The sequence below is a fragment of the Pseudomonas sp. CAM1A genome (assembly GCF_047501685.1).
In the GTDB taxonomy this organism is placed as follows: Bacteria; Pseudomonadota; Gammaproteobacteria; order Pseudomonadales; family Pseudomonadaceae; genus Aquipseudomonas.
This window is the reverse complement of the sequence record NZ_JBFNXP010000003.1, coordinates 736,950-791,008: the sequence shown is the minus strand read 5'-3', so window position 1 is coordinate 791,008 and position 54,059 is coordinate 736,950. Positions and strand designations below refer to the sequence as shown.

58 protein-coding genes (2 of these 58 cut by a window edge) are annotated in these 54,059 nt (G+C 64.5%); 20 read left to right on the top strand and 38 right to left on the bottom strand.

The annotated features are described in order from the left end of the window. The 4 genes from hrpA to ABZO33_RS12130 form a co-directional block, all read right to left on the bottom strand. Positions 1–3,900, bottom strand: the 5' portion of a protein-coding gene (gene hrpA, locus ABZO33_RS12145) for an ATP-dependent RNA helicase HrpA (protein WP_414536211.1). It extends 6 nt beyond the left edge of the window; the window shows 3,900 of its 3,906 coding nt (coding positions 1–3,900); its start codon is at positions 3,898–3,900; its stop codon lies off the left edge, out of view. A 105-nt stretch (positions 3,901–4,005) separates the two neighbouring features. After that, a complete protein-coding gene (locus ABZO33_RS12140; protein ID WP_414536210.1) occupies positions 4,006–4,257 on the bottom strand; it encodes a hypothetical protein in 252 nt (83 codons plus the stop codon). Between the two features lie 97 nt (positions 4,258–4,354). Beyond that, positions 4,355–4,603, bottom strand: a complete 249-nt coding sequence (locus ABZO33_RS12135) for a hypothetical protein (RefSeq protein ID WP_414536209.1) — start codon at positions 4,601–4,603, stop codon at positions 4,355–4,357. 13 nt (positions 4,604–4,616) lie between these two features. After that, complete coding sequence (locus tag ABZO33_RS12130) at positions 4,617–5,114, bottom strand: hypothetical protein (protein ID WP_414536208.1); 498 nt, start codon at positions 5,112–5,114, stop codon at positions 4,617–4,619. A 461-nt stretch (positions 5,115–5,575) separates the two neighbouring features. Here ABZO33_RS12130 and ABZO33_RS12125 point away from each other — a divergent pair, with 461 nt between their 5' ends. Beyond that, entirely contained in the window at positions 5,576–6,940 is a 1,365-nt protein-coding gene (locus ABZO33_RS12125) for a glutamine synthetase family protein (protein ID WP_414536207.1), read from the top strand. 26 nt (positions 6,941–6,966) lie between these two features. After that, entirely contained in the window at positions 6,967–8,274 is a 1,308-nt protein-coding gene (locus tag ABZO33_RS12120) for an NAD(P)/FAD-dependent oxidoreductase (RefSeq protein WP_414536206.1), read from the top strand. Positions 8,275–8,402: 128 nt separating this feature from the next. Here the strand turns inward: ABZO33_RS12120 and fadD1 are convergent, their stop codons facing one another. Both fadD1 and fadD2 read right to left on the bottom strand, forming a co-directional pair. Continuing rightward, positions 8,403–10,100 (bottom strand): long-chain-fatty-acid--CoA ligase FadD1, encoded by a 1,698-nt coding sequence (gene fadD1 / locus ABZO33_RS12115; RefSeq protein WP_414536205.1) that lies wholly within the window; start codon positions 10,098–10,100, stop codon positions 8,403–8,405. A 356-nt stretch (positions 10,101–10,456) separates the two neighbouring features. Further along, a complete protein-coding gene (fadD2, locus tag ABZO33_RS12110) occupies positions 10,457–12,145 on the bottom strand; it encodes a long-chain-fatty-acid--CoA ligase FadD2 (protein WP_414536204.1) in 1,689 nt (562 codons plus the stop codon). A 201-nt stretch (positions 12,146–12,346) separates the two neighbouring features. On the opposite strand from fadD2, the gene ABZO33_RS12105 reads away from it, so the two are divergent. Then, a complete protein-coding gene (locus ABZO33_RS12105; protein WP_414536203.1) occupies positions 12,347–13,291 on the top strand; it encodes a lysophospholipase in 945 nt (314 codons plus the stop codon). A 34-nt stretch (positions 13,292–13,325) separates the two neighbouring features. Then, complete coding sequence (locus ABZO33_RS12100) at positions 13,326–13,796, top strand: MaoC family dehydratase (RefSeq protein ID WP_023631542.1); 471 nt, start codon at positions 13,326–13,328, stop codon at positions 13,794–13,796. Positions 13,797–13,834: 38 nt separating this feature from the next. Here the strand turns inward: ABZO33_RS12100 and ABZO33_RS12095 are convergent, their stop codons facing one another. From ABZO33_RS12095 to ABZO33_RS12065, 7 genes are all read right to left on the bottom strand, one after another. After that, positions 13,835–15,073, bottom strand: a complete 1,239-nt coding sequence (locus ABZO33_RS12095) for an RNA polymerase sigma factor (RefSeq protein WP_414536202.1) — start codon at positions 15,071–15,073, stop codon at positions 13,835–13,837. Between the two features lie 45 nt (positions 15,074–15,118). Beyond that, positions 15,119–15,463, bottom strand: a complete 345-nt coding sequence (locus ABZO33_RS12090) for a YciI family protein (protein WP_023631072.1) — start codon at positions 15,461–15,463, stop codon at positions 15,119–15,121. A gap of 46 nt (positions 15,464–15,509) precedes the next feature. After that, the gene (locus ABZO33_RS12085) at positions 15,510–15,935 is read right to left on the bottom strand and encodes a YybH family protein (protein WP_414536201.1); all 426 of its coding nucleotides are present in this window, start codon (positions 15,933–15,935) and stop codon (positions 15,510–15,512) included. A gap of 134 nt (positions 15,936–16,069) precedes the next feature. Continuing rightward, positions 16,070–16,711, bottom strand: coding sequence for a LysE family translocator (locus tag ABZO33_RS12080; protein WP_102684399.1), 642 nt, complete (start codon positions 16,709–16,711; stop codon positions 16,070–16,072). A 74-nt stretch (positions 16,712–16,785) separates the two neighbouring features. Next, positions 16,786–17,118 carry a type II toxin-antitoxin system HicB family antitoxin gene (locus ABZO33_RS12075; RefSeq protein ID WP_414536200.1) on the bottom strand — a complete coding sequence of 111 codons (333 nt, stop codon included), beginning with the start codon at positions 17,116–17,118 and terminating at the stop codon, positions 16,786–16,788. Continuing rightward, positions 17,115–17,369, bottom strand: coding sequence for a type II toxin-antitoxin system HicA family toxin (locus ABZO33_RS12070; RefSeq protein ID WP_414536199.1), 255 nt, complete (start codon positions 17,367–17,369; stop codon positions 17,115–17,117). The genes ABZO33_RS12075 and ABZO33_RS12070 overlap by 4 nt, the downstream gene beginning before the upstream one ends. Before the next feature lie 44 nt (positions 17,370–17,413). Then, a complete protein-coding gene (locus ABZO33_RS12065; protein WP_414536198.1) occupies positions 17,414–18,382 on the bottom strand; it encodes a threonine dehydratase in 969 nt (322 codons plus the stop codon). 76 nt (positions 18,383–18,458) lie between these two features. Between ABZO33_RS12065 and ABZO33_RS12060 the strand changes: the two genes are divergently transcribed. Next, entirely contained in the window at positions 18,459–19,826 is a 1,368-nt protein-coding gene (locus ABZO33_RS12060) for a PLP-dependent aminotransferase family protein (RefSeq protein WP_414536197.1), read from the top strand. A 53-nt stretch (positions 19,827–19,879) separates the two neighbouring features. Here the strand turns inward: ABZO33_RS12060 and ABZO33_RS12055 are convergent, their stop codons facing one another. Further along, positions 19,880–20,137, bottom strand: coding sequence for a DUF2790 domain-containing protein (locus tag ABZO33_RS12055; protein ID WP_023629531.1), 258 nt, complete (start codon positions 20,135–20,137; stop codon positions 19,880–19,882). 263 nt (positions 20,138–20,400) lie between these two features. On the opposite strand from ABZO33_RS12055, the gene ABZO33_RS12050 reads away from it, so the two are divergent. Continuing rightward, positions 20,401–20,850 (top strand): GNAT family N-acetyltransferase, encoded by a 450-nt coding sequence (locus ABZO33_RS12050; protein WP_414536196.1) that lies wholly within the window; start codon positions 20,401–20,403, stop codon positions 20,848–20,850. Here ABZO33_RS12050 and def read toward each other — a convergent pair. The 3 genes from def to ABZO33_RS12035 form a co-directional block, all read right to left on the bottom strand. Further along, positions 20,805–21,341 carry a peptide deformylase gene (gene def, locus ABZO33_RS12045; RefSeq protein WP_031314713.1) on the bottom strand — a complete coding sequence of 179 codons (537 nt, stop codon included), beginning with the start codon at positions 21,339–21,341 and terminating at the stop codon, positions 20,805–20,807. The genes ABZO33_RS12050 and def overlap by 46 nt on opposite strands. Then, positions 21,341–22,297, bottom strand: a complete 957-nt coding sequence (locus tag ABZO33_RS12040) for a YihY/virulence factor BrkB family protein (protein ID WP_046856666.1) — start codon at positions 22,295–22,297, stop codon at positions 21,341–21,343. The genes def and ABZO33_RS12040 overlap by 1 nt, the downstream gene beginning before the upstream one ends. A 165-nt stretch (positions 22,298–22,462) precedes the next feature. Next, positions 22,463–22,642 carry a CsbD family protein gene (locus ABZO33_RS12035; RefSeq protein ID WP_023629533.1) on the bottom strand — a complete coding sequence of 60 codons (180 nt, stop codon included), beginning with the start codon at positions 22,640–22,642 and terminating at the stop codon, positions 22,463–22,465. Between the two features lie 231 nt (positions 22,643–22,873). On the opposite strand from ABZO33_RS12035, the gene ABZO33_RS12030 reads away from it, so the two are divergent. Further along, positions 22,874–23,254 carry a hypothetical protein gene (locus ABZO33_RS12030; protein WP_023629534.1) on the top strand — a complete coding sequence of 127 codons (381 nt, stop codon included), beginning with the start codon at positions 22,874–22,876 and terminating at the stop codon, positions 23,252–23,254. On the opposite strand, the gene ABZO33_RS12025 is transcribed toward ABZO33_RS12030, so the two are convergent. After that, positions 23,255–24,091, bottom strand: coding sequence for a S1 RNA-binding domain-containing protein (locus ABZO33_RS12025; protein WP_414536195.1), 837 nt, complete (start codon positions 24,089–24,091; stop codon positions 23,255–23,257). A 129-nt stretch (positions 24,092–24,220) separates the two neighbouring features. Here ABZO33_RS12025 and ABZO33_RS12020 point away from each other — a divergent pair, with 129 nt between their 5' ends. Then, positions 24,221–25,081, top strand: coding sequence for a DUF6279 family lipoprotein (locus ABZO33_RS12020; RefSeq protein WP_414536194.1), 861 nt, complete (start codon positions 24,221–24,223; stop codon positions 25,079–25,081). Between the two features lie 11 nt (positions 25,082–25,092). Here the strand turns inward: ABZO33_RS12020 and aceK are convergent, their stop codons facing one another. Next, positions 25,093–26,808, bottom strand: coding sequence for a bifunctional isocitrate dehydrogenase kinase/phosphatase (gene aceK / locus ABZO33_RS12015; RefSeq protein WP_414536193.1), 1,716 nt, complete (start codon positions 26,806–26,808; stop codon positions 25,093–25,095). Positions 26,809–26,986: 178 nt separating this feature from the next. On the opposite strand from aceK, the gene ABZO33_RS12010 reads away from it, so the two are divergent. Continuing rightward, positions 26,987–27,862 (top strand): DMT family transporter, encoded by an 876-nt coding sequence (locus tag ABZO33_RS12010; RefSeq protein WP_414536192.1) that lies wholly within the window; start codon positions 26,987–26,989, stop codon positions 27,860–27,862. Positions 27,863–27,903: 41 nt separating this feature from the next. On the opposite strand, the gene ABZO33_RS12005 is transcribed toward ABZO33_RS12010, so the two are convergent. The 3 genes from ABZO33_RS12005 to cysK form a co-directional block, all read right to left on the bottom strand. Next, positions 27,904–28,785, bottom strand: a complete 882-nt coding sequence (locus ABZO33_RS12005) for a DMT family transporter (RefSeq protein WP_414536191.1) — start codon at positions 28,783–28,785, stop codon at positions 27,904–27,906. A 381-nt stretch (positions 28,786–29,166) separates the two neighbouring features. Further along, positions 29,167–30,102: an aspartyl/asparaginyl beta-hydroxylase domain-containing protein gene (locus ABZO33_RS12000; RefSeq protein ID WP_046856670.1), complete on the bottom strand. Its 936-nt coding sequence runs from the start codon at positions 30,100–30,102 to the stop codon at positions 29,167–29,169. A 155-nt stretch (positions 30,103–30,257) separates the two neighbouring features. Then, positions 30,258–31,232 carry a cysteine synthase A gene (gene cysK, locus ABZO33_RS11995; protein WP_094010040.1) on the bottom strand — a complete coding sequence of 325 codons (975 nt, stop codon included), beginning with the start codon at positions 31,230–31,232 and terminating at the stop codon, positions 30,258–30,260. 134 nt (positions 31,233–31,366) lie between these two features. Between cysK and ABZO33_RS11990 the strand changes: the two genes are divergently transcribed. The 3 genes from ABZO33_RS11990 (at position 31,367) to ABZO33_RS11980 (ending at position 34,669) form a co-directional block, all read left to right on the top strand. Then, positions 31,367–32,440, top strand: coding sequence for a DUF748 domain-containing protein (locus ABZO33_RS11990; RefSeq protein WP_414536190.1), 1,074 nt, complete (start codon positions 31,367–31,369; stop codon positions 32,438–32,440). Between the two features lie 191 nt (positions 32,441–32,631). Then, positions 32,632–33,477, top strand: a complete 846-nt coding sequence (locus ABZO33_RS11985) for an AAA family ATPase (protein WP_023629931.1) — start codon at positions 32,632–32,634, stop codon at positions 33,475–33,477. A 13-nt stretch (positions 33,478–33,490) separates the two neighbouring features. Then, entirely contained in the window at positions 33,491–34,669 is a 1,179-nt protein-coding gene (locus ABZO33_RS11980) for a vWA domain-containing protein (protein ID WP_414536189.1), read from the top strand. Between the two features lie 108 nt (positions 34,670–34,777). Here ABZO33_RS11980 and ABZO33_RS11975 read toward each other — a convergent pair whose 3' ends face one another. Genes ABZO33_RS11975 through ABZO33_RS11960 form a run of 4 tightly spaced genes read right to left on the bottom strand, consistent with a single transcriptional unit; the run spans position 34,778 to position 38,481 of the window. Then, positions 34,778–35,716 (bottom strand): biotin-dependent carboxyltransferase family protein, encoded by a 939-nt coding sequence (locus ABZO33_RS11975; protein WP_414536188.1) that lies wholly within the window; start codon positions 35,714–35,716, stop codon positions 34,778–34,780. Beyond that, positions 35,713–36,408 carry a 5-oxoprolinase subunit PxpB gene (gene pxpB, locus ABZO33_RS11970; RefSeq protein ID WP_414536187.1) on the bottom strand — a complete coding sequence of 232 codons (696 nt, stop codon included), beginning with the start codon at positions 36,406–36,408 and terminating at the stop codon, positions 35,713–35,715. Before pxpB ends, ABZO33_RS11975 begins: the two co-directional genes overlap by 4 nt. After that, positions 36,405–37,184 (bottom strand): 5-oxoprolinase subunit PxpA, encoded by a 780-nt coding sequence (locus ABZO33_RS11965; RefSeq protein WP_414536186.1) that lies wholly within the window; start codon positions 37,182–37,184, stop codon positions 36,405–36,407. The genes pxpB and ABZO33_RS11965 overlap by 4 nt, the downstream gene beginning before the upstream one ends. 10 nt (positions 37,185–37,194) lie before the next feature. After that, positions 37,195–38,481: an MFS transporter gene (locus ABZO33_RS11960; protein WP_414536185.1), complete on the bottom strand. Its 1,287-nt coding sequence runs from the start codon at positions 38,479–38,481 to the stop codon at positions 37,195–37,197. A gap of 129 nt (positions 38,482–38,610) precedes the next feature. On the opposite strand from ABZO33_RS11960, the gene ABZO33_RS11955 reads away from it, so the two are divergent. Further along, positions 38,611–39,522: a LysR family transcriptional regulator gene (locus tag ABZO33_RS11955; protein ID WP_414536184.1), complete on the top strand. Its 912-nt coding sequence runs from the start codon at positions 38,611–38,613 to the stop codon at positions 39,520–39,522. A 36-nt stretch (positions 39,523–39,558) separates the two neighbouring features. On the opposite strand, the gene ABZO33_RS11950 is transcribed toward ABZO33_RS11955, so the two are convergent. The 3 genes from ABZO33_RS11950 to ABZO33_RS11940 are packed head-to-tail and all read right to left on the bottom strand — an operon-like array spanning position 39,559 to position 41,389. Continuing rightward, positions 39,559–40,080: a DUF2937 family protein gene (locus tag ABZO33_RS11950; RefSeq protein WP_414536183.1), complete on the bottom strand. Its 522-nt coding sequence runs from the start codon at positions 40,078–40,080 to the stop codon at positions 39,559–39,561. 9 nt (positions 40,081–40,089) lie between these two features. Beyond that, on the bottom strand, positions 40,090–40,863 hold the full coding sequence (locus ABZO33_RS11945) for a class II glutamine amidotransferase (protein ID WP_414536182.1): 774 nt from the start codon (positions 40,861–40,863) through the stop codon (positions 40,090–40,092). 16 nt (positions 40,864–40,879) lie between these two features. After that, on the bottom strand, positions 40,880–41,389 hold the full coding sequence (locus ABZO33_RS11940) for an MFS transporter (protein ID WP_414536181.1): 510 nt from the start codon (positions 41,387–41,389) through the stop codon (positions 40,880–40,882). Positions 41,390–41,574: 185 nt separating this feature from the next. Between ABZO33_RS11940 and ABZO33_RS11935 the strand changes: the two genes are divergently transcribed. Then, positions 41,575–43,617, top strand: a complete 2,043-nt coding sequence (locus tag ABZO33_RS11935) for a S9 family peptidase (RefSeq protein WP_414536180.1) — start codon at positions 41,575–41,577, stop codon at positions 43,615–43,617. Between the two features lie 85 nt (positions 43,618–43,702). After that, positions 43,703–44,176, top strand: coding sequence for a cyclic nucleotide-binding domain-containing protein (locus ABZO33_RS11930; protein ID WP_414536179.1), 474 nt, complete (start codon positions 43,703–43,705; stop codon positions 44,174–44,176). On the opposite strand, the gene ABZO33_RS11925 is transcribed toward ABZO33_RS11930, so the two are convergent. Continuing rightward, on the bottom strand, positions 44,173–44,448 hold the full coding sequence (locus tag ABZO33_RS11925; protein WP_046856680.1) for a hypothetical protein: 276 nt from the start codon (positions 44,446–44,448) through the stop codon (positions 44,173–44,175). The two genes, ABZO33_RS11930 and ABZO33_RS11925, sit on opposite strands and share 4 nt — an antisense overlap. 132 nt (positions 44,449–44,580) lie before the next feature. On the opposite strand from ABZO33_RS11925, the gene ABZO33_RS11920 reads away from it, so the two are divergent. The 3 genes from ABZO33_RS11920 (at position 44,581) to ABZO33_RS11910 (ending at position 45,906) form a co-directional block, all read left to right on the top strand. After that, positions 44,581–44,946 carry a YajD family HNH nuclease gene (locus ABZO33_RS11920; protein WP_414536178.1) on the top strand — a complete coding sequence of 122 codons (366 nt, stop codon included), beginning with the start codon at positions 44,581–44,583 and terminating at the stop codon, positions 44,944–44,946. A gap of 73 nt (positions 44,947–45,019) precedes the next feature. Beyond that, the gene (locus ABZO33_RS11915) at positions 45,020–45,490 is read left to right on the top strand and encodes an RNA methyltransferase (protein ID WP_046856681.1); all 471 of its coding nucleotides are present in this window, start codon (positions 45,020–45,022) and stop codon (positions 45,488–45,490) included. A gap of 98 nt (positions 45,491–45,588) precedes the next feature. Then, positions 45,589–45,906, top strand: a complete 318-nt coding sequence (locus ABZO33_RS11910) for a DUF2892 domain-containing protein (protein WP_414536177.1) — start codon at positions 45,589–45,591, stop codon at positions 45,904–45,906. A gap of 86 nt (positions 45,907–45,992) precedes the next feature. Here the strand turns inward: ABZO33_RS11910 and ABZO33_RS11905 are convergent, their stop codons facing one another. Both ABZO33_RS11905 and ABZO33_RS11900 read right to left on the bottom strand, forming a co-directional pair. Then, positions 45,993–47,201, bottom strand: a complete 1,209-nt coding sequence (locus ABZO33_RS11905) for a hypothetical protein (RefSeq protein ID WP_414536176.1) — start codon at positions 47,199–47,201, stop codon at positions 45,993–45,995. 26 nt (positions 47,202–47,227) lie between these two features. After that, positions 47,228–47,677 carry a YcgN family cysteine cluster protein gene (locus tag ABZO33_RS11900; protein WP_414536175.1) on the bottom strand — a complete coding sequence of 150 codons (450 nt, stop codon included), beginning with the start codon at positions 47,675–47,677 and terminating at the stop codon, positions 47,228–47,230. 146 nt (positions 47,678–47,823) lie between these two features. On the opposite strand from ABZO33_RS11900, the gene ABZO33_RS11895 reads away from it, so the two are divergent. After that, complete coding sequence (locus ABZO33_RS11895) at positions 47,824–48,417, top strand: nitroreductase family protein (RefSeq protein ID WP_414536174.1); 594 nt, start codon at positions 47,824–47,826, stop codon at positions 48,415–48,417. Between the two features lie 102 nt (positions 48,418–48,519). On the opposite strand, the gene ABZO33_RS11890 is transcribed toward ABZO33_RS11895, so the two are convergent. The 5 genes from ABZO33_RS11890 to ABZO33_RS11870 all read right to left on the bottom strand — a co-directional run bounded on the left by ABZO33_RS11890 (position 48,520) and on the right by ABZO33_RS11870 (position 53,219). After that, positions 48,520–49,452 carry a D-2-hydroxyacid dehydrogenase gene (locus ABZO33_RS11890; RefSeq protein ID WP_414536173.1) on the bottom strand — a complete coding sequence of 311 codons (933 nt, stop codon included), beginning with the start codon at positions 49,450–49,452 and terminating at the stop codon, positions 48,520–48,522. A gap of 75 nt (positions 49,453–49,527) precedes the next feature. Continuing rightward, positions 49,528–49,821: a YcgL domain-containing protein gene (locus ABZO33_RS11885; protein WP_217868695.1), complete on the bottom strand. Its 294-nt coding sequence runs from the start codon at positions 49,819–49,821 to the stop codon at positions 49,528–49,530. Continuing rightward, complete coding sequence (rnd, locus tag ABZO33_RS11880) at positions 49,818–50,951, bottom strand: ribonuclease D (protein ID WP_414536172.1); 1,134 nt, start codon at positions 50,949–50,951, stop codon at positions 49,818–49,820. The genes ABZO33_RS11885 and rnd overlap by 4 nt, the downstream gene beginning before the upstream one ends. Positions 50,952–51,051: 100 nt before the next feature. Continuing rightward, on the bottom strand, positions 51,052–52,689 hold the full coding sequence (locus tag ABZO33_RS11875) for a phosphoethanolamine transferase (protein WP_414536171.1): 1,638 nt from the start codon (positions 52,687–52,689) through the stop codon (positions 51,052–51,054). Between the two features lie 164 nt (positions 52,690–52,853). Next, a complete protein-coding gene (locus ABZO33_RS11870) occupies positions 52,854–53,219 on the bottom strand; it encodes a 5-carboxymethyl-2-hydroxymuconate Delta-isomerase (protein ID WP_414536170.1) in 366 nt (121 codons plus the stop codon). Between the two features lie 116 nt (positions 53,220–53,335). Between ABZO33_RS11870 and ABZO33_RS11865 the strand changes: the two genes are divergently transcribed. After that, a complete protein-coding gene (locus ABZO33_RS11865) occupies positions 53,336–53,572 on the top strand; it encodes a YdcH family protein (RefSeq protein ID WP_414536169.1) in 237 nt (78 codons plus the stop codon). A 113-nt stretch (positions 53,573–53,685) separates the two neighbouring features. On the opposite strand, the gene ABZO33_RS11860 is transcribed toward ABZO33_RS11865, so the two are convergent. Beyond that, positions 53,686–54,059 carry the 3' end of a trans-sulfuration enzyme family protein gene (locus ABZO33_RS11860; RefSeq protein ID WP_414536346.1) on the bottom strand. 802 nt of this gene lie beyond the right edge of the window, so the window shows 374 of its 1,176 coding nt (coding positions 803–1,176); its start codon lies beyond the right edge, outside the window; its stop codon occupies positions 53,686–53,688.

Sequence of the window (54,059 nt, the reverse complement as noted above, 5' to 3'; positions counted from 1 at the left end):
TTCCACCTGACTCCACTGCTTGCTCAGTCGCTTGTCGGAAACCGGCACCTTGGTCCCCAACTGCTGGGCAAACAACGACACCCGGTACTCCTCCAGCAGCCAGCGGTACAGGGTCAACTGCTCATCGCGCTTGCCTTCCTGGGCATGCTTGTCGGCGCGGGCCTGGTATTGCGCCCAGCAATTGGCCAGCTCGCCACTCCACACCCGGTCCTTCTGCACCTGCGAGCCCAACTTCTCCAGACGCAGTTCCACCGCCTTGAGATAACGCGGCAATTCCTTGAACCAGGTGCCCGGTGTCTCGCGCACGAAGCCCGGATACACCAGGTTGGCCAATTGCTGCTTGATATCGTTGAGCGCCACCGCCTGGCTCAGGTCGATCTTGCCCTTGAAGCGCTTCTGCAAGCCATGCCACAGTTTGAGCACCTCCAAGGTCAGGCGCGCCAGGCGCTCGGCATGCTCGCTCCAATTGCCACGCTTACGTTCGGCCAACGAGGCCAGGGCGGCGCCATCACGGGGCAGCGGATCTTCGCCTTCGAGCACGCAACTGTCGAGGCTGGCCAACAGGATATCCTCCACCAGTGCCTCGACCCGGCCCAATTCGCGATACAGCAGGCCCAATTCGGTCAGCCCCGGCAGCTTGCCGCGCAGGAACTTGGCCGGCTCGGCCAGCTGTTGCAGCAACAGGCGCTGCAGGGCACGTCGGTGCTGGAACTCGGCCTCGGCCTGGGTCGAGAACCGCCCCTCGCGCACCGTGCCGTTGTCCTCGACCAGTGCCGGGTACACGGTCATCGACAGCCCGGCGATCTTCTGCTGGGCGGTCTGCGCCACTTGCTCGAATACCTTGGCCTGCACCGGCTGTTCGGTCTTCTCGTTGCGCGGCAAGGCCAGGGCGGCCTGGCTGGCGGCGGCAAAGCGGGCGGTCAGCTCGGCCAGATCGCGGCCTTCGCCGAGGAACTTGCCCTGGGCATCGACCACTTCGATGTTCATGCGCAGATGGCCTTCCACCAGCGCGGTCGCTTCCGCCCAGGCTTCGTCGGAAACCCGCGCCCCGGTCATGCGCAGCAGCTCATGGCCCAGTGCCTGGGGCAACGCGCCCTGACCGAAGACCATGCGCGACAGTGCCGCCTTGACGAAGTCCGGCACCGGCACGAAGTTCTTGCGCAGAGCCTTGGGCAGGTTGCGCACCAGGGCGATGCACTTGGCCTCCAGCAAGCCTGGCACCAGCCATTCCAGACGCTCGCCCGGCAGATTCGGCAGCAACGGCGCCGGTACCCGCACGGTCACGCCGTCACGCGGGTGGTTCGGTTCGAAGTGGTAGCTCAGCGACAAGCGCAGTTCGCCCACCTGCAAGTGGTCCGGGTACTGTGCCGCGGTGACCTCGCTGGCCTCGCGGGCCAGTACGTCCTCCTCGCGCATGATCAGCAGGTTGGCGTCCTTCTGGCTGGTCATCCGGTACCAGGCATCGAAGGTCGCGGTCTGGTGGATCTCCGCGGGCAGGCGCGCTTCGTAGAAGTCGTACAGCGTTTCTTCGTCAGCCAGAATGTCACGCCGACGGGCCTTGGCCTCCAGTTCGTCGAGCTGTTCCAGCAGGCGCTTGTTGGCCGCCAGGCACTTGGCCCGGGACTGGATCTCGCCGCCGACCAGGCCATCGCGGATGAACAGCTCGCGGGAAGTGACCGGGTCGATCGGACCGAAATGCACCGGGCGGCGTCCGACCAGGATCAACCCGTACAAGGTGATCTGCTCGTAGGCCACCACCTGGCCGCGCTTCTTCTCCCAGTGCGGTTCGAAGTGGTTCTTCTTGATCAGGTGGCTGGCCAGCGGCTCGATCCAGTCCGGCTCGATCTTGGCCACCATGCGCGCGTACAGCTTGGTAGTCTCCACCAGCTCCGCGGCCATCACCCACTGCGGGCGCTTGCGGCCGATGCCCGAGGACGGATGAATCCAGAAACGGCGCTGGCGCGCGCCCTGGTAGTCACCCTCCTCGGTCTTCTGGCCGATCTGGCTGAGCAGGCCGCTGAGAATCGCCTTGTGCATACGCTGGTAGTCGCAGGCATCTTTGTTCATCGTCAGTTGCAGGTCGCGACAGATCAGCGCCAGCTGGCGGTGGGCATCGCGCCATTCGCGCAGGCGCAAGTAGTTGAGGAAGTTCTTGCGGCACCAGTTGCGCAGCGGGCTGGCGGTCAGCGCCTGGCGCTGCTCCTCGAAACCGCGCCACAGGTTGACCAGCGCGGCGAAGTCGGAATCGACATCCTTCCACTGCGCGTGAGCCTGGTCGGCGGCCTGCTGACGCTCCGGCGGGCGCTCGCGCGGGTCCTGCACCGACAGTGCGCTGGCGACGATCAGCACTTCCTGCAGGCTGCCCTGGCGGGCACCTTCGAGCAGCATGCGCCCCATACGAGGGTCGATCGGCAGGCGTGCCAGTTGGCGGCCCAGCGGCGTCAGCTGATTCTCGCGATTGACCGCCGACAGCTCCTGCAACAGGTTGAAGCCGTCGCTGATGGCCTTGCCATCCGGCGGCTCGATGAACGGGAAGGCGTCGATCGCGCCCAGGCGCAGGTGCAGCATCTGCAGGATCACCGCGGCCAGGTTAGTGCGCAGGATCTCCGGGTCGGTGAACGCCGGCCGGCCGTTGAAGTCATCCTCGCTGTACAAGCGGATGCAGATACCCGGCTCGACCCGGCCACAGCGGCCTTTACGCTGGTTGGCGCTGGCCTGGGACACCGCCTCGATGGGCAGGCGCTGGACCTTGGCGCGGTAGCTGTAGCGGCTGATGCGCGCGGTGCCGCTGTCGATCACATAGCGGATGCCCGGCACCGTCAGCGAAGTCTCGGCGACGTTGGTCGCCAGCACCACGCGCCGGCCGCTGTGGGTCTGGAAGATCCGCTGCTGCTCGGCCGGCGATAGCCGCGCATACAGCGGCAGGATCTCGGTGTGGCGCAGCTGCGCCTTGCGCAGGATCTCGGCGGCGTCGCGGATCTCGCGCTCGCCGGGCAGGAACACCAGCACATCGCCCGGGCCCTTGCCCTGGCCGCGCTCGTACTGGGCGATCTCGTCGAGGCTGGCGAGGATCGCCTGGTCGACCGAGAGGTCTTCCTCGACCTGGTTGCCCTCCTCGTCGTGCTCGCTGGTCAGCGGGCGGTACCAGGTTTCCACCGGGTAGGTACGGCCGGACACCTCGATGATCGGCGCGCCGTCGAAGTGCTTGGAGAAGCGCTCCAGGTCGATGGTCGCCGAGGTGATGATCAGCTTCAGTTCCGGGCGGCGGTGCAGCAGGGTCTTGAGGTAGCCGAGCAGGAAGTCGATGTTCAGGCTGCGCTCGTGGGCCTCGTCGACGATGATCGTGTCGTAGCGTTCGAGGAAGCGGTCGTGCTGGGTCTCGGCCAGCAGGATACCGTCGGTCATCAGCTTGACCAGGGTGTTCGAATCGCTCTGGTCCTCGAAGCGCACCTGGTAACCGACCAGCGCCCCCAACGGCGTGCCCAGCTCCTCCGCGACCCGCGCCGCTACGCTGCGCGCAGCAATCCGCCGAGGCTGAGTGTGGGCGATCAGGCCGCGGCTGCCGCGGCCCAGCTCCAGGCAGATCTTCGGCAGCTGGGTGGTCTTGCCCGAACCGGTCTCGCCGGCGATCACCAACACCTGGTGCTCGGCCAGGGCCTTCTTGATCTCGTCGCGCTTGGCGGCGATCGGCAGGTTGTCGTCGTAGCGAATGCTCGGCACGCTCTGCTGGCGCGCGGTGACCTGGGCGCAAGACGCCTGGACCTTTTCCACCCACTGCGCGAGCTTGCCCTCGTCGGGGCGCTTGCGCAGCTCGTGCAATTGCCGACGCAACCGATGGCGGTCGGCGATCATGGCGTGGTCGAGGTTCTTCAGCAGTTGGTCGATGGCGTGGTCTGTCATGGGGCTTTTTAATGATGCAGGCGAGTGCTGCTTTTTCATGATCGGCAGGCGTAAGAGGCGCGATTGTCGCAGATTTGCGAAATCGATGCTGCCTGTGCCCGCCGTTCAGTCGCGATCACGCTCGAAATAGCGGGAGCGCTTGAAAAGCAGCAGTGTTCCAACTGCATCACACAGAAACCACCAGTACATCCCGTCCAGCCGCAAGAATTCACGCTCACCAAGTTGTGTGCACGCCGTTATGCCCGTTGCCATCAAAGCCACGCAGACGCAGCATCTTAGCGTTGGTGAGCGACATGCCCAGTCAAGCAATATGCCGGCGACCAGGGCATAAAGGGTAAGGAGAAAGATCTCAGTCATGGCTACCCTTCAACCCTGTCGCGGGAGCAGCTCGCTCCCACGGCCAGATCGAAGAGCCTGTGGCAGGGGGCTTGACCCACGAGAGGCCGACGCGTCATCAATCTCTATCACGCTCGAAATAAGATGAGCGTTTAAAGAGTAGCGGCGTACCAACAGAGACAAAAAGTATCATCCACTCAATACCATCGAGCAACAAGAACTGCCGATTGGCCAGTTGCGTACAACTCGTCATGCCAGCGCTCATGCAACCCACATACAGAAAAATCCTGACCCGTGTTGAGCGGCATGCCCAATCAACGAAAAGCCCGACAACAAGGGCAATGAGCATGAGGAAAATCCACGACATGACCATTCCTTGTTTAGATAATCAACATCAAGCTGCTGGATTGGGGGCCGATGCCGCCATTGACCTTGGCAAACAGTGACACCAACATATCCCCGGCATGGAAAGTAGGGATGCTTTTCTGCGCTAGCCATGTCGCTGCCCCAGTAGCCGCGAAGCCAGCCACAACACCCGCTGGGTTACCGCCCAAAAACGCTACTGCAGCTCCCGTCGGATTACCGACTGCGCTCCCGAAAAGCCCGGAAATGACGTGCCTCTGCTGATTGAGATGGTCCCCTTGCTCTCGCGTCAGCGGTCGAGAAACGGCCACCCGCATCTGACAAGACCGATCACCAGCCTGCATCCGCTCATAAAGCTCCACCACCTTCTCCACCACCTGGTAATGCCCTCGATGCACGAACGGCAAGCCTAGCTGCCTCAACTGACAGCACGTTCCGGGTTGGATGATGAACTCGCTGACGTCGAAGACGATCGCGTGATGTGCAACTACCTGATAAGTCCTTTGTGCTTGCATGGCTGTCCCTGTCGCCTACCTATCCTGCAGAACTAGCGACTTTCACCTCTGGCCCTGGCCCTGCAAATTCGCCTAGGTCCGATAAAGCCGTAGGAAGCTTCCTAAGCTCCTGCTAAGCGGCGGGCAAACCTTGCCAATGTTTAGCTGTCACCGGAATGAACGTCGCCATTCACTGATTTAATCAACCTTACCGGCCATGTGAGTATCGAGCGATGCCTCCCGACCCGATGATCGCCCGCCCGCTGCTCAAACCTTCGCTGCCGAAGGCCAGGGTCCGTGCTGGCGAAAATCCGCTGGTGCACATCATCCTCGCCTTCTGGGCCCTGTGGCATTGCCGCCACGCGCGCCCACCGGACACTTCGCTCACGCACCCCTGACCCGACCCGGCCATCACTGGCCGATTGACTCAGCCTGACCGCCCACCTGCGCGGCGGTCCTGCGTGCCCCAGAGCGAATCCACCATGCACTTTGCCCCTGCCGAGCTAGCCAGGCGTTTCCTGGCCGACAACCCCGATATCGACCTGATCGAACTGTTCATCCTCGACGCCAACGGCGTCCCCCGCGGCAAGCTGCTGCACCGCGAGGAACTGCTGGCGGTGTTCGAGAGCGGCCGCCCGCTGCCCAGCACTATCCTCGGCCTGACCGTCAATGGCGACGACGTGGAAAACTCCGGGCTGGTCTGGGACGTCGGCGACATCGACTGCCGCGCCTACCCGCTGGACGGCAGCCTGGTGCGCCTGCCCTGGCGCCGGGTGCCGACCGCCGCCGTGCAGGTCAGCATGCACCCCAGCGAAGGCCTGCCGGCCAGCGTGGCCGATCCGCGCCATGTGCTGCTGCGGGTGATCGACGCCCTCAAGGCCGATGGCTTCCACCCAGTGATGGCCTGCGAGCTGGAGTTCTACCTGCTCGACCAGCAGCGCGATAGCCAAGGCCGGCCTCAGCCGGCGCTGGACAGCGACGGCGGACGGCCGCGCGGGACCCAGGTGTATGGCCTGCGCGAGCTGGAGCAGATCGAACCGTTCCTCGCCGATCTGTATGCTGCCTGCAAGGCCCAGGACATTCCTGTGCGCACGGCGATCTCCGAGTACGCGCCCGGCCAGGTGGAGATCACCCTGGAGCACGGTGACGCGCTCCAGGCCATGGACCAGGCCGTGCGCTACAAGCGCCTGGTCAAGGGCATTGCCAATGCCCATGGCATGCAGGCTTGTTTCATGGCCAAGCCATTCGCCCAGCTGGCCGGCACCGGCATGCACATGCACCTGAGCCTGGCCGATGCCGCCGGCAACAACCTGTTCGCCAGCGAGGACAAAGCCGGCACCCCGCTGCTGCGCCGGGCGGTGGCCGGCATGCTGCGCCACCTGCGTGAGTCGCTGCTGCTGTTCTGCCCCAACGCCAACTCGTTCCGCCGCTTCCAGGCCAACAGCTATGCCCCGCTGGCACCGACCTGGGGCGTGGACAACCGCACCGTCAGCCTGCGCGTGCCCGGCGGCCCGGCCAACAGCCGGCATGTGGAGCACCGCATCTGCGGCGCCGACGCCAACCCCTACCTGGCCGCCGCCGCGATACTTGCTGCCGCACACCAGGGTATCCGCGAACAGCTCGATCCCGGCGCGCCGGTCGAAGGCAACGGCTATGCCCAGGCCAGCGAGTACCTGCCCACCGACTGGCTGACTGCCCTGGAAGCCCTGGAGCAGTCGAACTGGGCCCGGGAAGCGCTGGGCGAGGCCTTCCTCGGCGTGTATCTGAAGGTCAAGCGCGCCGAGTACCGCCAGTTCATGGCCGAAGTCGGCGAGCAGGACTGGCGCTGGTACCTGCACCAGGCCTGAACCCCGAATCACGACAAGGAACACCCATGAACGCAGCAGTGAACAAAGGGCCGGCCCAGCGCGCGCCGTCCTACTACAGCGCCTCCCTCAACGACGCGACCGAATACCCCACACTCAAGGGCACGGTGCAGGTGGACGTGGCGATCATCGGCGGCGGCTTCACCGGCGTGGCCACTGCGGTGGAGCTGGCCGAGCGCGGCATGAAGGTCGCCATCGTCGAGACCAACCGCATCGGCTGGGGCGCCAGCGGGCGCAACGGTGGCCAGGTCACCGGCAGCCTGTCGGGCGACGAGGCCATGCGCACGCAGATGCGCGACCGGCTGGGCGCCGAGGTGGACGACTTCATCTGGCACCTGCGCTGGCGCGGCCACCAGATCATCGAGCAGCGCGTCGAACGTTACGGCATCCAGTGCGACCTCAAGCACGGCCACCTGCACGCGGCGATGAAACCGTCGCACATGAACGAGCTGCGCGCCTTCGAGGCCGAGGCCCAGCGCCGCGGCATGGGCGACCTGGTGCAGTTGCTCGACCGCGACGCCATGCAGCAGCACCTGCAGAGCCCGTTGTACCTTGGCGCGTTGAAGAACCGCCGCAACCTCCACCTGCACCCGCTCAACCTGTGCCTGGGCGAGGCCCGCGCCGCCCATGGGCTGGGTGCGCTGGTATTCGAAAACTCCGAGGTGCTGGAGATCGTCCATGGCCCGCGCCCGGCGGTGGTCACCACCCAGGGGCGCATCGAGGCACGCCAGGTAATGCTGGCAGGCGACGTCTACCACAAACTGGAAAAACGCCAGCTCAAGGGCAAGATCTTCCCGGCCATGGGCGGCATCGTCACCACCGCGCCGCTGGGCGAGCTGGCCGAACAGATCAACCCGCAGGACCTGGCGGTGTACGACTGCCGTTTCGTCCTCGACTACTACCGCCTGACCGCCGACAAGCGCCTGCTGTTCGGCGGCGGCGCCAACTACTCCGGGCGCGACTCGCGGGACATCGAGGCCGAGCTGCGCCCGTGCATCGAGCGCACCTTCCCGGCGCTCAAGAGCGTGCCGATTGAGTTCCAGTGGAGCTGCGCCATGGGCATCGTGGTCAACCGCATCCCGCAACTGGGCAAGCTGTCGGACAACGTCTGGTACTGCCAGGGGTATTCCGGGCACGGCATCGCCACCAGCCACATCATGGGCGAGATCATGGCCGAGGCATTGACCGGGACGCTGGAGAAGTTCGATACATTCGCGGGCTGCCGGCACATCAAGGTGCCGATGGGGGACCTGCTGGGCAATCCACTGCTGGCGGCAGGGATGTGGTACTACCAGATGCTTGAAAAGCTGCGCTGAGCTTCAAAACGCAAAATGGGAGCGGGCTTGCCCCGCGATGGCGTCGACTCGGGCAACAACGTTGCCTGACCTGACGCTATCGCGGGGCAAGCCCGCTCCCACGTTTCAATCCCAAAACAGGCTGCAGATCAGGCGATCTTCTTCAGGCCCTGCTTCTTCAGTTCTTCGTCACGCAGCTCGCGGCGCAGGATCTTGCCGACGTTGGTGGTCGGCAGCGCATCGCGGAACTCGATGGCCTTGGGCACCTTGTAGCCGGTGACGTTGGCGCGCATGTGCTCCATGACCTGTTCCTTGGTCAGGGTCATGCCAGGCTTGACCACGATGAACACCTTGATCACTTCACCGGATTTCTCGTCCGGGATACCGATGGCGGCGCACTGCAGCACGCCCGGCAGCGCGGCCAGCACGTCTTCGAGCTCGTTGGGGTACACATTGAAACCGGACACCAGGATCATGTCTTTCTTACGGTCGACGATGCGCATGTAACCGTCCGGCTGGATCAGGGCAATGTCACCGGTTTTCAACCAACCGTTGCTGTCGATGATCTCGGCGGTGGCGTCTTCACGTTGCCAGTAGCCCTTCATCACCTGCGGCCCCTTGATGCACAGCTCGCCAACCTCGCCCAAGGGCAATTCCAGGCCGTTGTCGTCGACGATCTTGCACAGGGTGGACGGCACCGGGATACCGATGGTGCCCAACTGGTTGGCCGAGGTCGGATTGACCGCCGCCACCGGGCTGGTCTCGGTCATGCCGTAGCCTTCGCAGATCGCGCAACCCGTCATCGCCTTCCAGCGCTCGGCCACGCTCTGCTGCAGGGCCATACCGCCGGACAAGGTGATCTTCAGCGCCGAGAAATCGAGGTTGCGGAAGGTCTCGTTGTTGCACAGGGCGACAAACAGCGTGTTGAGGCCGATGAAGCCACTGAACTTCCACTTGCCCAGTTCCTTGACCATCGCCGGCAGGTCACGCGGGTTGCTGATCAGCACGTTGTGGTTGCCGATCAGCATCATGGCCATGCAATGGAAGGTGAAGGCGTAGATGTGATACAGCGGCAGCGGAGTGATGAGGATCTCGCAACCTTCGTGCAGGTTAGAGCCCATCAGCGCACGGCACTGCAGCATGTTGGCCACCAGGTTGCGATGGGTGAGCATCGCGCCCTTGGCCACGCCGGTGGTGCCGCCGGTGTACTGCAGCACGGCGACGTCACCGGGCTGCGGGTTGGCCTCGGTGACCGCGCCGCCCTTGCCCAGCGCCAGCGCGTCGTTGAAGCGCACCGCGCCCGGCAGGTGGTAGGCCGGCACCATCTTCTTCACGTACTTGATGACGCTGTTGATCAGCAGGCGCTTGAGGGGTGGCAACAGGTCGGCCACTTCGGTGACAATGACGTGTTTGACCTGGGTCTTGGGCACCACCTTTTCCGCCAGGTGCGCCATGTTGGCCAGGCACACCAACGCCTTGGCGCCGGAATCGTTGAACTGGTGCTCCAGCTCCCGCGCGGTGTACAGCGGGTTGGTGTTGACCACGATCAGCCCGGCACGCATGGCGCCGAAGACGGCGACAGGGTACTGCAGGACGTTGGGCAACTGGACTGCGATGCGGTCACCCGGCTTCAGGTCGGTGTGCTGCTGCAGCCAGGCGGCGAAAGCGCCGGACAAGGTGTACAGCTCGCCGTAGGTGATGGTCTTGCCCAGGTTGCTAAAGGCAGGTTTGTCGGCAAAGCGTTGGCAGGATTGCTTGAGTACCGCCTGGATATTGGGGAATTCGTCAGGATTGATGTCCGCCGTGACCCCGGCTGGGTACTTATCCTTCCAAAAATGTTCGATCATGGAAGCCCGCTCCTTCAGCAACAGCGAATTCGGTATGCGTCGATGCGCTTATTATTGATATGAGAGGCCGGTTCATTGCAAACCGGATCCTCTGAAAGCGCGCCGAGAGTAACAGCTTTGCAAGGGGTCGCCTAGAGGCCGAAATGGGCCGACAGGTCACAAAAATGACTCAATGAACAATACAGGTCATTTTTAGAGTAATTATACAAAATGTCGCGAATCCGCCTGAAAGCACTGGCCTAGAGGTGATTTGTGGCAGCGCGCTTGCCCCACGACGGCGTCATTGAAGGCAACACTGTCGCCCAGGCTGACGCAATCGCGGGACAAGTCGCATCGGCGCACCGCCGCGCCTACTTTCAGGCGATGTCCCGCAACTCCCGACGCAGGATCTTGCCCACCGGCGTCATCGGCAGCGATTCGCGCAGCACGATGTGCTTGGGCACCTTGTAGCCGGTGAAATTGCTCTTGCAGAACGCCTTGAGCTCATCGACGCTCACCCCGCCCGCACGCGGCACCACGAACAGCTTCACCGCTTCGCCGGTACGCTCGTCCGGCACGCCGATCACCGCGCAGCTGGCCACCTGCGGATGGCCCATCACCACGTCCTCGATCTCGTTGGGATACACGTTGAAGCCCGAGACGATGATCATGTCTTTCTTGCGGTCAACGATCCGGGTGTAGCCATCCGGGTCGATGATCGCGATGTCGCCAGTCTTCAGCCAGCCTTCGCCGTCCAGCACCTCGGCGGTGGCCTCTGGCTGCCGCCAATAGCCTTTCATCACCTGCGGCCCCTTGATGCACAACTCGCCGCGCTCGCCCAACGGTTGTTCGTGGCCGTCATCGTCGATCACCTTGAACCCCGTGCCAGGCACCGGGATCCCCACCGTCCCCAGGCGCGCCAGCTGGCCATAGGGGTTGGTGCTGGCCGCTGGCGAGGTCTCGGTCAGGCCGTAGCCTTCGACGATGCGGCAACCGGTGAGCGCCTCCCAGCGCTCGGCGGTGGCCTTGACCAGCGCGGTGCCGCCGGAATTGGTGATCTTCAGCGCAGAGAAATCCAGCGACTTGAACCCCGGGTGGTCCATCAGCGCGACGAACAGGGTATTCAGGCCTACCAGCGCCGAGAACCGCCACTTGCCCAGTTCCTTGATGAAACCGGGAATGTCGCGGGGGTTGGTGATCAGCACGTTGTGATTGCCGGTCACCATCATGCACATGCAGTTCGCGGTAAAGGCATAGATGTGGTACAGCGGCAGCGGCGCGATCATCACCTCCTGCCCTTGCTTGATCAGCGGCTGGCCATCGGGCCCGTGCTGGCCGAAACAGGCCAGGACCTGAAGCATGTTGGCCACCAGGTTACCGTGGGTGAGCATGGCCCCTTTGGCCAGGCCCGTGGTCCCGCCGGTGTACTGCAGCACCGCGACGTCGTCGAGTGTCTGCGCCACCGCCTGGTGACTGAGGCGCTGCCCCTGGCGCAGGACCTGCTTGAACGATACCGCCTGGGGCAACTGGTAGGCCGGCACCATTTTCTTCAGCTTGTCGACCACGGTGTTGATCAGCCAGCCCTTGGCCGCCGGCAGCAAGTCGCCCATCTTCGCTTCGATCAGGTACTCGATGCCGGTATCGGGCAGCACCTCCTGCACGCGCTTGCCGAACATGTTCAGGTACACCAGCGCGCGGGCGCCGGAGTCCTTGAACTGGTGGCGCATCTCACGCTCGGTGTACAACGGGTTGGTGTTGACCACCACCAGCCCGGCGCGCAAGGCGCCGAACACGGCTATCGGGTATTGCAGAACGTTGGGCATCTGCACCGCGATGCGGTCGCCCGGCACCAGGTCGGTGTGCTGCTGCAACCAGCCGGCGAAGGCCGCCGAGTAACGGTCGAGGTCCGCGTAGCTCAGGGTGACGCCGAGGTTGCTGTATGCCGGCCGGTCGGCGAAGCGCTTGCAGGAGCGCTCGAAAACGTCGACGACTGACGTGTAGGCATTCATGTCAATGGTGGAAGGCACGCCCGCCGGGCGCTTGTCGTTCCAGAAATCGGCTTGCATTTATTGTTGTTCCTCTACCGGGACGTCCCTGACCTGATCGCCTGATGGCAAAAAGGTGTTCAGCCGACGTTAGCAGCTCTGTCGAGGGTGGCAAATACGCCAAGTGCCGCCATTAACATTGTGAATCTCTTTTCTGCCCTTCCTGCAATCGAGCGCTTTGCGCATACACTGTTGGCGAACCTCCGCGCGCAAGGACCCGCCATGCCCCATGACGCCTTCTGGCTCCCCGCCAGCGAGCATTGCAGCCTTCATGTTCATCAATGGCTGCCCGCCACACCCGTGAAGGCCGTGGTGTTGCTGGCCCACGGCATGGCAGAGCATGCCGGGCGCTACCAGCGCCTGGGCCATGCCCTCAATGCTGCCGGCTACGCGCTGCTCGCCCCCGACCTGCGCGGCCATGGCCGTACCGCCGAGTTGGGCAGCCTGGGCCTGTTCGCCCGCCATAATGGCTGGAATGCCGTGATCAACGACCTGGGCTTGCTGGCCCAGCACGTCGGCCAGCAGTTCCCGGGCACCCCGCTGTTCCTGTTCGGCCACAGCATGGGCAGCTACATCGCCCAGGCCTACCTGCTGCACCACAGCGCCAGCCTGCAAGGCGCGATCCTCAGCGGTTCGAACTTCCAGTCAGTGGCACTGTACCGGGCAGCGCGGCTGATCGCCCGGTTCGAAGCCTGGCGCCAAGGCCCCCTGGGCAAAAGCGCGCTGATCGACTGGCTGTCGTTCGGCTCGTTCAACAAGGCCTTCAAACCCAACCGCACGGCGTTCGACTGGCTCAGCCGCGATGCCGGGGAAGTGGACAAGTACATCGCCGACCCCTTGTGCGGCTTTCGTTGCAGCAACCAGCTGTGGCTCGACCTGCTGCAGGGGCTGGCGCAGATCAGCCAGCCCAGGCATCTCGGGCAGATCGACCCGAACCTGCCCATCCTGGTGATCGGCGGCGAATGTGATCCGGTGAGTGCCGGCAAGCGTCTCACCCATCTGGCCGACGCCCTGCGCGCGACCGGCAACCGTCATGTACAGTTGCGCATCTACCCCGGCGCACGCCACGAAGTGCTCAACGAAACCCATCGCGACGAGGTCACCGCCGAAATCATCGGCTGGCTGGAGCAGGCGCTGGCCCTTGGCCGCCCTGCCCGCAGTGAATGATCGGCCATCTCGCCCGCCCTACAAGGAAGCCTCGATGACCCAGGTCACCAACACCCCTTACGAAGCCCTCGAAGTCGGCCAGAAAGCTGAGTACAAGAAGTCTGTCGAAGAGCGCGACATCCAGCTGTTCGCCGCCATGTCCGGCGACCACAACCCGGTACACCTGGACGCCGAATTTGCCGCCAAGAGCATGTTCCGCGAGCGCATCGCCCATGGCATGTTCAGTGGCGCGCTGATCAGTGCCGCGGTGGCCTGCACCCTGCCTGGCCCGGGCACCATCTACCTGGGCCAGCAGATGAGCTTCCAGAAGCCGGTGAAGATCGGCGATGAACTGACCGTGCGCCTGGAAATCCTCGAGAAGCTGCCCAAGTTCAAGGTGCGCATCGCCACCAATGTGTACAACCAGAACGATGAGCTGGTCGTCAGTGGCGAAGCCGAGATCCTCGCGCCGCGCAAGCAGCAGACGGTCGAGCTGGTCAGCCCGCCGAACTTTGTTGCCAGCTGATTCACCGAGCCGGCCATCGCGGGCACGCTCGCGAAAGCTCAGCCCAGTTCGCGTAACCGCCGTTCGATATGCCGCCGTTCCGGCCCCTGGCGGGTGAGCGCCAGTGCTTGCCGCCAGGCATCGCGGGCCTGATCGAGGTTGCCCAGCTGCCGGTGCAGTTCGGCGCGCGCGGCATGGGCCAGGTGATAATCACCCAGCTCGCCGCGCTGCAGGATTGCCTCCACCGCCTGCAACCCCGCCTGGGCACCGTCCCGTCTGGCCAGCGCCGCCGCCCGGTTCAGTTCCACCACCGCTGATGGCCAATGGCGCTGCAACACATCGTACAGGCCGATGATCTCGTTCCAATCCGTGGCCTCGGCGCTGGGCGCTTCGGCATGCACCGCAGCTATGGCCGCCTGCACGGTATATGGCCCTAAGTCGCGGCTGCGCAGTGCCTGCTGGACCAGTTGGCTGCCCTCGTCGATCTGCCCGCGATCCCACAGGCTGCGATCCTGCTCATCCAGCAGCACCAGCTCGCCCTCGGCGGTGCTGCGCGCCCTCTGCCGCGATGCCTGGAGCAGCATCAGCGCCAGCAGGCCATGCACTTCGGCATCGGGCAGCAACTGTGCCACCAGGCGACCCAGGCGGATCGCCTCATCGGTCAGCTCGCGGGTGGTGACATCTTCGCCCGTCGACGCCGAATAGCCTTCGTTGAACACCAGGTAAATGACCCGCAGCACGCTTTCCAGGCGCTCGGGCAGTTCGCTCAGCTCCGGCACCTGATAGGGAATCTTCGCATCGCGGATCTTGGCCTTGGCACGCACGATGCGCTGGGCGATGGTGGCCGGGCTTTGCAGGAAGGCACGGGCGATCTGCTCGGTGGTCAGGTCACACACCTCGCGCAGGGTCAGCGGTACCTGGGCGTCAGAGGCGAGTGCCGGGTGGCAGCAGGTAAAGATCAGCCGCAGACGGTCATCGGCCAGCAACGTCTGCTCGCCCGGATCGTCGGCTTCGCGTTCGAGCAACATGATCAGGTCGGCCTGGGAGCGGTCAAAACGGGCACTTCGGCGCAGCGCATCGATGGCCTTGAAGCGGCCGACAGACACCAGCCAGGCCCGCGGGTTGGCGGGAATACCATCACGCTGCCAGCGCTGCACGGCAATGAAGAAGGCATCGTGCATGGCCTCCTCGGCCAGGTCGAAGTCCCCCAGCAGGCGGATCAGGGTCGCCAGGATCCGCCGCGAATCGCGGCGGTAGACAGCCTCGACCTCCTGGCGGACTTGCGCTTCCCCCACCATCAATCAGGCTTTCCCTGCTGACTCATGCGGCTTTCTCCCGTTGCGTCAGGGTTGCAGTTCACGCACCGGCCGAACCTCGACACTGCCCACCCGGGCTGCCGGGATGCCCTTGGCGATGTTCAGCGCCTCGTTGAGGTCACGGGCGTCGACCAGGTAGAAACCGGCCAGTTGCTCCTTGGTTTCGGCGAACGGGCCATCGGTCAGGCTCATGCGCCCGGCACGTACACGTACCGTGGTGGCCGTCTGCACAGGCTTGAGCGCCTCGGCGGCGAGCATGCGCCCGCTGCCCTGGATGGATTCGGCGTAGGCCATGCATTCGGCGTCTTCGGGGCTGTCGGGCAGGCTGTGCAACAGCGCTTCATCACAATAGACCAGGCACAGGTATTTCATGATCGTCTCCAGCAGGTCGGCTTGGTGCGGTGGGCGATGAGCGGTATCAGGGCTTGAGGTCGAACAAGGCTTTTTGCGTTTCCATGTCGAACGGCGCCGACCAATGCTCGTGGATCACTTGCCATTGGCCGCCGCTGCGCCGATAGCCGACCGTGGCGCGCATGAAGCCGCACTGGCTTTCGTCGTCGCCCGGGCCACAGCGGTTGAGCCAATGAGCCAGGGCCAGGTCGCCGTCGGCGTGCACCTGCAGCTCTGCCAGTTCGAAGACCATCGGCCCCGTGCACATGCCCATGCACATTTCCCAGTGTGCACGGTAGGCGGCCTTGCCCTTGAATTGCAGGGCCTGGATGGCATCGAAGGCGAGAATGTCGTCGGCGTAGGGAGCGACGATACGGTCCACGTCGCGCTCGCGCACGGCTTGCATCCACTGTTCGATCAGTTGACGAAGTTCGGTTTCGGCTGCGCTGTTCATCAGTGCTTCCTCCAGCGTTCAACAATGATTGGCGCCAGTGCATTCCGGCGCCTTCACCCATGGTCGAACGGGAAAATGGAGAATCGACAACCCGATGAGAAAAAACAGCCAGCGGCACAGAACAGCCCGAATGATCAGGCCGGAACTGCAAGGATGAATTCGCGGTAACCGGAGAGCACCACGTAACCTGCGAAATAGCAGAAGATCGCCGCCGACAACAGGTACGACCAGGTCAGCAGGCGATCGCCAAGCAGCCGCCCGCCATGACTGGCGATACCGCACAGCGAGACACACCAGAGCAGCCCTGCGGCGAAGAAGCCACCGAGGAACAGGCCCGCGTCCAGCGCGCTGCCGGCGCCAGAGCGGGAGATCAGCACGCCGCCGACCGCTGCGAACCAGAGAATCGCGCTGGGCGATGACATGGCCAAAAAGATCCCGCGCAGGAACTCACGCCAGCCCGATTCGATCACTACCTGGCCACGCGATTCCAGGTGCCCGCCGCGCCACGCCGCCAGCAGCATCTTCACCGCGAACCATGCCAATAACGCGGAGCCCCCCAGCCACAACGTCCAGCGCACGCTTTCGAACTGCAGCAAAACGGTCATGCCGGCCAGGGCCGCAATGGCGTAGATGAGATCGCCGACGCAGGTCCCCAGCCCAAGCCAGAAGCCCTGAAGAAACCCCCGCTGCATGGCCAGGGTAATCATGGCGATGTTGGCCACGCCGATGTCCAGGCACAGGGACAGGCTGAGGAGGAAACCATTGGAAAAGGGCATGGCAGGCTCGACTGCGGACGAAAGTCAGCGATTGAACCTGAATGCCCCCTGACGGTACAGGAGGAATTTGCAGGTCAGGCCATCGCCGCCTGCTCGAAGACCTCGTCGGCCCATTGATTCAGGCTCTTGCCGGCAACCTTGGCGGCAAGGCTCGCGGCGGCGTGCACTTCTGGGCGGATGCGCAGCATGACCTTGCCCGAGGCCGGTTTTTCGGGGGGGACGCCCTGTTCGGCGCAATCGGCCAGGTAGTCGTCGAGTGCCTCACGGAACGCCTCGTGCAACGCGGGCACGGCGCTGGCGTGGAAGCTGATGATGTCCCGCAGGCCGAGCACGCGGCCGACGAAAATATCGTCACGCGCGTCGTACTCGATGCGGGCGGCGTACCCTTTGTATCGCATGCAGCTCATGGTCGGACTCCTGCCCGCAGCAGGAACTCGCGGGCCTCTTCTATCTGATATCGCCTGGCTTCCTTGCCAGGATGGGGGCGGTGGCAACGCCAGCACTGCTCGCCCAACAGCATCTTGACCCTGGAACCCTGCCGCTCCAGCACCTGGCCGCCAAGATGCAGCACCAGAGCCTCGATTTCGGCGAACGGCAATGTGGGTGTGGTCGGAGCTCTGAAGATGCTGTCCAGAATCTTGCGATATCGAGTGTTCATCGGAAAATGCTATCAAATAAAGATAGCATTTCCTTTCGACACTTTCATACAGGATCTTTCGTCCCCATCAACACCTGCGCATAGCGCTCGCGATCCACGTTGGCGCCACTGAGTACCACCGCCACCCGCTTGCCCGCCTGACGTCCACGTTCCTGCATCAGGGCGGCCAGGGCGGCGGCACCGGCACCTTCGGCGGTGTTGTGGGTGGTCTCGTGGTAGAGGCGCATGGCTTCGGCGATCTCCTCGTCGCTCACCCGCACGATGCGTGCGGCATGCTCGCGCACCAAGGCGAAGGCGTCGGGGTGCGGCACGCGGCAGGCCATGCCGTCGGCGAAGGTATCGGCGCTGGCGGTGGTGACGATGCGTCCCAGCTCGAAGCTTTGGGCATAAGCGTCTGCGGCAGTGGATACCACGCCGACGATCTCGGTGGACAACCCAAGCAGGTTGCGCGCCTGGATCAGCCCACAGATGCCCGAGCCCATGCCGATCGGCACGTACACGCAATCCAGGTCGGCCACCGCCTCGAACAGCTCCAGGGCATAGGTGGCCACGCCGCGCACCAGCTCCGGGTGGAACGATGGGACCATCTGGTAGCCGCGCGCTTCTGCCAGGCGCGCCGCCTCCTCACGGGCGACGTCGAAGTCCACGCCATGTTCCACCAGCTCCGCGCCCAGGGCGCGCATGGCGGCGTTCTTCTCCCGCGAATTGCCCTCTGGCACCACGATCACCAGCGGCAAGCCTGCCTGGCGTGCCGCCAGGGCCATGCTCTGGCCGTGATTGCCGCGGGTGGCGGTGACCAGGCCACGGGGGACTGCACCACTGGCCAACAGCGAGCGGACATAGACCAGCCCGCCGCGCACCTTGAAGGCCCCCGTGGGTGCATGGTTCTCGTGCTTGACCCACAGCTGGCAACCCAGCCGCTCGGCCAGCAGCGGCCAGGCGTGCTGTGGGGTCGGCGGCACGTGCTGGTGAACGAAAGCGGCGGCTTCGCGCAGGGCGGGCAAGTCGAACATGGCGAACGTCCTTCATCGGTATGGGGTTGAACCGATCCTAAGCGCCGGGCATTGTATGGGTCCAAATAAATATTGCATGGGTAGCAATTTCGTGTGGATTCCGAGCCTCCCGGCCAACGACCAGCCGCGCTACCAGGCCCTGGTCGAGGCCATCGCCAACGCCATCGAACAGGGTGAACTGAAGGTGGGTGAACGCCTGCCCCCGCAACGCCGCCTCGCCTGGGCGCTGGGCCTGAACCCGAGCACCACGCAGCAGGCCTACCGAGAAGCAGCGGCGCGGCACCTGGTGTCCGGGGAGGTGGGGCGCGGCACCTATGTGCTGGCCAGCAGCAAGGAAGCGACGCTGTTTCGCCTCAAGCAACCCAGCCGCCAGTACCCGGTGATCGACCTGTCGACCAATGTGCCGGTGGCCGATCCCTGCAATCGCGACCTCGAGCACAGTCTGCGCAGTCTGCTCGAACAGGGCGATACCGCCCTGCTCGACCATTACCTGGGGCCCGAGCAGTTGCTGTTGGGGCGGATCGAGGGGGCGCGCTGGCTGAGCAACCGCGGTCTGGACCTGGCGCCGGAGGACGTGCTGCTCTGCGGGGGCGCCCAGCAGGCGCTGACCCTCGTGCTGCAGTCGTTGTGCCAGGCGGGCGAGCCGGTGATGGTCGAAGCGTTGACCGCCCCGGGCATCAAGGCGGCCTGTCGCCAGTTGCGCCTGCCCGTGCACGGCGTGGCTCTGGATGAGCAAGGCCTGCTCCCGGACGAACTGGACCGTGTGGTCCGCGCGAGCGGCGCGCGGGTATTGGTCACCACCCCTACCCTGCACAACCCGACCGGGGCGTGCATGAGCGAGGCCCGGCGCCTGGCGCTGGCGCAAGTCGCCAGGCGCCACGAGCTGCTGGTTATCGAGGATGACGTGTACGGCGCCTTGACCGACCGGCCACCACTCTACCCCTTGCTCGAAGGCCGTGGCGTGCTTATCAGCAGCTTGTCCAAGACCGTGGCCGCCGGCTTGCGCCTGGGCTGGATCGTGGCCCGGCCAGCGTTGCTGGAACAGATCGATCCCTATGCCCAGGCCACCCACTGGTCGGTGTCGCCGCTGAACCTGCGCATCGCTTGCCAGTGGATTTCCGACGGGACCGCCGCACGGCGACTGGCCTGGCAGCGAGAGGAACTGGCCGAGCGTTGGCGCCTGGCGCGGGCGTTGCTGGGCAATACACTTCCGGTGGACGGGCTGCCTTCGCCCCATGTCTGGCTGGCCACGCCTGGAGAGGCCGAGGCGCTGGTTGCCCGGTGTCGGGCGCAGGGCGTGGAGATCGTGCCGGCCAGCGTGTTCGCGGTGGGCACGGACAGTGTGCGGGCGGTGCGGGTCAGCCTGTCGGCGGCGCACAGCCGGGCGCAGTTGAAGCAGGGTCTGGAACTTGTGGGGGCGGGCTTGATCCGCGACTGCAGCTGATAGCCATCGCGGGGCAAGCCCGCTCCCACGAGCCTTGTCTTGGCCAGACAGGCTCAATTCAGCCGGCAGCCCTCACCCAATGCACGGTACTGGAGGGTGTGGACCTGCCCTTGATGATCCTCGTAGGTCATGGTGGCGGGTACCACTTCGCAGACGTTGGGGATCGTCGACAGGCTGATCACGCGCTTGATGTCGAGGTTGGTGGAATAGTCGTACTGCTCGACCACAGGCTGGGTATCTGCGGTCTTGGCCTGGTCCGCGAAGGCGAACGGGGACATACCGACCAATGCAAGAATCAGTAAGGCTTTCATGGGTGTCGACCTTGATGGCTATCAAGCTGATCGCGTGACTTCTGACGCCGTCAATGGCCCGGAGAAGTTGTCATCGACTGCGAAGATGACACGAAGTACCGATCCCGCTTTATCGTACTGCCGGGGGGATGAGTGAAAGTCTACTCCGCAGCTGAAATAGTTGAACCCCGTAGTCGGACATTCACCCTTGCCGTATTTGCAACAATCTGCGACAAAGCACCGATGAATTCCTGCCTTAGATAGCCGCACCGCGTGAACCAAGCATGCTCCCCCTGACCTGTACTCGCCTTGCCCCAACCCAGCGCCGCCTGCTCGACCACTTCTACCGCCAGCATGGCTCGCGCATGCGCGCTGCCGGTGAAGGCGAGCAATGGGTGGCGCGTGCCGCAGACATCATCGGTGGCATGAACCTGACGCCCATCGGTGGCGACCACTGGCTGACCGGCCTGTTCGTCGCTCCGCAGTGGCGCGGCCAGCAGATCGCATCCCGGCTGATCGACACGGCGCTGGCCGAAAGCAACGCTGCGACCTGGCTGTTCTGCCACCCGGATCTGGCGCCTTTCTACCAGCGCCTGGCCTTCACACCGGCAACCTCCCTGCCCGAGGCCCTGGCCTCACGCCTGGCCCGCTACCAGCGCAGCAAGGCCCTGCTGGCGATGAGGCGGGGTCAGTCGTCGGCCACGTCGAGCCCGGGGAACAGCACCTCGGTATAGCCGAACTTGCTGAAGTCCTGGATGCGCGAGGGGTACAAACGGCCGATCAGGTGGTCGCACTCATGCTGCACCACCCGGGCATGGAAGCCATCGGCAAAGCGGTTGATCGGGTTGCCCTGCGGATCGATGCCAGAATAACTGATGTGCTTGTAGCGCGGCACCACGCCACGCAGGCCGGGCACCGACAGACAACCCTCCCAGCCGTCCTCGACCTCCGTGGCCAACGGCGTGATCACCGGGTTGAGCAGGATGGTCCGCGGCACCGGCTCGGCGTCCGGGTAACGCTCGCTGCGCTCGAAGCCGAAGATCACCAGTTGCAGGTCGATGCCGATCTGCGGCGCGGCCAGGCCGACACCGCCGACATGGGCCATGGTCTCGAACATGTCGTCGATCAGTTGCGCAAGCTCCGGGCTGCCGATCATGTGCTCGGGAACCGGTGGGGCGATGCGCAGCAGGCGTTCATCGCCCATCTTGAGAATGTCGCGGATCATCAGGTATTCGGCTCGCGGGTCTGGGGTTCGGGTGTCACCGGGTGCTCATGGCCGAGCACGGTGATGCTCTGTTGCGGGTTGTCCTGCTCGAATTCCTTTTCGCCGGGGTTCTTGCCCTCGGCCGACATGTGCTCGATCACCGCGTTCATCTCGGCGCCCAGCAGCAGCACGGCGGCGGATATGTAGAAGTACAGCAACAGCACGATGATCGCCCCGATACTGCCATACATGGCGTTGTAGTCGGCAAAGGTCTTCACGTAGTAGGCAAAGCCCAGCGAGGCGACGATCCACACCACCACCGCCAGCACCGAACCTGGGGTGATGAAACGGAATTTCTGCTTCACATCGGGCATCACGTAGTAGATCAGCGCCACCGCCACCATCATCAGAATGATGATCGCCGGCCAGCGCAGGATGGTCCAGACGATGACGACCGCCTCCTCCAGCCCGACCTGGGAAGCGATCCACTCCATCACCTGCGGCCCCAGCACCATCAGCGCCGCCGCTGCCAGGAGCATGCCGGCGATGCCGACGGTATAGATGACCGACAGCGGAATGCGCTTCCACACCGGCCGCCCCTCGGGCACGTCGTAGGCCGCGTTCATCGCGCTCATCATCAGGCGCACGCCCGCCGAGGCCGTCCACAGGGCAATCACGATACCCACCGACAGCAGCCCGCCCTTGGACTGCTGCAACTGGTCGATCACCGGGTTGACTTGCTCCAGGGCCTGGGGCGGCAGCACCAGCTCCGACTGCAGGCGCAGCCAGGAGAAGAAGTCCGGCAGATGCAGGAAACCGATCAGGGCGATCAGGAACAGCAGGAAGGGGAACAGCGAGAACAGCATCTGGTAGGCCAGCGCGGAGGCATAGGTGGACATCTCGTCATCGAGGAACTCCTTGACGGTGCGCACCAACACGCGGTGCAGGGGCAGGCCGCGCAGGTCGGGGAAAATCATAGCGTCTCCTTTCGCCGCTTGATCGGGATGGCAATGCTGCAAGTCTAATAGACCAGGCGGCGGGCGTGCTGTTCGCTTGTGCTTGCGCACAGTACAAAGCAAGCGCGGGGCAAGCCCGCCCCCAGTTTGCGGGAGCGGGCTTGCCCCGCGGCCAGGCTGCGGCGATCAAGGTTTCTTCACGGCATCCTTGACCTTGCCCACGGCCTGTTGCGCCTCGCCTTTCAGTTCCTGGGCCTTGCCCTCGGCGCGCAGCTTGTCATTGTCGGTCACCTTGCCGACGCCCTGCTTGATATTACCCACGGCCTCGTTGGCCAGGCCCTTCGCTTTGTCCTTGGTGCCACTCATGGGATGTCTCCTCGGGGGAAAGACACGGGAAATCGTGTCGACACCTGATCGACCCAAGGCCGTTGGCCAGAGTTTCAATTCATTCGCACCCTGTCAGCCAAACGGCAATTGGCTTGGTTCGATATGCTTGCACGGGGCGGGTTAGGTGATTTCGAGGGAAGCGGGCTTGCCCCGCGATAAACCCCACCCCACAATGGCAGGCCTTACTCGCGTCAACCCGCAGGAACCTGCATGAAACTCGACAAACCCACCGCCATCGCTCGCCGTAACGAGGCGCTGGCCAAGCCGGTACTCACCAGTGCCAACACCCTGTTCGCCATTCTCGACACCAAGCGCAACCTGTGGTGGTTCGAAGTGCCGGTCGCACTGCTGCGCAAGGGCCAGCCCGACTGGGTCAACCTGCTGCTGCACACCCCCGAGAACGACGGGCTGCAGCACCTGAAGGTACCCACCAACTTCCTCAAGGCTCATCAGGAGCAGATGGAAGTGCGCAACCCCGGCAAGCGCCGTTCGACCATCAGCCTGGCCCTGAGCGCCGACCGCGACTCACTGCTGCGCGACACCCGCCCGGGTGGCGAGCAGCTGGACTTCAGCACCTTCGTGCAGGGCTGATCAGGCCCGCTCGATGCGATCGTCATGGATGACGATGCGGCCCTGCTTGAACAACGCGCCGATGGCCTTCTTGAAGTTGCCCTTGCTGACGTTGAACATCTGGCTGATCAGCGCAGGGTCGCTCTTGTCGCACACCGGCAGCACACCACCGTTGGCCTCCAGGCGCTGCATGATCTGTTCGTGCAGGTTGTCGGCCAAGGCCTGGCCCACCGGCTGCAGGCTCAGGGCGATCTTGCCGTCGGCGCGCACTTCCTTGATGAAGCCCTTCTCGTGCATGCCCGAACGCAGGAACTTGAACACCTCGTTCTTGTGGATCAAGCCCCAGTGGCGGTTGTTGATGATCGCCTTGAAGCCCATCGGCGTCTCGCCGGCCACCAGCAGCTCGACCGGCTGGCCGACGCTGTAGTCCACCGGGGTGCGGTCCAGGTAGCGGTCCAGCTTGGCAGTGGCGGTGATGCGCCGGGTGCGCTTGTCCAGGTAGGCATGGACCACGCAGTAGTCGCCGATCTTCAGTTGCCGCGACTCTTCCGAGTAGGGCATCAGCAGGTCCTTGGACAGACCCCAGTCGAGGAAGATGCCCGCACCGTTGATGTCCTTGACCTTGAGGCTGGCGAACTCACCGACCTGCATCTTCGGCTTTTCGGTGGTAGCGATCAGTTGGTCTTCGCTGTCCAGGTAGATGAACACGTTGAGCCAGTCGTCCAGCTCCAGCTCGGCATCCTTGGGGAAGTAGCGCCGCGGCAGGAGGATTTCGCCATCGGCGCCGCCATCCAGGTACAGGCCGAACTCCACGTGTTTCACGATTTGCAAACTGTTGTAACGCCCAAGCAGAGCCATTTCCGAAGATCCTCAAGACAAGGCGGCTATTCTAACACCTGACCCGCCCGGCCGCCCGAGCGCACATTCGCCGGAACCGTCGGGCCCACCGTGCGTCTACCGCCTGGCCAGCCCAGCAAGGATTCGCTCATGCCCCTTCGCCTGCCCAAAGCCCTGCTCATGCTCATCGGCTTCGCCCTGGCCCTGGCGGCCTGCAGCCGCATCGACCTGGCCTACCGCAACCTCGACCGCCTGGTGCCGTGGTCGCTGGGCGACTACCTGGACATGAACCGCGAGCAGAAGCAGTTGCTCGACGAACGGCTCAAGGCGCACCTGGCCTGGCACTGCAAGACCCAACTGCCCGGCTACCTCGACTGGCTCGACCGGGTACAACTGATGGTCGCCAACGACGCGGTCACCGATGAAACCCTGCGCCAACGCACGGTCGAGGCACGCCAGGCCATCCGCCGGGTCACCGAAGCGATAACCCCCTCTGCCGCCGAACTGCTCAAGGGCATGAATGACAGCCAGGTCGCGGAAATGCGCGAGGCTTTTCGCAAGGACATCGACAAACGCCAGAAGGAATACGTCGACACGCCACTGGCCAAGCAGGTCGAGAACCGTGCCGCGCGCATGCGCAAGCGCCTCGAGCCCTGGCTGGGCGAGCTCGATGCCGAGCAACGGCTGCGGGTGATGAGCTGGTCACAGGCCCTGGGTGACCAGAATCGCCAATGGATCGCCAACCGCGCCCACTGGCAGCAGCAACTGGTGCTGGCGATGGACCAGCGCGCCAGCCCGAGCTTCGAGCCCCGGTTGGCGCAGTTGCTGCAGCGCAAGGAAAGCCTGTGGACGCCGGAGTACCGCCTGGCATTCCAGAACACCGAGCGCCAGGCACGCAGCCTGCTGGTGGATCTGCTGAAACAGAGCAGCCCGGCCCAGCGGCAATTCCTGCAGCAGCGGCTGAGCAAGGTGCGTTCGGACTTCAGCGAGCTCAAGTGCCTCAAGGGGTGAAAAGCTAAGGCCTAACGCGCCTTGCGCCGATAAGGGAACACATCGATCACCTTCCCTGCCCGGATCGCCTCCTGCAGGCCTTTCCAGTAATCGGCGTCGTACAGTTCGCCATGCAAACGACTGAACAAGCGGCGCTGGCCGATATCGGCGAACAGGAACGGCGGAAACTCTTCGGGGAACACGTCATGCGGCCCGATCGAGTACCACGGCTCGCCGGACATCTCGTCCTCGGGATAGCGCGGCGGCGGGATATGACGGAAGTTGACCTCGGTGAGGTAGCTGATCTCGTCGTAGTCGTAGAACACCACCCGGCCATGGCGGGTGACGCCGAAGTTCTTCAGCAGCATGTCGCCGGGGAAGATGTTCGCCGCCGCCAATTGCTTGATCGCCAGCCCATAGTCTTCCAGCGCCTCCAGCACCTGGGCTTCGCTGGCCTGTTCGAGGTACAGGTTGAGCGGGGTCATGCGCCGTTCGGTCCAGCAATGGCGGATCAGCACCGTGTCGCCCTCAAGCGCTACGGTGGAGGGCGCCACCTCTAGCAGTTCCGCCAGGCAGTCGGGGTCGAACTTGCCCCGCGGAAAGCGAAAATCGGCGAACTCCTGGGTATCGGCCATGCGCCCGACGCGGTCGACGCTTTTCACCAGGCGGTATTTCTCGATCACCGTGGCCCGGTCGACTGTCTTGGACGGCGAGAAGCGGTCCTTGATGATCTTGAACACAGTGTTGAAGCCCGGCAGGGTAAACACGCTCATGACCATGCCGCGCACGCCCGGGGCCATGACAAAGCGGTCGTCGCTGTTGGCCAGGTGGTTGATCAGCGCCCGGTAGAACTCCGACTTGCCATGTTTGTAGAACCCGATCGAGGTATACAGCTCGGCGATATGCTTGCCCGGCAAAATGCGCTTGAGGAAGTTGACGAACTCCGCTGGCACCGGCACATCGACCATGAAATACGAACGGGTGAAGGAGAAGATGATCGACACCTCCGCCTCGTCGGTAATCAGCGCATCGGCCTCGATGCCATGCCCCTCGCGGTGCAGCAGCGGGATCACCAGTGGCCACTGCTCATCGAGGGTGTACAGGCGACCGACCAGGTAGGCGCCCTTGTTGCGGTAGAGCACCGGGGTGAACAGCTCCACCGCCAGGGCCGGATCCTTGCAGACCCAGTCGGGCAGGCATTCACGCAATTGATCCTCCAGGCGCGCGATATCGCCTTCCCGGTCGCCATACGGCACGTCGAACGCATAGTCGGCGAAGATCGCTCGCAACAAGCCTTTGAGACCGTCCTGCAGCGTATAGGTGCGCGTCTGCGCCGCCCGCTCACGGCCGCGCATCGATGGCCGGGTGGTGTGGATGAACATGCAACCGTCGCTGATCAGGTCATGGCTGAACAGGCTGCAGAACAACGAGTTGTACCAGGTCTCGGACAGCTCGTCGTCCAGCCGGGGATCGATCAGGCGAATGTAGGCGTTCTTGACCAGCGGCCATTGCTCGACGTCCAGCAGCACCTCAGTGGCGAAGCGCTGGCGCAGCCAGCCGTTGACCTCGGCGACTTTCTCTTCGTACAAGTTGATGCGCGCTGCGGCGGCGTGCTGGATGTCCTGCCAGCGCGCCTGTTCGAAGCGCTCGCGGGCGCCGAGGGTGATACGGCGAAAGTGCTCGCGGTAGTCGTCGAAGCCATCGAGGATCATCCGGGCGATATCGACGGCGGGCCAGGGTGGGGTCATGCGCGTGCCTCTGTGCAATGGTCACCGAGAGAGCTTAGCCGGATACGAGCCCTGTGGGAGCCGGCTTGCCGGCGATGAAGCCCGTAAGGCGATCCCGGATTCACACAGCAAGAAAGCACAAGAATCCCCCACTCGCCCTGACGTACACTCGCGCCCTGCCCTACCGCCGGAGACCACCGTGAGCCCCATCGCCCTCGCCCGCCTGCTGACCCTTGCCGCTGTCTGGGGCGCCAGCTTCCTGTTCATGCGCATCATTGCCCCGGAGCTCGGCACCGTGCCGACCGCCTTCTTCCGTGTGTCGATCGCCTGCCTCGGACTGATCGCCATCCTCGCCGCCGCCCGCGTGCGTTGGAACTTCGAGGGCAAGCTGGGCGCCTGCCTGGTGCTGGGCATGATCAACTCGGGCATTCCGGCCACGTTCTATTCCGTGGCGGCGCAGGTGCTGCCGGCCGGCTATTCGGCGATCTTCAACGCCACCACGCCGCTGATGGGCGTACTGATCGGCGCCTTGTTCTTCCGCGAAGCCATGACCCTGCCCAAGCTCTGCGGGATCTTCCTCGGGCTGTTCGGTGTCGGCATTCTCAGCGGTGCCGGCCCGGTGGCGCTGGACATGGCCCTGGTGCAAGGCGCACTGGCCTGCCTGGCCGCCACCACCTGCTACGGCTTCGCGGGCTTCCTGGCAAGGCGCTGGGTCGGCACGCTGGACAGCCGCCTGTCGGCGCTGGGCAGCATGCTCGGCGCCACCTTGCTGCTCAGCCCGTTGTTCGCCTGGAGCGCGCTGACCCAGCCGCCGGCCAGCTGGGGCGGCTGGCAGGTATGGCTGTCGCTCTTGGGCCTGGGGCTGCTGTGCACGGCGTTCGCCTACATCCTGTACTTCCGCCTGCTGAACGAAATCGGGCCGGTCAAGGCCAGTACCGTGACCTTCCTGATTCCGGTGTTCGGCGTGCTGTGGGGCGCGTGGCTGCTGGATGAGCCGCTGTCGATGGCGCACCTGTATGGCGGTCTGCTGATCGGTGCGGCGCTGTGGTTGGTGTTGCGCCCGGCACGGTGCTGAAAAAAGGGAGCGGGCTTGCCCCGCTCCCACCACTCGTTGACTCAGGCTTCGGCCGTGCGCAACGCAGGTTTACGGAACACGAACAGCAAGCCGATCACGATCAGTCCCATCCCCAGCAGACTGAGGGGCGCCAGGCGGTTGCCGAAGATGATGAAATCCATCACCGCCGTGACCGCCGGCACCAGGTAGAACAGGCTGGTGACATTGACCAGGTTGCCCCTGGCGATCAGCCGGTACAACAGCAGCGTGGCCAGCAGCGAGACCACCAGCCCCATCCACAGCAGCGCGCCAAGAAAACCGGCGTTCCACTGGACGTGCAGCGGCTGCAACGGCGCGAACACCGCGCACATTGCGAAGCCCGCGATGTATTGCAGGGGCAAGGTGCCCATGGGGTTGTCGGTAATGCGTTTCTGCAGGATCGAGCCCAAGGTCATGCTGCCCAGCGCCAGCAGGGCGAACAGCATCCCGGCGAGGGACACCCCACCCAGGTTGATGCCCTGGTAGACCACCATCACCAGGCCGCCCAGGCCAAGCCCCAGGCCGAACAATCGGCTCCAGGACCGCTGACGCTCCATTAGCACCACGGTCAGGATCGGTTGCACGCCCATGACCGTGGCCATGACACCGGGAGTTACGTGGGTGTTCAGCGCCAGCAGGTAGAAGATCTGGTAGGCGCCGAGCAGTACGCAGCCGGTCCCCAGGGCGCGAACAATGCCGCCCCGGGTACGTGGCCAGCGCAATCCGAGCAACGGGCCGATCAACAGCAGACCGAACAGCGCCAGGGCCGAACGCAGCAGCAGGAAGGCGAAGGGGCTGGCCTGGGCCAGGCCGAGTTTGGAAACGATCGCGCCACTGCTCCAGAGCAGGACGAACAGGCTGGTGGTGGCCGCCGAGGCCACGGATGCTTTGTTGAAGACAGACATGTATTGCCACCTGAAATGAGGCGAAAAAGCCAGACGGCGGGCGTTTACTTCAGTAAGGGAAGCTGCCGACCGTGTTCAGTAGGTTGCGTGTGCGAGAGGATGCGGCAGGAGCCGATCAGCCCAGCACGACCACGCAAGGAGGCGGAGCTACGCCGCCTACAACGCCACTGACAGGTGGTGGTGGATAGTGACTGATCATGGCCGGCTGCTGGCTGCCACGCACGACCACGCCCGCGACAGGCGCGAGAACGTAAGCGATGGTGGAAGGGATGGCGGGCATGAACAGGTCTTCGGGGAAGAGAGTGTTTCGGAATATAGCGGGGGAATCATCCTGGGGCAAGCCTGCTTGCACAAGGTGCGAAACAGGCCTGCTCAAGCGGATCAGAACAACCAGTGGTACAGGGCGTAGGCGACGACAACCGCCAGCACCGGCCGCAGCACGCGGTAGGCCTTGGGGTTGGCACGCTTGAACTGCTTGACCCGGGTGCTGATGACATTGCTGAAGCGCTTGCTCCAGGCATAGGCCTGGTTGATCCCGCCGACACGCTCGTCATCGGTGTTCTGCGGCGCGGTGGCGCGGCCGAGGAAAGCACTGACCTTGCGGTTGATGCGGGTCATCAGCGGGCTGTTGAGCGGGCGCTCGACGTCGCAGAACAGGATCACGCGGGTGACCTCGGTCTCGTTCTTGACCCAGTGCACGAAGGTCTCGTCGAACATCACGTCCTCGCCGTCGCGCCAAGCGTAGGGCTGGCCATCAACGTAGATGCGGCAGTTGTCGGAGTTCGGCGTGGACAGGCCCAGGTGGTAGCGCAGGGAGCCGGCGAACGGGTCGCGGTGCGGGTTCAGGTGGCTGCCGCCGGGCAACAGGGCGAACATCGCGCCCTTGACGTTGGGGATACTGCTGACCAGCTCGACGGTCTTCGGGCACAGCGCTTCGGCCGAAGGCAGCGGTTTGTCGTACCACTTCAGGTAGAAACGCTTCCAACCCTTCTTGAAGAACGAACCGAAGCCGGCGTCGTTGTCTTTTTCCGCCGCGCGGATGTAACCCTCGTCGAACAGACGCATGGCCTCTTCGCGGATCACTTCCCAGTTGTCCTTGAGCACATCCAGCTCGGGGAAGCGCTGGCGGTCCAGGTACGGCTTGGAAGGTACGCCGGAGAACAGGTACATCAGGCTGTTGTAGGGGGCGAACAGCGCCGAATGGTTGACGAACTGGCGCAGCACCGGCAGGCGTGCCTTGCCGCGCAGGTGCACGAACAGCACACTGCCGAAGAACACCAGCAGGACACCGGCCTTGGCGACGAAGGAAAAGGTCATGCAACACTCCTTGGAGGGGAAATCAGGCCATCCCCAGATAGCCGGACATCATAAACCCATCAGGGGCAGCTGCAAGCCAGAAGCTGTAAGCGGCAAGCTCAAGCTGATCCGTGTCAATACGGCCATGCCTGGGCTTGCAGCTTGCAGCGTGTCGCTTACTGCTGGTTTTCCTGCTCGGTGAACAGGTCGCTGAACAGCATGCTCGACAGGTAGCGTTCACCCGAGTCCGGCAGGATCACCACGATGGTCTTGCCCTGCATCTCCGGCTTCTCGGCCAGGCGCACCGCCGCGGCCATCGCCGCGCCGCAAGAGATGCCGCAGAGGATGCCCTCCTCCTGCATCAGGCGGATGGCCATGGCCTTGGACTCTTCCTCGGTCACCGTCTCGACCTGATCGACGATCGACAGGTCGAGGTTCTTCGGCACAAAGCCGGCGCCGATGCCCTGGATCTTGTGCGGGGTGGGCTTGAGCTCCTCGCCGGCCAAGGTCTGGCTGATCAGCGGCGAGTTCACCGGCTCCACCGCCACCGACAGGATCGGCTTGCCCTGGGTGTGCTTGATGTAGCGCGACACCCCGGTGATGGTGCCCCCGGTGCCGACCCCGGCCACCAGCACGTCAACCGCGCCATCGGTGTCGTTCCAGATTTCCGGGCCGGTGGTCTTCTCGTGGATGGCCGGGTTGGCCGGGTTGTCGAACTGGCCCGGCAGGAAGTGCTGCGCAGGGTCGGAAGCGACAATCTCATTGGCCTTCTCGATGGCGCCCTTCATGCCCTTGGCCTTGTCGGTCAGCACCAGCTCGGCGCCCAACGCTTTGAGCACCTTGCGCCGCTCCAGGCTCATCGAGTCGGGCATGGTCAGCACCAGCTTGTAGCCACGGGCGGCGGCCACGAAGGCCAGGCCGATGCCGGTATTGCCCGAGGTCGGCTCGACGATGGTCATGCCTGGCTTGAGTTTACCGCTGTCCTCGGCGTCCCAGATCATGCTCGCGCCGATCCGGCACTTAACCGAGTAGCCAGGGTTGCGCCCCTCGGTCTTGGCCAGGATGGTCACCCCGCGCGGGGCGATGCGGTTGATCTGCACCAGCGGCGTGTTGCCGATGGAATGGGCGTTGTCGGCGTAGATACGGCTCATGGCGGCGGTCCTTGAACAGGAAAAAAGTGCAGGGAAAACCCTGAGGGTAAGCCTGCAATCGGTGAGCGTAAAGCCCGTTCGAACTCGACGAAACGGCCTGCGGTCAACCGCACATGCTCCCGTGGAGAAACCCGATGAAAGCGCGCTACCGCTGGCCACTGGTCGGCTTCGCCAGCCTGGTCGCACTGCTGGTGGCCCTGCACCTGGCCTTGCCTTACCTGGTGCGTGACTACCTGAACGACAAGCTGGCCGACATGGGCGACTACCGTGGCCAGGTCCGCGACGTCGACCTGGCGTGGTGGCGTGGCGCCTACCAGATCAACGGCCTGAAGATCGTCAAGGTCAGCGGCAAGGTGCCGGTGCCGCTGCTCGAAGCACCGCTGATCGACCTGTCGGTGAGCTGGCATTCGCTGTGGTACGACCGCGCCGTGGTGGCCGAAGTGACCTTCGTACGCCCCGAACTCAATTTCGTCGACGGCGGCAACAAACAGAACTCTCAGACCGGTCAGGGCACGGACTGGCGCCAGCAACTGGAAAAACTGCTGCCGATCACCCTGAACGACGTGCGCATCGAACAAGGCACCCTCACCTTCCGCAATTTCAACTCCAGACCGCCGGTGGACCTCAAGGCCACCCGGCTGGACGCAAGCATTCGCAACCTGACCAACGTGCGCGACGAAAAGGGCCGGCGCGACGCCAGCTTCGAAGGAACGGCGCTGCTGCTGGGCGATGCCAAGGTGGAAAGCCGCGCGACCTTCGACCCCTTCAGCGACTTCGACGACTTCCAGTTCCGCCTGCGCGCCACCGGCATCGAACTGCGCCGGCTCAACGACTTCGCCAGTGCCTACGGCAAGTTCGATTTCAATGCCGGGCATGGCGATGTGGTGATCGAGGCCGAGGCCGAGAACGGCCGGCTCAAGGGCTACATCAAGCCACTGTTGCGCGATGTCGATGTGTTCAATTGGCAGCAGGACGTGGAAGACCAGGACAAGGGCTTCTTGCGCTCGATCTGGGAAGCCATCGTGGGCGCCACCGAGACCGTGCTCAAGAATCAGCCTAAGAACCAGTTCGCCACCCGCGTAGAACTCAGCGGCAGCGTGCACCAGCAGGACATCAGCGCCTTCGAGGCGTTCCTGCAGATCCTGCGCAACGGCTTCATCCAGGCGTTCAACGCACGCTACGAGCAGCCTGCGCCCCAATCCGACTGAGCCTTGGGTGACGGACCATTCAGGGACTGAATACCCGGTCTGCGTTTCCACGCGTCGGGCGTGGCGTTATAGTCGTTGGCACATCAATAAACATGTATTGCCTGGGCCGGCCCTATCGCCGGCAAGCCGGCTCCCACAGGGAGCGGGTCTGCCCGCAATGACGCCAGCCAGCTACCCCAGAGGATCGGTTCATGAAGTTCGAAGGCACCCGCGACTACGTCGCCACAGATGACCTAAAGCTGGCGGTCAACGCGGCCATCACCCTGGAGCGCCCGTTGCTGGTCAAGGGCGAGCCGGGCACCGGCAAGACCATGCTCGCCGAACAACTGGCCGCCTCCTTCGGCGCACGCCTGATCACCTGGCACATCAAGTCGACCACCAAGGCCCACCAGGGCCTGTACGAATACGACGCGGTCAGCCGCCTGCGCGATTCGCAGCTGGGTGTGGACAAGGTCCACGATGTGCGCAACTACCTGAAGAAAGGCAAGCTGTGGGAAGCCTTCGAGGCTGACGAGCGGGTAATCCTGCTGATCGACGAGATCGACAAGGCCGACATCGAGTTCCCCAACGACCTGTTGCAGGAACTCGACAAGATGGAGTTCTACGTCTACGAAATCGACGAGACCATCAAGGCCAAGCAGCGCCCGATCATCATCATCACCTCCAACAACGAAAAGGAATTGCCTGACGCCTTCCTGCGCCGCTGCTTCTTCCACTACATCGCCTTCCCCGACCGCGCCACCCTGCAGCAGATCGTCGACGTGCACTACCCCAACATCAGCCAGTCGCTGGTCAGCGAGGCGCTGGACGTGTTCTTCGACGTGCGCAAGGTGCCGGGCCTGAAGAAAAAGCCCTCCACCTCCGAGCTGGTCGACTGGCTCAAGCTGCTGATGGCCGACAACATCGGCGAGGCGGTACTGCGCGAGCGCGACCCGACCAAGGCCATCCCACCGCTGGCCGGGGCGCTGGTGAAGAACGAACAGGACGTGACGCTGCTCGAGCGCCTGGCCTTCATGAGCCGGCGCGGCAACCGCTGACGGGAGCCGGGCCATGTTGCTCAACCTGTTCAATGAAATGCGCGCGGCCAAGGTGCCGGTGTCGGTGCGCGAGTTGCTCGACCTGCACCATGCCTTGCAAAAAGGTGTGGTGTTCGCCGACATGGACGCCTTCTACTACCTGGCCCGCGCCATCCTGGTGAAGGACGAACGGCACTTCGACAAGTTCGACCGTGCCTTTGCCGCCTACTTCAAGGGCCTGGACAACCTCGACCGGCATATCGAGGCGTTGATCCCCGACGAGTGGCTGCGCAAGGAGTTCGAGCGCTCGCTCACCGACGAGGAACGGGCGCAGATCCAGTCCCTGGGCGGGCTGGACAAGCTGATCGAGGAGTTCAAGAAGCGCCTCGAGGAGCAGAAGGAACGCCATGCCGGCGGCAACAAATGGATCGGCACCGGTGGCACCAGCCCGTTCGGCTCGGGCGGTTTCAACCCCGAGGGCATTCGCGTCGGCGAAGCCGGCAAGCGCCAGGGCAAGGCGGTGAAGGTCTGGGACCAGCGCGAGTACAAGAACCTCGACGACCAGGTCGAGCTGGGCACGCGCAACATCAAGCTGGCCCTGCGCCGGCTGCGCAAGTTCGCCCGCGAAGGCGCCGCCGAAGAACTGGACATCGACGGCACCATCGACCACACCGCCCGTGATGCGGGGCTGCTGAACATCCAGATGCGCCCCGAACGGCGCAACACGGTGAAGCTGCTGTTGCTGTTCGACATCGGCGGCTCGATGGATGCCCACGTCAAGGTCTGCGAGGAACTGTTCTCGGCCTGCAAGACCGAGTTCAAGCACCTGGAGTACTACTACTTCCACAACTTCGTCTACGAGTCGGTGTGGAAGAACAACCTGCGCCGCACCTCGGAGCGCTTCTCCACCTTCGACCTGCTGCACAAGTACGGCGACGACTACAAAGTGATCTTCGTCGGCGACGCAGCCATGGCACCCTACGAGATCACCCAGCCCGGCGGCAGCGTCGAGCACTGGAACGAAGAGGCCGGGTATGTGTGGATGCAGCGCTTCATGGAGAAGTTCAGGAAGATCATCTGGATCAACCCGTATCCGAAGCAGGCCTGGGACTATACAGCCTCGACCCATCTGGTGCGGGACCTGATCGAGGACAAGATGTATCCACTGACCTTGCAGGGGTTGGAGGACGGGATGCGTTACCTGTCCAAATAATCTATTGACCGAACGGGCCACATCGCGGGTCAAGCCCGCTCCCACGCCAGCCCTGCAAATGGGCGAGTGGCGTGGGAGCGGGCTTGCCCCGCGATAGGGCCGGTAGCTTCATCCCCAACGGCTTAGATAAGCCTGCTGCTCGCGCCACGCCTCATCCTGCACCACCGCCCTGAACCTTACCGTGGCTCCCGGCATGCACTGTGCCAATTGCGCCAGCGCCAACGGTGTCAGCGCCCCCAGCCGTGGATAACCGCCAATGGTCTGCCGGTCATTGAGCAGGACGATCGGCTGCCCGTCCGGCGGCACCTGCACAGCACCGAGCGGGATCCCTTCTGAGATCATCGGTGCGCCCTGATAGACCAGTTGCGGCCCGAGCAGGCGAATACCCATGCGGTCGGCACGGCTATCCAGCGCCCAGTCACGGTTGAACGCCTCGAACAGGCTGGTGCCGCTGAAATCGCCTATCTGCGCACCCATCACCAGGTCCAGCACAGGCTTGTCCGCATACACCGGCCGCAACGCTTCGGGCACGTGGGAGCGGCGGTTCGGCGCCCCGACTTGCCCCGCGATGGCTCCGGCAGCATGCAGCAGCCCCCCTTTCACCAACGCCCGGCCCTGGCCATCAACCCCGCCCAGCTCTTCCCGAACCACCGTGGCACAACTCCCCAGTACCGACTCGCCGACGAACCCGCCCGGCACCGCCAGATAAGCACGTACCCCTTGGCGAGGCTGACGCAGCGTCAGCTGCTGGCCCTTGCCGAGGTTGAAGCTGGTCCAGGACGCCACGGCCTGCCCGTCGACCTGCGCATCCAGGTCGGCCCCGGCCAACGCCAACATGCAATTTTCCTCGGCAACCACACTGAACCCGCCAAGCGCAATCTCCACCACGGCGCTATCCAGAGCATTGCCAAGCAGCCAGTTGGCCCAGCGCATCGCCACCCAATCCAGCGCGCCGCCCTGGGTCACCCCCAGATGCCGCACGCCGAAGCGCCCACCATCCTGCAATTGGCACAGCGCGGTGCTGGCCTCGATCCTCAACTGGCTCATGCCTGGGCCTCCAGCGGGCTGTCATCACCGCCCAGGTTGATGAACTCGGCGTGCCCGACCGCCACGAAACGTACCCGGTCGCCCGGTTGCAGCAGGCTGTAGCCGTCCCTTTCACGATCAAACAGGCGCACCGGCGTGCGGCCTATCAGGTTCCAGCCGCCCGGAGACACCGCCGGATACGCGGCGGTCTGGCGTTCGGCAATGCCGACACTGCCCGCTGCCACACGCTTGCGCGGGGTGCTCAGGCGCGGTGTGGCCAGGCGCTCGTCGACCAGCCCCATGAAGCCGAAACCCGGTGCGAACCCCAACGCGAACACCGGGTAATCACGGCCACAGTGCACGTCGATCACTTCGGCTTCGCTCAGCCCGCTTCGCGCAGCCAGCACCGGCAACTCGGGGCCGACGCTGGCGTGGTACCAGACCGGGATCTCGTGCCTGCGCCCGGCCATTCCGTCATCCGGCCGCAGGCCCTCCAGTGCGTGCAGGATGCGCCGGCGCGCCTCGTCCGGCGCCAGATCGAACTGCACCATCAGCGTGGTGTAGGACGGCACCAGGTCGATCAACTGTTGGCCAAAAACCTCCCGCAAGCGCTGGCTGGCGGCGAGGATCCACGGCATGTTGCCTTCATCGATGGCATCGAACAGCCGCACCATCAGGCTGTCGACGGCCACCACTTCGATACGTGGCGTCATGCTTGCTCCAGTGCATCCAAGGCCTGGCGGATCTGGCGTACCGCGGCCACGGAACCATCGTTGTCGCCATGTACGCACAGAGTGCTGGCGTTCAACCGCACCTCGCTGCCATCGTCGGCCACCAGGGCCTCGCCCTTGGCCAGGCGCAAGGCCTGCTCGACCACCAGCGCCGGGTCATGGTGCACCGCGTCCGGCAGACGCCGCGACATCAGGTGCCCGCTGGCGGTGTAGCCACGGTCGGCGAAGGCTTCGAACCACAACGGCACGCCGATCTCGTCGCCCAGGGCCTGGGCGGCGCTGTTGTCGGCAGTGGCCATGAGCATCAGCGGCAAGCCGCTGTCGAATGCCGCCACGGCCTCGAGCACGGTGCGCAGGATGGCCGGGTTGGCCATCATGTCGTTGTACAGCGCGCCATGGGGTTTGACGTAGGCCACCCGGCCGCCGAGTACCTTGCAGATGCCGTCCAGGGCGCCGATCTGGTAGTGCAGCAGGTCGCGGATCTCGTCGCTGCTGCAGGCCATGGAGCGGCGGCCGAAGCCTGCCAGGTCCGGGTAGGCCGGGTGCGCGCCGATGGCCACCCGGTGCTCCAGGGCCAGGGCCACGGTGCGGCGCATGGTGCCGGGGTCGCCGGCGTGGTAGCCGCAGGCGATGTTGGCGCAGTCGATGAACGGCATGACCTTGGCGTCCTGGCCCATGCGCCAGTTGCCGAAGCTCTCGCCCATGTCGCAATTGAGTAGCAGGCGTTTCACCTGGCGGACCTCCGTATCAATGTTCATGGTGCCTACCTTAGCGCGCCTGGAGCGCTTTGCCGCGGGTTTCCGGCAGGCTCAGCGCGGCCAGGATCACCACACCGTAGGACACCGCGGCGAAGGCGCCAATCCCCAGGCCCAACGGCACTTTCTCGCCGAGCAGGCCGATCAGCAGCGGGAACATGGCCGCGACAACCTTGCCGATGTTGTAGCAGAAGCCCTGCCCCGAGCCACGGATACGGGTGGGGAACAGCTCGGTGAGGAACGAACCCATGCCGCTGAAGATGCCCGAAGCGAAGAAGCCCAGCGGGAAGCCCAGCCACAGCATCACGTTGTCGCTGACCGGCAGCTGCGTGTAGAGCAGGACGATGACGAACGAGCCCACGGCGAACAGGATGAAGTTCTTCCGGCGCCCCAGCAGGTCGCAGAGGTAGGCACTGACCACATAGCCGATGTAGGAGCCGACGATGACCATCGCCAGGTAGCCGCCGGTGCCGAGCACGCTCAGGCCGCGCTCGTTCTTGAGGAAGGTCGGCAGCCACGAAGTGATGGCGTAGTAGCCGCCCAGGGCGCCGGTGGTCAGCAACGAGGCGCGGATCGTGGTCCACAGCATGCCGGGTGCGAAGATCTCGTAGAAGTGTGAGGGCGCCGCGACCGTCTCGACGGCCTTGGCCTCGCGGTAGACCTCCGGATCCTTGACCAGGCGCCGCACGAAGATCACGAAGATCGCCGGCAGCAGCCCGAGCAGGAACAGCGCGCGCCAGGCCTGCTCGGCCGGCAGCCAGGAGAACAGCAGCGCATAGAGGATGGCGGTCAGGCCCCAGCCGATGGCCCAGCCCGACTGCACCATGCCCACCGCCTTGCCGCGGTCCTGGGCACGGATCACCTCGCCGATCAGCACCGCGCCAGCGGTCCATTCGCCGCCGAAGCCGAAGCCCATCAGCGTGCGAGCAATCAGCAATTGCTCGTAGCTCTGGGCGAAGCCGCAGAGGAAGGTGAAGAAGGCGAACCACAGTACCGTCAACTGCAGGGTGCGCACCCGCCCGATGCGGTCGGAGAGGATGCCGGCAATCCAGCCACCCAGAGCTGAGGCGATCAGCGTGCTGGTATGGATCAACCCGGCTTCGGCGGTGCTGATGCCCCACACCATGATCAGCGTGGGGATGACGAAGCTCAGCATCTGGGTGTCCATGCCGTCCAGGCCGTAGCCGATCTTGCAGCTCCAGAAGGTGCGTCTTTGCTGGGAGTCGATGTCGCGGTACCAGGCGAAAGGGCCGCTCGAGGTTCGGGCGGGGGCCTGCTGCTGCACGCCGGTCGGGTTCATGGTTGCCTCGGCTTGTTGGTATTGTTCTATGGGCGACGTCGGGCGTCGCGGCCTGGGCTTCATGTTCAAAGGCCGCGCCGCCTGCGTCCAACGAGAAAAACCGCCGGTCTGGAACAAGAAAAACTGATCATGAACCTTCGTTTCCTCGAAACCTTCGTCTGGGTCGCCCGGCTCAGGAGCTTCCGCCTCACCGCCGAGAAGCTGTTCACCACCCAGGCCTCGGTGTCCAGCCGCATCGCCGCGCTGGAGGCCGACCTGGGCGTGAAACTGCTGCTGCGCGATTCGCGCGGGGTCAGCCTGACACCCGAGGGCGCCAAGGTGCTGGAATATGCCGAACGCATGCTCGACACCGCCAAGGCCATGAAGCAGTCGCTGGACAGCGACCGGGCCAAGACCGGGCGCATTCGCCTGGGGGTGATGGACACGGTCATCCATACCTGGATGAGTGCGCTGGTGGCAGAGCTGGGCGAGCGCTACCCCCAGGTGGAGATTGAGCTGGTGGCCGATACCGCGCTGAACCTGCGCGAGCAGTTGCAGAAAGGCTTTCTCGACGTGATTCTGCAGACCGACCTGCTGCGCGAGCAGTCGATCCGCAGCCACGACCTGGCGCGCTACCCGATGGGCTGGATCGTCGCGGCAGGCTCCCCGCACCACCGCACCTACGCCTCGCTGGCGGAGCTGGCCCGCGAACGCATCGTCACCTTCTCGAAAAATTCACGACCGCACCAGGAAGTGCTCAGCCTGTTGCAGGCAGCCGGGGCCGAGGCGCCACGCCTGAACTGCGTGAACTCGGTGGCGGCGATCACCCGCCTGCTGCGCGACGGTTTCGGCATTGGCGCGCTGCCACCGGCGCTGGTCGATGGCGAACTGAGCCGGGGCGAGCTGGTGTTGCTGGAAGGCTTGCAGCCACCACCGAGCCTGGAGCTGGTGGTGGCCTGGCAGACCGGCGTGGCGTTGGTGGACGAGATCGTCGACGTGTGCCGGCAAGTGCTGGGGCGCTATGCGCGGGACGTGGGCGGGCAGCGGATTGTGTTGGTCTGAAGGTCGCATTTACCAACGATCAGGGCAGCAACAGCATCACCGCCAGCTTTCCTTCACCACCTTGCGCCGCCCACCGAGGACCACCCAACCAATCACCAGCAACAGGCTCTCGACCACGAACGCCAGTACGAACCCGCTGCCGATCCCCCAGCCGATCGCCTCGGGCACCAGCAGGATCTGGTAGCTGTAGCCCTTGAGCGTCTCTTCGCGCAGCGTCGGCTCCGGCTGCACCAGCACATGCCAGGTGCGGCTCACCCACGAGCCTTGCAGGGCCTGCCATTCATGCTCCAGCGCCTGGTTGCGGATCAGCAGGCTTTCGATGCTGTTGGCATCGCTGTTGAACACCGGATCGTCGCTGCCGCGGTAATGCCGCACCAGCGCCTGCAGGTCACCGTTGAAGAAGCGCTGCGCGGTCTGGCGGAAGCCGTCCAGGGCCTGGCGCGATTCGAGCAGGTGCGCCTCGACGCGCTGGCTGTAGTCCTTGACCAGCCCCGGCACCTGGAGACCGGCCAGCAGGCCGAAGGTGAACAACAGCAAACGCAGGTAACTTCTGAACATGGAGCTTCCTTAGCTCTGGCCGTGGGCGACACACTCGCCGTGGCGCCACAAAGCCCATTGACCCGGCTCGTAGCGGTTCCAGGTCTCGTTCTCGGTCAGGGCCTCGGTGGCGATCACCGTGACCACGTCGTTGGGGGTGGTTTGCGTGTGGAAGTCGACGATCAGGTCGACATCCTTCAGCCGCGCCGCGCCGAACGGTGCGCGGCGGGTGATGTGCACCAGTTTGGTCGAGCAGAAGCAGAACAGCCAGTCGCCGTCGCTGAGCAGGCAGTTGAACACGCCCTTGCCGCGGTACTCGGCGCAGGCTTCGACCAGCACCGGCAGCAGCTGCTCGGCCTCCACCGGCTCGGGGAAGGCCTCGCGGATACGATTGAGCAGGTCGCAGAAGGCGGCCTCGCTGTCGGTATCGCCGATCGGCCGGTAGAACGTGCGCAGGCCGGCGAAGTCACCCAGCTGGCCGTTGTGCGCGAAGCACCAGTTGCGGCCCCACAGCTCGCGCACGAACGGGTGGGTGTTGGACAGGCAGACCTTGCCGACGTTGGCCTGGCGGATATGGCCGATGACCACTTCGCTCTTGATCGGGTAGCGCTGCACCAGGTTGGCCACTTCCGACTCGCTGCTCGCCGCCGGGTCCTGGAACAGGCGCAGGCCGCGCCCTTCGTAGAAACCGATGCCCCAGCCATCGCGGTGCGGGCCGGTGCGCCCGCCGCGCTGCATCAGGCCGGTGAAGCTGAAGACGATATCGGTGGGGACGTTGGCGCTCATGCCCAGCAGTTCGCACATGTTCGCGGCTCCTGGCTTACAGACGGGGTTCGACGCGGCCCTGGCCGGGACCGGAGCGGCGCACGGGGGCCGATGGCGGATCGTCGCGGTAGCGGTCGTGACGATTGGCGGCCAGGGACGCATCGGCCACGACCGCCTCCTCTTCCTTGGCCTGGCGCTGGGCGGCGGCCTCACGCTGGGCGCGGCGCTCGCGGGCGCGCTTTTCCAGCGGCCAGCGGATCAACACGAAGACGAAGTACAGGGCAAAGGCGATCATCCCGTACATGGCAAGGTCCGAGGCTGCGCGCCAGGCGTTGTTGCCGACCTTGAAGGCGAGGTCCAACGCGGTGATGGCGATGGCCGGGGCGAAGCTTTCCTTGACCGGGTCGACGATGGTCGGGGCGAACAGCAGCACGGCGATGATCACCCGCAGCGGCTCGCGCAGCCAGCGCCACATCCAGCCGGTCAGCTTGAAACCCACCAGCAGGCAGCCCAGGGCGGCTACGGCGTACAGGCCCCAGGCCAGCGTATAGTCGTGTTCGGTCATGGTGTTGGTGCAAGCCAGGCAAAGAGACGCCTATGATAAACACTTTTACCGGCGCAGGCTGCCCCCGCACCGCAAGGGACCTGCAGCGGCCCTTCGCGGGGCAAGCCCGCTCCCACGTCCAGACCTCGATCAGGCGTGGGAGCGGGCTTGCCCCGCGATGGGGTCCACAATCGATGAGATCACCCATGCCCCTGACCCTTCCCGCCCCTATCGCCCATCAAGCTGACGGCAACGATCCCTACGCCTGGCTGCAGGACCGCGACACCCCCGAGGTGCTGGCCTACCTGGCCGAGGAAAACGCCTACCAGGAAGCCTGCCTGGCCGGCCAGGCGCCGCTGCGTGAGCAACTGTTCGAAGAGATCAAGGGCCGCATCCTCGAGACCGACCTGTCGCTGCCCTCGCCCTGGGGCCCGTACCTCTACTACACCCGCACCACCGCTGGCGACGAGTACCCGCGCCACTACCGCTGCCCGCGCCCGGCCGACGACAGCAATACGGTCGATGAAAGCCGCGAGGAACTGCTGCTCGACCCCAACGCGCTGGCGAACGGCGGTTTCCTCTCGCTCGGTGCCTTCAGCATCAGCCCCGACCATCGGCTGCTGGCCTACAGCCTGGATACCAGCGGCGACGAGGTCTACACCCTGTACGTCAAGGACTTGGCCAGCGGCGTGCTGAGCGCCCTGCCCTTCGACGACTGCGACGGCAGCATGACCTGGGCCAACGACAGCCAGACGCTGTTCTTCGCCGAACTGGACGACACCCACCGCCCCTGGCGCCTGCGCCGCCACACCCTGGGCGAGGCCGACGCCACCACGGTGTTCGAGGAGCCCGACGGACGCTTCTTCCTGCACTGCTATCGCACCAGCTCCGAGCGCCATCTGGTGCTGCTGCTCAACAGCAAGACCACCAGCGAAGCCTGGGTACTCGATGCGGCCACGCCACAGGCCGACTTCGCCTGCCTGGCGCCACGTGTCGAAGGCCATGAGTACTTCCCCGATCATGGCCAGCTCGACGGTCAATGGCGCTGGTTCATCCGCAGCAACCAGGACGGTATCAACTTCGCCCTGTTCAATGCGTCGGCAGACAGCGTGCCGGCCCGCGCGCAATGGCAGGTGCTGGTGCCGCACCGCGACGACATCATGCTCGAAGGCGTCAGCCTCAATGCCTCGGCGCTGTCCCTGAGCCTGCGCGAAGGCGGCCTGCCGATCATCGAAGTGCGCCCGCAAGGCCTGCCGGCCTACCGCGTCGAACTGCCGGACGCCGCCTACAGCCTCTACGTGCAGGACAGCCTGGAGTTCGCCAGCACGCGTATCCGCCTGCGCTACGAAGCCCTCAACCGCCCGGCCCAGGTGCGTCAGCTGGAGCTGGCCACAGGCGCCCAGCAGGTGCTCAAGCAGACCCCGGTGCTGGGCGCGTTCGACGCCGACGACTACATCAGCCAGCGCCTGTGGGCGGTGGCCAAGGACGGCACCCGGGTACCGATCAGCCTGGTACGCCGTCGCGCCGACGAAGGCAAGACGGTGCCGCTCTACCTCTACGGCTATGGTGCCTACGGCGAGAGCCTCGACCCGTGGTTCTCCCATGCCCGCCTGAGCCTGCTGGAGCGTGGCGTGGCCTTCGCCATCGCCCATGTGCGCGGTGGCGGCGAGCTGGGTGAGGCCTGGTACCGGGCCGGCAAGCAGGAACACAAGCACAACAGCTTCGACGACTTCATCGCCTGCGCCGAACATCTGGTCGCCGAAGGCGTGACCAGCCGCGAACGCCTGGCCATCAGTGGCGGCAGTGCCGGCGGCCTGCTCATGGGCGCGGTGCTCAACCTGCGCCCCGAGCTGTTCCGTTGCGCCATCGCCGAAGTGCCGTTCGTCGATGTGCTCAACACCATGCTCGACCCCGAGCTGCCGCTGACCGTCACCGAGTACGACGAATGGGGCAACCCGCAAGAGCCCGAGGTGTATGAGCGGATCAAGGCCTACGCGCCGTACGAGAACGTCAAGGCCCAGGCCTATCCGGCGATGCTGGTGATCGCCGGCTACAACGACAGCCGAGTGCAGTACTGGGAGGCGGCCAAGTGGGTGGCGCGCCTGCGCACGCGCAAGACCGACGCCAACCTGCTGCTGCTCAAGACCGAGATGGGCGCCGGCCACGGCGGCATGAGCGGCCGCTACCAGGGGCTGCGCGACGTGGCGTTGGAGTATGCGTTCGTCTTCAATGAGCTGGGCGTGGCGTAAAACGCGATTTTCGTTGTCTCACAAGCGCCACGGCCACTGATTGTGCGAACGCGGCGCTTTCCAGACATGCGAAGAAGAACAACATATGCCCGACACCCAGCACCTCAACGCCGAAATCCGCGACATGCTCATGGATTGCGGTCTGTTCGATACCCTGCAGCCCAGCGATTTCGTCAGCGCCGCCGGCTATTTCAGCCTCACTGCGGTGAGCGAAGGCCAGACCCTTTTCAGCGAGGGCGACGCCGGCACCTTCATGTGCATCCTCCACCGTGGCGTGGTCTCGGTACGCAAGACCGACGGCAATGGCGCCCAGACAGAGATCGCTACCCTGCGCAAAGGCCGCGCATTCGGCGAGATGGCCGTGCTTGATGGCGAGCGCCGCTCGGCCACCTGCGTGGCCGCCAGCGACTGCCAACTGCTGACCCTGGGCAAGGACTCGCTGGAAAAGATGCTCAGCGACGCGCCGCGCATCGCCGCCCGCATCATTCGCGCCCTGGCCGTGGCGCTGTCACGGCGCCTGCGGATGCAGGATGGCCAGCGCTTGGCACAGCAGATCTAATCACGCTTGGGCGGTGGTTTCGGCGGGTCCTGACTCAACCCCGGCAACGGCTGGTCCTTCGGCGGCCCCGGCACCGGCATGGGCGGCAGCAGCGGCGCGCCGGGCCGATTGGCGCCGGCCTTGGGCGGCGTGCTCGGGGTGATCTGTGGGTAGGGTGTCGGCGTCGGCGTCCCCGGTGCCCCCGGGACGGTCGTGAGCGGCCGCTGCTGACCTGCAGCGTCGGCCAACGGCACTGCGCCAAGCAACAATGCGGCGAGGATCGCATGCAACATCTGCTGCCTCCTGTCAGAAACCTTCCTACAGGCTATGCCCAATGGCGCATTTTTGCCTGTCCGCCCGCCCGACTGGCGCGCTAGACTCAAGAACATAACCGTCATTGCCCTGATTAGAAAAAAGGTAACACCATGAGTTCCACCTCCGACGCCACCGCCCGCCTCGACCGTATCCTCGCCGACGCCAAGCGCGACAAGGAAATGGGCTACCGCGACAAGGCGCTGAAAATGTACCCGCATGTCTGCGGCCGCTGCACCCGCGAGTTCTCCGGCAAACGCCTTTCGGAACTGACCGTGCACCACCGCGACCACAACCACGACAACAACCCGCAGGACGGCTCCAACTGGGAGCTGCTGTGCCTGTACTGCCACGACAACGAGCACTCACGCTACACCGACCAGCAGTATTTCAGCGAAGGCTCGCTCAGCTCGCCGAAAACCGCCGTGGCCACCCACAACCCGTTCGCCGGGCTGGCCAGCCTGCTGAAAAAAGACTGACCGTCGATTGCTGCCCCCGCCGTGTCGGCAAGCCCGTATAATCGCGCTCTTTTTTTGCGAAGGGCCCCGACACGTGGCGAACAAACGGTACAGCTGCATCGGCCTGTTCAACCCCAAATCCGCCGAGAACGTCGGTTCGGTGATGCGCGCGGCCGGCTGCTATGGGGTCAATTCGGTGTTCTACACCGGCAAGCGCTATGAGCGCGCCCGTGATTTCGTCACCGATACCAAGCGCGTGCACTACGACATCCCGCTGATCGGCATCGACGACCTGCAGCGCATCATCCCCCTGGGTTGCACGCCGGTGGCGGTGGAGCTGGTGGACGGTGCGCGCCCCCTGCCCGAATACACCCACCCGGACCGGGCGATCTACATCTTCGGGCCGGAGGATGGCTCGCTGAGCGAAGACGTGCGCGGTTGGTGCGAAGAGACCATCTACATCCCGACCCAGGGCTGCATGAACCTGGCGGCGACGGTGAATGTGGTGCTGTATGACCGTATGGCCAAGGGGTTGAATACGCGGTCGGGGCCCAAGTTCAAGTAAGTCGACTCGCAGGCGTGACGAACGCCTGGGTAATTTCACTGAACGCAGTCATTAAGCATGGAGTCTGCTGGTTATCAACGACCAGAGGAGACTGCCCGATGCTCGATATCCATTCGCCCCACCACGAACACAACGTCCATGGCCTGGAGCGCGCCAGCTCACTGGCCGGCGGCGCGTTGATGATCAGCAAGGGGCTGCGCCACGGTGGCCTGCTGGGGATGTTGCAGGTTGCCGTCGGCGGCCTGGCGCTGGCCCGTGGCGTGAGCGGGCATTGCTCGACCAAGGCGTGGTGGTTGCGGCATCGCGCCGAATACCTGCGCCTGCATCGCGACATACAACGAGGAGCTGCCGAGCTCAAGGCGCTGCAGGCCAGCGCCGAGGCGGCGACCCGTACCGCGACGGTGACCGGCGGTTGAAAGCATCGCGGGGCAAGCCCGCTCCCACGTAGGCATATGGGTGCCAGAGCGTGGGAACGGGCTTGCCCCCGCGATAGATCCTGCGTCTAGCGCAATACCTTGCTTTGCAATACTTCGGACTGCCGCCCCAGGACGTTCTCGCTGATCTGCACGAACTCCTCGGTGCTGACGCTCGACAGGCGCATCAGCGCCCGGGCGACATCGTCCAACGAGCGCTTGTCGTGGTTGTGCAGGCGGATCTCGCGATCCAGCGCCTGCAACAGCAGCACGCCGCGGGCCACCTGGGCCGGGCTGGCCTTGGCACCCTTGAGGTGATTCACTTTGTCGCCAAGCTTGTGCAAGCGCGCCTGCAACGCCTCGTAACGGTCGTCGCTCATGCCGCCAGCACGCCGCAGCAGCTCGCTGGCGTAATAGTCGGCCAGGCTCTCGCCGAGCCAGTCGCTGCCATCGCGGTCGTTGATCTGGGCGAACAATTGCACCAGTTCGCGCAACACCGGGCTATTGCCGTTCTCGCTGATCAGCGGCCGACCACTGTGCAAGTACAAGGAATTGTTGCCTGGCAGCACACCACGCCACATTTCGTCGCGGGCACCGACCAGCAGCAACTTGGGCGGGTTGCGTGGAAACACCGCCTGCAACTGCGGCCAGACGAAGGTCAGCAGGGTCAAGGTGTCCATGCGGCGCATGCCCTGCCCTTGCGGCGCGGCCACGGTCACTTCGGTGTCGCCAAGGCGCGCACGGCGGCTGCCCAGGTTGCCGGCGAGCACCCAGCCGGTGGGGCGGTCGAACAGGCGCGACACGTCATCGATGCGGAATTTCTGCCGACCGATGCGCGGCCAGGCGGTTTCGACACTCTTCCAGCCGGCCGGCAGGTCGAAAGCCAGGCGCGACACCAGCTCGGTGCCGTCCTGCTGGTCGAGGCGCGCCGGCGGCACCAACTGATCGCCCCGGAACAGCGCCCAGTGCGCGGTCATGCGGGTTTCATGGACACCACCCTTCGGTTGCTGGTCGAGCAGCACGCGATAGCTGAGGCTGGTCTTGCCTGGTGCCGGGTGCCAGACACCGCGCCCGTTCTGCAGCTGCCACTGGCCATCAGCAAGGAAGTCGCTGTAGACGCCGGCCTTGCCCAGGTCGAAGTCCAGGCTGCGTACCACGCTGCCGTCGGCCAAGGTCAGGCGCACCTCGGCCTGGCCGCTCTGCGGCAACAGGCGAACCTGGTAATCCAGGTCGACTTTCCTGGCCAGCGCCTGAGTGCTGAGCAGCAGGCCAAGCACCATCAACAGCGGGCGACGCATAGCGAAACTCCTTGTAGCCGCGCGGCTCAACCCGCGCGAAAAATCAGGTGGTCTTCCCAGTCGTCTTCATCCACGTCGTTCTCGCTGAGCATCCGCCCGGACCGGGAAATGCGTTGCTCATGCACTTGTCCGCGATCGCCGCAGACCAGGTGGTGCCACGACGGCAAGTCCTGGCCTTCGCTGACCAGACGATAACCGCAGGTGGGCGGCAGCCACTTGAACTGGTCGGCCTTGCCCGGGGTCAGCTGGATGCAATCAGGCACGAAGCGGAAGCGATTGGGGTAGTCGCTGCACTGGCAGGTCTGCAGGTCGAGCAGCTTGCAGGCGATGCTCGTGTAGTAGACGCTGTTGTCCTCTTCGTCCTCGAGCTTCTGCAGGCAGCACAGGCCGCAGCCGTCGCACAGCGACTCCCACTCTTGCGCATCAAGCTGGTCGAGGGTCTTGCGCCGCCAGAAGGGCGCGGTATCGGTGATCATCACACGTGTTCCTGCAGTCAACATCAATCCGCGGCGCGCGGCGGCGCCAGTCTAGAGGCAGTCCGACGGCAACGCCAGACCGCTTGTCAGTGCTCGTCGGACGCAGTAGCGTGCGGTCTTTGTCCCAGTCCTTGCAGGAGCACCCCATGAGCGCCACCCCACGCATCGCCGACTACGCCATCAATGAGCAGTTCATCAATCGCTGGTCGCCCCGCGCCTTCACCAACGAGCCGATCAGCCAGGAAACCTTGCTGAGTTTCCTCGAGGCCGCGCGCTGGGCGCCGTCGGCCTACAATTCGCAGCCATGGCGCTTCCTCTATGCCCGCCGCGACACGCCGAGCTGGGAGCGCTACCTGGGCATCCTCAACGAGTTCAACCGCAGCTGGGCGCAGCATGCCTCGGCGCTGGTGCTGATCATTTCCAAGACCACCTTCGCCGCGCCAGGCTCCGATGAAGAGAAGCCGGCCCTGTGGCACACCTTCGACACCGGCTCGGCCTGGGGCCATCTGGCGTTGCAGGCCAGCATCAGCGGCTGGCACACCCACGGCATGGCCGGCTTCGATCAGGACCTGGCCCGGCGCGAACTGAAGATCCCCGAGGGCTACGCACTGCACGCGATGGTCGCAATCGGCAAGCTGGGCGACAAGGCGACTCTGGCCGAAGGCCTGCAGGCCCGTGAAGTGCCGAGCCCGCGCCGGCCGTTGAGCGAGCTGGCGGCCGAGGGTGAATTCAGCCTCTAAGGTTGTGATCGCCTCATCGCGGGGCAAGCCCGCTCCCACGCACGACAGTTGCCCGTGGGAGCGGGCTTGCCCCGCGATCAGGTCGCATCAGGCAAACCTCTTTCAGTAACCCCGCGCGAAATCCACCTCGCCCCGCAGTGCCTGTTCCGCCGCATACGCCCGCACATTCTCGACGAACAACCGCACCATCGCCGCCGGCGAGGTCGGCGCCGAGCTGTGCCCGGTCAGCAGCAGCCCCCAGGCAGTCCAGAACGGGTGGCGCTGGGGCAGCGGCTCCTGACGGCAGACATCGATCACCGCGCCAGCCAGATGGCCCTGCTTGAGCGCCTCGACCAGGTCGGCATCGACCACCGCCACGCCTCGCCCGGCATTGATGAACAAGGCACTGGAGCGGAAGCACTTGAACAGCGCCGCATCGTACAGGTCATGGGTGGCCGGTGTGTCGGGCAACAGGTTGAGCACGTAGTCGGCCTCGCCGACCAGGCGCGGCAACTGGTCGAGCCCAGCCACCTCGACGAACGGCGCCTGCTCACGGGCACTGCTTGCAACCCCGTACAAGATGACACCAAAGGGCTCGAGGAACTCGGCGACTTGCTGGCCGATATCACCGGTACCGACGATCAGCACCCGCCGCCCTTCCAGGGTCCGCCCCGGGCGATCATCCCAGCGCCGCTCGACCTGGCTGACCAGGCGCGACAGCACATCGCGCTCATGGCCAAGCATGTAGGTGAGCATGTATTCGGCCATCACCTGGCCAAAGATCCCCACCGCCCGGGTCAGGCGGTAGTCGCGCGGCAGGCCGTCGGCGAGCAACGGCGTGATGCCGGCCCAGGTCGATTGCATCCACAGGGGCTTGTGGCCCTGACGCAACAGGCTGGCCAGCAGGTCGGGCTGGCCCAGCCATACCGGGCAGTCGGGGGCCAGACGGGCCAGTTCGGCGGAATCGCCACTGGTCAGGACCTCCAGGTCCGGCGCCACCTCGCCCAACAGGCGGGCATAGTTGGCATGATCCTGTTCAGCGATCAGAACGCGCATGTGACACACAACCTTGGCAAACAACGGAAGCGGCCCGCCAGGCGGGCCGCAGACAGAGAGGAGACCGCGCCCGGATCAGGCCGGGTCGTTGCGGCGCAGCAGTTCTTCGGGCAGGTGCTCGATGTAGTCGTCGTCCGGCGGCGGCATCTGCAAGTGGTAGCCCTGGTTGTCGAGGTTCTCCAGCACCTTGGCGATGTCCTCGCGGGCCAGCTTGCGCTCGGGGCTGAGCACCAGGTCGAAGGCATGCACGGGCGTGCCGAAGAAAGGCAGCAGCCCCTCGGGCACACGCTCCAGGCCCTCGGCCTTGAGCACATACAGGTACATTTCGTTCTTGCGGGGGCTCTTGTAGATCGAGCAGATACGTTTCATCGGCAATCTCCGGCACCGGCCAGGTCGTCCAGCAGGGCCTGGCCCATGCGCTCGCGACGCCAGCCGCGCAGCGAGTCGGGCAGTTGGTAGGGACCATCGGGGTAGCCGCTCTTGAGCAGCGCTTCGAGGGCTTTCTTGCGCAGCATCAGTTCCGGGGCGATGCCCAGCCGCTCGCCTTCGGCTTGGCCAATGGCGCGCAGGCGCTTGAGGATACCGGAAGCTTCGATCGGCAGCGGCTCGGGCAGCGGCGCGGGCCATTGCTCCTGCGGCAGGCTGGCGGCGCGCTTGATCAACTGGATCAGCGTCTCGCCGTCCTGGCGGATGGTGCGCGGGTGCATTTCGTCGATTTTCGCCAGCGCCGACGGGCTGTCCGGCTGGCTCTTGGCCATGGGCCACAACGAATGTTCCTTGAGGATGCGATTGCGCGGCACATCGCGGCTGCGGGCCTCACGCTCACGCCAGGCGCACAGCTCGCGGAGCACGGCCAATTGCTGGCGGCCGAGCTTCCAGGCCAGCTTGACGTCGCGGTAGAGAGTCTCGGGCTCGACTTCACGGCGCAGCGCGGCAACCAGCTCGGCACCGTCCTCGAGCACCCAGGCGTACTTGTCGTCCGACAGCCGCGGGCGCAGGGCGGTAAACAGCTCGGCCAGGTGCACGGCGTCTTCGGCGGCGTAGCTGACCTGGGTTTCCGAGAGCGGGCGCTGCAGCCAATCGGAGCGGGTCTCACCCTTGGGCAGCTCGAGCCCCAGCACGTCCTGCACCAGACGCGAATAGCCCATGGAGAAACCGATGTTCAGGTAGCCGGCGGCCAGTTGGGTGTCGAACAGTGGCTGTGGCAGCTTGCCGGTCAGGCGCAGCAGGACCTCCAGATCTTCGCTGCAGGCGTGCAGCACCTTGACCACGCCATTGTCTTCGAGCAGCTCGGCCAGCGGCTGCCAGTCGCGAATCAGCAAAGGGTCGATGAGGAAGGCACGTTTGCCGTCACCGATCTGGATCAACCCGGCTTTCGGATAGAAGGTGTCGACCCGCATGAATTCGGTGTCGAGGGCCACAAAGGGCAACTCACGCCAGCTTCGGCAGTGCTGGGCCAGGGTCTGGTCGTCAAGGATCCAGTGAATTTCGATGGCCACGAGGCTCTCCCACTAACATTGGCGCGCAGTATATACGGCGCGGGCGCAATGGGTGAAACCTCGCAAGCCACGCCATCCTTGGTGCTGATCGTCGGTACGCTCAGCGATCGGCCGCCAGCCAAGGTCGGCAGCCGGCAAACAGGTCCAGCGAACGCTGGTAGACCTCGGTGCGTACCTGCAACAGGCCGAGCATCGAGTGGAACAGGTTGTCCTGCGACAGCGGCGCATCGCGCAGCTTGCCCAGGCATTCGGTGTCCACACCGAAGTCCTCGCGGTAGCTGTCGGAGAACCAGGCCAGCAGCGGCACGTGCTTCTGCTGCTCCGGGGCGATCATGTACGGCGTGCCATGCAGGAACAGGTTGTACTCGCCCAGCGACTCGCCATGATCTGAAAGATAGATCATCGCGGTGTCGACCTTGTCCTGCCTGCTGCGCAAGGTATCGATCAAGGTCGCCAGCACCTTGTCGGTGTAGGCCAGGGTGTTGTCGTAGCCGTTGAGGATTTCCTGCTGGCTGCACTGGTTCAGGGCGTTGCTGCGGCACACCGGGGTGAAGGGTTCGCTGCCGGCCGGGTAGCGCTTGAAGTATTCCGGGCCATGGCTGCCCATCTGATGCAGCACCAGCACGGTGTCCTGGTCGAGGTTGTCGAGCAACTCGGCCAGGCCCTGCAGCAGGATCTCGTCATGGCACTCGCCGCTGGCGCACAGGCTCGGGTCCTGCAGGTTGCTCACGTCGATAAATTGCACCCGGTCGCAGGTGCCCTTGCAGCCGGACTGGTTGTCGCGCCACTGCACCGCCAGCCCCGCGCGCTGGAGGATGTCGAGCAGCCCTTCGCGGTTCTTCGCCACGCGGGCATCGTAATCCTTGCGCGGCATGCCGGAAAACATGCAGGGCACCGACACGGCGGTCTCGGTGCCGCAGGAGTGGACGTCGGTAAAGCTCAGCAGGCCCTGCTCCTTGCTCAATTGCGGGTTGGTGTCGCGGGCATAGCCGAGCAGGCCGAAGTTTTCCGCCCGGGCACTTTCGCCGACCACCAGCACGGTCAGCGACTTGCGCTGGTGCTGCTGCCAGGCCGCATCGCGACGGGCATCCTCGCCATAGCGCTGGAAGGGCCGGGTGGCCGTGCCCACTTGCTCGCTGACATAACCGATAGAGGCCCCCACAATGTTGCTCGGCGTAAGCATCAGGCGCAGTTCATGGTGGTTGCGAAACAACGACGCCAAGCCCTGGTAGTTGACCAGCGCCACCGAGCCCAGGGCCGCGACGCAGGCCCCGCTGACCACCAGCTTGCCCAGCAGTTCGCGGTGCCAAGGGCGATAGGCGATCCTGGCCTTCCACACCAGCAGCGAGGGCAGCACACCCAGCAGCAGGATATAGGCGGCGAACTTCAGCGAAAGCAAGTCGCGTACTTCCGCAACATTGGTTTCGGCGACATTGCGGAACATGCCGGCGTCAATAAGTACGCCATATTGATTCATGAAGTAAGCGACACTTGCGCCGCTGATGAACAACACAATCAATACCGGTTTCAATACATAACGAAACGCCAGCAAGGTGAGGAAGAGATTGAAGGCAAACAGCATCAGCACGGCGAACGCCAGGCTCAACCATAGCCCCACCATGCCCGGCGGCACGATGGACTCCAGGTGCTCCCAAAGCAAGGTATTGAAGCCGATCAACAGGTACAGGCTGGCCAGCAACGTGACCCATTCGGTGCGCAGGGATTTGAGTTTCAGCATGGCGTTCGCAACAAGAGTTCATCAGCGGCCAACACGCCCGGACGGGCAGGTTGGAAAGTTGGCCGAACTCTAGAAAGCCTAGCATCAATTTTTTGTGAAAAAGACGCCAACAATTGGTGGGCCGGCGTCTTTCATGAATTAAACAACTTTCATTCAGCTGCCATTCAGCCAGGCAGACGAAGTTTGGCGTACGGCTCGCGGTCGATGTCCAGGACTTCCACGCACAGCTGGATGTCCAGCCCAGGCCGGGCCGGGATCGCCTCGCGCAGCACCTCGAGCAGGCTGTTCGACAACTGCTGCTTCACCTGTGGCGTGCGCCCGCTGAGGATCGCCAGGCGCACATGGGCGAAGGCCCGCTCGCCCGGTGCGGTGCCCACCCGGTACTGGGCAAAGGCCTGGGCGCGGCTCTTGATGTCCAGTTCTTCGGCGAACTGGCCACTGCCGACCAGGGCGTGGTTCAGGCGCAACAGCAGCACATCGACATTGAGGTCGCGCAGGTTGTCGCTGTATTCCAGGTTCAGGTGAGGCATGGCGCAGGTTCCGTTCACGCAGGGGGATGCGACAGCCTAACCCAGTCCCGCAATACGGCAAAGGCGACTATCCTCTTGGTTCAGGCTCGTTTACCAACCCTGAGAGAGGTGAAGAAATGCCAGTTCCGCATGATTTGCTCGCAGACCTGCACGTGACCGCCGACCAGTTCCAGGCCTTGATCGACAAGGATCACGACCTGCACAAGCTGCACAAGGAATACAACGCCAAGGACAAGGAAGTGCTCGCCGCCGAAGGCAATGCTACCGGCGACGACACCGTAAACCGCCTGCGCAAGGAGCGGGTGCTGATCAAGGACAAGATCGAACGCATCGTCCACCCACCCAAATCCTGATTCCTCCAACCGACGCTATCGCGGCGCAAGCCCGCTCCCAGGTACCGCGCAAACGCCACGGCATGCACGGCCATCGTGGGAGCGGGCTTGCCCCGCGATGACGTCGGCAACCTTTACGCAGAAGCCTTCAGCGCCCCCTCCAGATCCTCGATCAGATCGCGATAATCCTCGATCCCGATCGACAACCGCACCAGGTTCTCGCTGATCCCCATCACCCCCTTCTGCTCCGGGCTCAGGGAGTTGTGCGACATACTCCAGGAATGGTTGATCATGCTCTCCACCCCGCCCAGCGAGTCGGCCAGGACGAAGATCGACAGCGCCTCGACCAGGCGGTTGACCGCGGCCCGGTCGCCCTTGATGCGCAACGCCACCACCGCACCGCCGGTGCGCATCTGGCGCTTGCACAGTTCATGCTGCGGATGGCTTTCCAACCCTGGGTAGTAAACCTGCTCGACCTGCGGATGCTGTTCGAGGAACTGCGCCACGC

Coding starts and splice junctions, on each gene's coding strand:
- ABZO33_RS12140 (WP_414536210.1), bottom strand. CDS start 4,257: ATGACTGAGATCTTTCTCCTTACCCTTTATGCCCTGGTCGCCGGCATA.
- ABZO33_RS12135 (WP_414536209.1), bottom strand. CDS start 4,603: ATGTCGTGGATTTTCCTCATGCTCATTGCCCTTGTTGTCGGGCTTTTC.
- ABZO33_RS12130 (WP_414536208.1), bottom strand. CDS start 5,114: ATGCAAGCACAAAGGACTTATCAGGTAGTTGCACATCACGCGATCGTC.
- ABZO33_RS12125 (WP_414536207.1), top strand. CDS start 5,576: ATGCACTTTGCCCCTGCCGAGCTAGCCAGGCGTTTCCTGGCCGACAAC.
- ABZO33_RS12120 (WP_414536206.1), top strand. CDS start 6,967: ATGAACGCAGCAGTGAACAAAGGGCCGGCCCAGCGCGCGCCGTCCTAC.
- fadD1 (WP_414536205.1), bottom strand. CDS start 10,100: ATGATCGAACATTTTTGGAAGGATAAGTACCCAGCCGGGGTCACGGCG.
- fadD2 (WP_414536204.1), bottom strand. CDS start 12,145: ATGCAAGCCGATTTCTGGAACGACAAGCGCCCGGCGGGCGTGCCTTCC.
- ABZO33_RS12105 (WP_414536203.1), top strand. CDS start 12,347: ATGCCCCATGACGCCTTCTGGCTCCCCGCCAGCGAGCATTGCAGCCTT.
- ABZO33_RS12100 (WP_023631542.1), top strand. CDS start 13,326: ATGACCCAGGTCACCAACACCCCTTACGAAGCCCTCGAAGTCGGCCAG.
- ABZO33_RS12095 (WP_414536202.1), bottom strand. CDS start 15,073: ATGGTGGGGGAAGCGCAAGTCCGCCAGGAGGTCGAGGCTGTCTACCGC.
- ABZO33_RS12090 (WP_023631072.1), bottom strand. CDS start 15,463: ATGAAATACCTGTGCCTGGTCTATTGTGATGAAGCGCTGTTGCACAGC.
- ABZO33_RS12085 (WP_414536201.1), bottom strand. CDS start 15,935: ATGAACAGCGCAGCCGAAACCGAACTTCGTCAACTGATCGAACAGTGG.
- ABZO33_RS12080 (WP_102684399.1), bottom strand. CDS start 16,711: ATGCCCTTTTCCAATGGTTTCCTCCTCAGCCTGTCCCTGTGCCTGGAC.
- ABZO33_RS12075 (WP_414536200.1), bottom strand. CDS start 17,118: ATGAGCTGCATGCGATACAAAGGGTACGCCGCCCGCATCGAGTACGAC.
- ABZO33_RS12070 (WP_414536199.1), bottom strand. CDS start 17,369: ATGAACACTCGATATCGCAAGATTCTGGACAGCATCTTCAGAGCTCCG.
- ABZO33_RS12065 (WP_414536198.1), bottom strand. CDS start 18,382: ATGTTCGACTTGCCCGCCCTGCGCGAAGCCGCCGCTTTCGTTCACCAG.
- ABZO33_RS12060 (WP_414536197.1), top strand. CDS start 18,459: ATGGGTAGCAATTTCGTGTGGATTCCGAGCCTCCCGGCCAACGACCAG.
- ABZO33_RS12055 (WP_023629531.1), bottom strand. CDS start 20,137: ATGAAAGCCTTACTGATTCTTGCATTGGTCGGTATGTCCCCGTTCGCC.
- ABZO33_RS12050 (WP_414536196.1), top strand. CDS start 20,401: ATGCTCCCCCTGACCTGTACTCGCCTTGCCCCAACCCAGCGCCGCCTG.
- def (WP_031314713.1), bottom strand. CDS start 21,341: ATGATCCGCGACATTCTCAAGATGGGCGATGAACGCCTGCTGCGCATC.
- ABZO33_RS12040 (WP_046856666.1), bottom strand. CDS start 22,297: ATGATTTTCCCCGACCTGCGCGGCCTGCCCCTGCACCGCGTGTTGGTG.
- ABZO33_RS12035 (WP_023629533.1), bottom strand. CDS start 22,642: ATGAGTGGCACCAAGGACAAAGCGAAGGGCCTGGCCAACGAGGCCGTG.
- ABZO33_RS12030 (WP_023629534.1), top strand. CDS start 22,874: ATGAAACTCGACAAACCCACCGCCATCGCTCGCCGTAACGAGGCGCTG.
- ABZO33_RS12025 (WP_414536195.1), bottom strand. CDS start 24,091: ATGGCTCTGCTTGGGCGTTACAACAGTTTGCAAATCGTGAAACACGTG.
- ABZO33_RS12020 (WP_414536194.1), top strand. CDS start 24,221: ATGCCCCTTCGCCTGCCCAAAGCCCTGCTCATGCTCATCGGCTTCGCC.
- aceK (WP_414536193.1), bottom strand. CDS start 26,808: ATGACCCCACCCTGGCCCGCCGTCGATATCGCCCGGATGATCCTCGAT.
- ABZO33_RS12005 (WP_414536191.1), bottom strand. CDS start 28,785: ATGTCTGTCTTCAACAAAGCATCCGTGGCCTCGGCGGCCACCACCAGC.
- ABZO33_RS12000 (WP_046856670.1), bottom strand. CDS start 30,102: ATGACCTTTTCCTTCGTCGCCAAGGCCGGTGTCCTGCTGGTGTTCTTC.
- cysK (WP_094010040.1), bottom strand. CDS start 31,232: ATGAGCCGTATCTACGCCGACAACGCCCATTCCATCGGCAACACGCCG.
- ABZO33_RS11990 (WP_414536190.1), top strand. CDS start 31,367: ATGAAAGCGCGCTACCGCTGGCCACTGGTCGGCTTCGCCAGCCTGGTC.
- ABZO33_RS11985 (WP_023629931.1), top strand. CDS start 32,632: ATGAAGTTCGAAGGCACCCGCGACTACGTCGCCACAGATGACCTAAAG.
- ABZO33_RS11980 (WP_414536189.1), top strand. CDS start 33,491: ATGTTGCTCAACCTGTTCAATGAAATGCGCGCGGCCAAGGTGCCGGTG.
- ABZO33_RS11975 (WP_414536188.1), bottom strand. CDS start 35,716: ATGAGCCAGTTGAGGATCGAGGCCAGCACCGCGCTGTGCCAATTGCAG.
- pxpB (WP_414536187.1), bottom strand. CDS start 36,408: ATGACGCCACGTATCGAAGTGGTGGCCGTCGACAGCCTGATGGTGCGG.
- ABZO33_RS11965 (WP_414536186.1), bottom strand. CDS start 37,184: ATGAACATTGATACGGAGGTCCGCCAGGTGAAACGCCTGCTACTCAAT.
- ABZO33_RS11960 (WP_414536185.1), bottom strand. CDS start 38,481: ATGAACCCGACCGGCGTGCAGCAGCAGGCCCCCGCCCGAACCTCGAGC.
- ABZO33_RS11955 (WP_414536184.1), top strand. CDS start 38,611: ATGAACCTTCGTTTCCTCGAAACCTTCGTCTGGGTCGCCCGGCTCAGG.
- ABZO33_RS11950 (WP_414536183.1), bottom strand. CDS start 40,080: ATGTTCAGAAGTTACCTGCGTTTGCTGTTGTTCACCTTCGGCCTGCTG.
- ABZO33_RS11945 (WP_414536182.1), bottom strand. CDS start 40,863: ATGTGCGAACTGCTGGGCATGAGCGCCAACGTCCCCACCGATATCGTC.
- ABZO33_RS11940 (WP_414536181.1), bottom strand. CDS start 41,389: ATGACCGAACACGACTATACGCTGGCCTGGGGCCTGTACGCCGTAGCC.
- ABZO33_RS11935 (WP_414536180.1), top strand. CDS start 41,575: ATGCCCCTGACCCTTCCCGCCCCTATCGCCCATCAAGCTGACGGCAAC.
- ABZO33_RS11930 (WP_414536179.1), top strand. CDS start 43,703: ATGCCCGACACCCAGCACCTCAACGCCGAAATCCGCGACATGCTCATG.
- ABZO33_RS11925 (WP_046856680.1), bottom strand. CDS start 44,448: ATGTTGCATGCGATCCTCGCCGCATTGTTGCTTGGCGCAGTGCCGTTG.
- ABZO33_RS11920 (WP_414536178.1), top strand. CDS start 44,581: ATGAGTTCCACCTCCGACGCCACCGCCCGCCTCGACCGTATCCTCGCC.
- ABZO33_RS11910 (WP_414536177.1), top strand. CDS start 45,589: ATGCTCGATATCCATTCGCCCCACCACGAACACAACGTCCATGGCCTG.
- ABZO33_RS11905 (WP_414536176.1), bottom strand. CDS start 47,201: ATGCGTCGCCCGCTGTTGATGGTGCTTGGCCTGCTGCTCAGCACTCAG.
- ABZO33_RS11900 (WP_414536175.1), bottom strand. CDS start 47,677: ATGATCACCGATACCGCGCCCTTCTGGCGGCGCAAGACCCTCGACCAG.
- ABZO33_RS11895 (WP_414536174.1), top strand. CDS start 47,824: ATGAGCGCCACCCCACGCATCGCCGACTACGCCATCAATGAGCAGTTC.
- ABZO33_RS11890 (WP_414536173.1), bottom strand. CDS start 49,452: ATGCGCGTTCTGATCGCTGAACAGGATCATGCCAACTATGCCCGCCTG.
- ABZO33_RS11885 (WP_217868695.1), bottom strand. CDS start 49,821: ATGAAACGTATCTGCTCGATCTACAAGAGCCCCCGCAAGAACGAAATG.
- ABZO33_RS11875 (WP_414536171.1), bottom strand. CDS start 52,689: ATGCTGAAACTCAAATCCCTGCGCACCGAATGGGTCACGTTGCTGGCC.
- ABZO33_RS11870 (WP_414536170.1), bottom strand. CDS start 53,219: ATGCCTCACCTGAACCTGGAATACAGCGACAACCTGCGCGACCTCAAT.
- ABZO33_RS11865 (WP_414536169.1), top strand. CDS start 53,336: ATGCCAGTTCCGCATGATTTGCTCGCAGACCTGCACGTGACCGCCGAC.